Genomic DNA, 57,671 nt, shown 5'->3' on the forward strand with positions numbered 1-57,671 from the left:
GTAGCGCGCCTCCCCCTCGCCGAGCGGGCCGACGTCGAGGACGCGGAGGTTCCCCTTCTCGCGGAGCACGTCGAGGGCGCTGTCGGTGTAGCCCGGCGCGACGACGACCTCCTTGAACGACTCCGTGATCGCCTCGGCGGTGTCGGCGTCACAGGTCCGGTTGAGCGCGACGATCCCGCCGAAGGCGGACTTCGCGTCCGTGCGGAGCGCGCGGTCGTACGCGTCCGCGAGCCGCTCGGCGGTCGCACAGCCGGCCGGGTTGGCGTGTTTGATCACGGCGGCGGCCGGCTCGTCGAACTCCTTTATCAGGTCGAGCGCGGCGTCGGCGTCGTTGTAGTTGTTGTACCCCATCCCCTTCGCTCCGGAGTTCAGCTCGGCGGCGGCGACGACGGTCGCCTCCTCGCAGGCGTCGTCCGCGTAGAGCGCGGCGTCCTGGTGCGGGTTCTCGCCGTACCGCAGGGACGCGGCGCGGTCCTCGGAGACGAGCCGGCGCTGAGGGAACGCGCCGCCCGTGTCTCCCTCGACGGTGACGGAGTCGGCCGCCTCGTCGACCGTCACCCGCCCCTCGGCGAACCAGCGGACCGCGCGGGGGTACGCGGCGAACTCCGCCTCGTGGAGGACGCGGCGCTTGAGCGAGGCCTCGTCGTCGTCGCCGTAGACGGGGACGGGCTCCTGGGTGACGATGGGGCCGGCGTCGACCGCCTCGGTGACGACGTGGACGGTACAGCCGGTCGTGCGGACGCCCGCGTCCAACACCTGCTCGTGGGCGTTCGCGCCGGGGAACGACGGCAGCAGCGACGGGTGGACGTTCAGCGTCGTCGGGACCGCATCGAGGAACTCGGTCGTCAGCACGCGCATGTAGCCGTCGAGACAGACGACGTCGAAGTCGTACGCCGACAGCCCCTCGAGGACCCGCCGTTCGTGGGCCTCGCGGGACTCGTCGGGGTCGCGCGAGACGACCTCGGTCGGGATCCGGCGCTCGGTCGCCGACTCGAGGACCGGCGCGCCCTCCCGGTTGGTCAGGACGACGGAGAGCTCCGCGCCGCCCGGCGCGACGTCGTCGATGTGTAACAGGTTCCGTCCCCGGTTGCTGGCAAGGCCGGCGATCTTCATACGCTGAGGTCCGAGCGGTCGCGTAAATCGATTGCGGTCGATGCCGCGATCGATCCACGAGCGCGCATTAAAAAGGCATTCAAGACGGGGTAAGCCGGATGACCTATACACTCATGTGGGTCCCTCCATCGACACGCTTTTGCGGGCTCCCCGGGCAGGGTCGACTATGACCGACGACGCCATCGTCGACCTGTCGCGGGAGGACCCGCTCGCCGCCGTCTCGCCGCTCGACGGCCGCTACGCGGGGCGGACGGCCCCCCTCGTGCCCTACGCGAGCGAAGCCGCGCTGATGCGCGCCCGCGTCCGCGTCGAGGCGGAGTACCTGATCGCGCTCGCCGACCTCGAGGCCACGCCGCTCGCGCTCGACGCCGACGCCCGCGCGAGCCTGCGGGACGCGTACGGCTCCTTCTCGGCGGCCGACGCGCGCCTCATAAAGGCCCTCGAGACGCGCGGCGCGGAGGGATACGCCGCGACCAACCACGACGTGAAGGCGGTCGAGTACTTCCTCCGCGTCCGGCTCGACCGCGCGGAGGCGGAGGGGGTCGTCGCGGACGCGGCGGCGCTGTACCCGTGGGTCCACTTCGGGCTCACGAGCGAGGACGTGAACAACCTCGCCCATCGGCTGTTGGTGAAGCCCGCGGTCGCGTCGGTCCTCGTGCCCGCGGTCCGGGAGGTCCGCGACGCGCTCGTCGACCTCGCACACGACTACCGGGGGACGCCGATGCTCGCGCGGACCCACGGCCAGCCGGCGACGCCGACGACGTTCGGCAAGGAGATGGCCGTCTACGCCGCCCGTCTCGGCCGGGCGCTCGGGCGCGTCGACGCCGCCGTCGACGGGCTCGCCGGCAAGCTCGCCGGCGCCTCGGGCACGTATGCGGCCCACGAGGCCGCCTACCCGGGCGTCGACTGGCGGGCGTTCTCGGCGGGGTTCGTCCGCGACCTCGGGCTCGATCACGCGCCGCTCGCGACGCAGGTGAACCCGTGTGACGACCTCGCCGCGCTCTTCGACGCGCTGCGGGGCGTCAACAACGTCCTGCTCGACCTCGACGTCGACGCCTGGCTGTACGTCTCCGACCGCTACCTCGGCCAGCGGGCGGTCGCGGGCGAGACGGGGTCGTCGACGATGCCGCACAAGGTGAACCCGATCGACTTCGAGAACAGCGAGGGGAACCTCTCGAAGGCGAACAGCGACCTGACGTTCCTCGGCGACTACGTCACGAGCTCCCGGCTCCAGCGCGACCTCTCGGACTCGACGGTGAAGCGGAACGTCGGGGCCGCGTTCGCCCACTGCCTGCTCGGCTACGCGAAGGCGGGCGACGGGCTCTCGAAGGTCGTCCCGAACGAGACCGTAATGCGCGAGGAGCTGGAGGCGACCCCCGAGGTGATCGGCGAGGCGGTCCAGACGATCCTTCGACGAGAGGGTGACACCGACGCCTACGAGCGCGTGAAGGAGCTCACCCGCGGGCGGCGGGTGACGCTCGACGACTTCCGCGCGCTGTTCGACGACCTCGACGTCGACGCGGCCGTCCGCGACGAGCTCGCCGCGTTGACCCCGGCGGGGTACACCGGAGTCGCCGACGCGCTCGTCGACGAGATCGGCGAGCCGGACGCGGCCGACGGGAGCGACTGACCGCGGCGAGCCACGACGAGAGCGACGACTGACCCCGGCGAGGACGACTGACCCCGACGAGAGCGATGATTGACCCCGACGCGCCCGGTTCCGACCGCTCACTACGGGTTTTTAAGTCCCGCTCCTCGCGGAAAGACCTTTAAAAGCGGGTCTCGCCCGGCGACCGCGTCTCGCCCCTGACTCCCACAGCCACGAGCCACCGCCGACGTGCGTGCGACGGGGCCGCCGCCGTCCCCTTTTAACCCGGCGGCGGCCGTACCGTCGCCCATGACCGACTCGTCGGCGGCCGCCTTTTATACCCGGTACGCCGCGCTCTACGACCGGATCGCCACCGACGCGCCGTTCGCCGCGGGGCTCCGCGAGCGGGTCGTCGACGCGCTCGACCCCGCCCGCGGCGAGGTGGTCGTCGAGATGGGGTGTGGCACGGGGTCGAACCTCCCCCTGCTCCGCGAGCGCGTGGGCGCGGCGGGGGCCGTTATCGGGGTCGACTTCTCGGCCGGCGTCGTCGCCCGGGCTCGCGACCGGGTCGCGCTGGCGGGGTGGGACAACGTCCACGTCGTCCGCGGGGACGCCACCGCACCGCCCGTCGCGTTCGCGGACCTCCCGCGCGACGCCGCGCCCGCCGGCGAGGTCGACGGCGTCCTCGTGACGTTCGTCACCGGGATGATCGACGACCCCGCTCGGGCCGTGGACCGCTGGTGCCGGGTCGTTGGCGCGGGCGGCCGCGTCTGCGTCGCGGGGTTCGCCCGCAGCACCCATCCGGTCGGGCGGGTCGGTAACCCGCTGTTCGCGGCCGGCGTTCGCCTAGGGACCCCGCCCGGTCGCGGCCGGGGACGGCCCGAGTCGCCCGTCGAGCTGTTGGACCGCCGCGCGCTCGCCGCCCACCGCCGCGTCCATGCCCGCTGTGCGGACGCGACGACGACGCGACGCCTGCTCGGGTTCGCGCGGATCACGTCCGGGAGCGTCGACGACCCGCCTCGGCCGGGCGGTCCCGCCGGAGCCGCACCCGGCGAGGAGTCCCCCGACGGCCACACCCCTTATTAGTCTCGCACGCCACGTGCTGACAAGCAATGCGCCGTCGTCGCTTCCTCGCCGGGGCGGGGCTCGTCGTCTCGAGCGTCCTCGCCGGCTGCAACGGGACCGAGACGGACGACGACCCCGGATCCTCCGACACCGACGACGGGGACGACGGCGACGACGAGGACGAGCCCCTCGCGCGCGTCGTCGAGAGCGAGCTCGTTCGGGAACGCGAGGGCACCGACGAGGAGCGCGTCGCCGTCGAGGGCGTCGTCGAGCGGGTCCGGGAGGAGGAGATCACCTACCTCGAGGTCCGCGTCGAGTTCCTCGGGGAGGAAGGCGAAGTGCTCGACAGCACCGTCGAGCACCTCGACGACGTGACAGAGGGGGACCGCTGGCCGTTCACCGTCGCGTTCTCCGGCGTCGGGGAGGCCGCGGCGCGCGTCACCGACCACTCGGCGACCGTCGTCGAGAACCCCTGAGATGTCCCGGCTCAGAGACGGTGACCGGGGAGAACGGATGCCGGCACGACCGCCGGCCGGGGGCGGAACGTGAGCGAGCCCCCCCGCGAGGACGGGGCGGGCGCGAACGACGAGGAGCGGCCCGACGACGACCGAGGCGACGACGAACGGCCCGGCGACGAACGGATCGACCGCGAGGAGTCGACCGACCGCGACGAGCCGGGACGGTCGCGTCCGGCCGACCGCGAAAGGACCGCCGACCGTGGGGACGGCCCTAAAGAAAAGAGCAGCGAGACGATGGCCGAGCAGGGCGGGATCACGTTCGGCGGGGAGCTGATCAAGAAGGCGTTCGGCTTCCTCGTCGTCGCGCTCATCACCCGGCTCGTGAGCCCCGGGGTCTACGGGCTGTTCGTGCTCGCGACGTCCGTCCTCCACCTGCTGCAGGTGTTCGCGAGCGCCGGGCTCCACCGCGCCATCGACTACTACGTGCCCCAGTACCTCGCCGCGAACGAGCCCGGGAAGGCCCGGGGCGTCACGCTGCAGGTGTTCGGGCTCCTCCTGCTCACGTCGACGACGACGGGCGCGCTGTTGTACCTCGGAGCCGACCGGCTGGCGGCGGTGTTCGGGGAGCCCGCGCTCGCGACCGCGCTGCGGATGCTCGCCGTCGCGCTTCCACTGTTGGCGGTGTTCAACGGTCTGATGGCGTCGTACGCCGGCATCAAGCGGCTCAAGTACCGGGTGTACGTCCGCGACGTGACCCGGCCGACGGTCCGGCTCCTCGCCACCGCGGCCCTGCTGATCGCGGGCTACGGGCTCCTCGGGGTGGTCGGCGGCTTCGTGATAGGGCTCGCCGTCGCCATCGTCCTCGGCACGGTCATCCTCGTCAGACACGACGCGCTTCGGGGCGCGTCGGCGTCGCTGACCCCGTTGCGCGAGGTGCTCTGGTACGGGGTGCCGCTCGCGCTCGCGGGCGTCATCTACGTCGTGATGGGACAGGTCGACTACTTCGTCGTCGGCTACTTCCTCGCGTCCGAAGACGTCGGCATCTACCGCGTGGGGTACATGCTCGCGGCGAACCTGCTCGTGTTCTTCTCGTCGCTCGCGCCGGTGTTCAAGCCGCTCATCGCGGAGGAGCGGCGCGACGGCGACGCCGTCGCGAAGCGGTACCGGACCGCGACCCGGTGGGCGCTCGGGTTTTCGCTGCCGTTCGCGGCGATCCTCGTGCTCGGCGCGGAGGTGTACCTCTCGATCGTGTTCACGCCGCAGTACGCCGTCGCCAGCGGGGTCGTCCTCGCGCTCGTCGTCGGCTACCTCATTAGCATCACCGCGGGCGGCCCCGACGGCGCGCTGCTGCAGGGGCTCGGCTACTCGCGGCTCGTCTTCGTCAACTCCGGGCTCCTGCTCGTCGCCAACGTCGTCTTCAGCGTCCTGCTCGTGCCGCGATACGGGATCCTCGGCGCGGGGCTCGGGACGATGCTCGCGCTGTCGCTGTCGGGGGCCGCGGCGCTCACCGAGGTGTACTACTACCGCGGCATCCACCCGTTCTCGCCCGCGCTCGGCCGCGTGATCGCCGCGTGGCTCCCCGCGCTCGGGGCCGGCTGGGTCGTCGTGACGGTCGTCCCCGACCGGTTCGTCGTCGCGGTCGTCCTCCCGGTCGTCGTGCTCGGCGTCTACGTCGTCGCCGGGCGCGCGCTGGGCGCGGTCACCCCCGACGACGTGCGCGTCGCCGAGGCGGTCGCGCCCGCGCCGGTCGTCGCCCGGCTGCGGAGGGCCGTCGACGGGGAGCCCTAGCGGGGACGGCCGCGGATCGGACCCATCTCGGAACCCGAACGGGCCCCGCTCCGGGCCCGAACCGAGACCGTAGCTGGTATATCCGTCAACACGCTTCGTACGGACGAGATGACACGGGTGAGCGTTATCGGCTGCGGGAACATGGGCGGTGCCTTGGTCAAGGGGCTCGGTCGGACCGACGAACACCGGGTGACGGCGATCGACCTCGACCCCGAGGCGCTCGAATCGGTCGCGGACGACGCCGCGGAGACGACCGACGACGTCGCGGCGGCCGCGGAGGCCGACGTCGTCGTGCTCGCGGTGAAACCGAGCATCGTCGAGGCGGTGCTGGCCGACCTCGACCTCTCGGCGGACCAGACGCTGGTGTCGCTGGCGGCCGGCGTGCCGCGGTCGTTCGTGGCCGCTCGGACCGACGCGACGGTCGTCCGGATCATGCCCAACCTCGCGGCGGAGACGGGGAACATGGCCGCGGCGGCGACCGCTGACGGGCTCACCGACGAGGTGCGCGCGCTGCTCGACGACGTCGGCGAGTTCATCGAGGTCGACGAGGAGCTGATGGACGTCTCGACCGCCGTCAACGGGAGCGGCCCGGCGTTCGCGTTCTACCTCATCGACGCCGTGAAGACGGCCGGGATCGAGGGCGGGCTCGACCCCGATCAGGCGGAGACGCTGGCGGCTCAGACGTTCAAGGGGGCCGCCGAGACCGTCCTGCGGGACGACCGGAGCGTCGACGAGCTCATCGACGCCGTCTGCTCGCCGAACGGGACCACCATCGAGGGGATGGAGGTGCTGTGGGAAAGCGACGCCGACGACGCGGTCGCCGACGCCGTCACGGCCGCCGAACGCCGCTCCGCGGAGCTGTCGGAGGCGTTCCGGGATGAGTGAGACGGCCCCGATCGACCGCGTCGACGCGGAGACCGTCGCGGCGGGGCTCGACGAGGCGGCGACCGCAAAGCGGGTCGTCGTCAAGGCCGGCACCAACTCCCTGACCGACGAGGACTCGCGGCTCGACCGGGTGAAACTCGACAAGCTCGTCGCGGACATCATGGACCTCCGGGAGCGCGGCAAGGACGTCGTGTTGGTCTCCTCGGGGGCCGTCGGGGCCGGGATCGGCCGGATCGACGCCGAGAACGGCGGCCCGGTCGAGGACCGCGAGATCGAGCCGATCGAACACAGCCAGGCGCTCTCGACGGTCGGACAGGGCCACCTGATGCGCCACTACACGCAGAGTTTCGACCGGTACGACCAGACCGTCGCCCAGATCCTGTTGACCGGGCAGGACCTCGACACGCCGGAGCGCTTCCGGAACTTCACGAACACGGTCGAGACCCTCCTGGAGTGGGGGGTCGTCCCGATCGTCAACGAGAACGACGCGGTCGCGACCGACGAGCTGCAGATCGGCGACAACGACATGATTTCGGCGTCGATCGCGATCGGCCTCGGCGTCGACCTGTTGGTGACGCTCACCGACGTCGACGGCGTCCACACGGGCAACCCGAAACGCGATCCCGACGCCGAGCTGATCGGCGCGGTCGGCGACAACTACGACGCGGTCCGGGGCCGGATCGACGAGACGGCGTCCGGCTCCTTCGGCGGCATCCTCACCAAGGTCGAGGGGGCCCACGACGCCAGCAACCACGGGATTCCGGCGATCATCGCCGGGTCGGAAACCCGCGACGTGTTGGAACGGATCGCAACGGGGAAGCCGACGGGGACGCTGTTCGTTCCCATGAGCGCGGAGTCGAACGCCCGCACGGAACACGACAATGAGTGACACAGCACACGACACCGACGCGCAGGTGACGGCGGCCGAGCGCGCCGCGTTGCGGCTCGCGAACGTCGACGAGCAGACGCGGAACGCGGCGCTCCGAGCGATCGCCGACGCCATCCGCGAGCGCGAGGCGGAGGTCCTCGCGGCGAACGCCGAGGACGTCGCGGCGGCGGAGGAGGCGCTCGCCCGCGGGGAGTACACGGAGGCGCTCGTCGACCGGCTGAAGCTCGACGGGACGAAAGTCGAGAGCATCGCGAGCATGGTCGAATCGGTCGCCGAGCAGGACGATCCGCTCGGCGAGACGCTGACCGCCCGCGAGCTCGACGACGGGCTGGAGCTGTACCGGGTCGCCGTCCCGATCGGGGTCGTCGCGACGGTCTTCGAGTCGCGGCCCGACGCGCTGGTGCAGATCGCGGCGCTCGCGTTGAAGTCCGGCAACGCCGTGATCCTCAAGGGCGGCAGCGAGGCGAGCGAGTCCAACCGGGTCCTCTACGGTATCGTCCGGGAGGCGGCCGCCGAGGTCGTCGCCGCGCGCGACGCCGACGAGGCGGACGTGGACGGCGGGGCGAACGACGCGGACGGCGGGGCGGCCGACGCGGACGCCGGGATCCCGGACGGTTGGGCGCAGCTGATCGAGGCCCACGAGGAGGTCGACCGGCTGTTGGAGCTCGACGACCACGTCGACCTGGTGATGCCGCGAGGCTCCTCGGAGTTCGTCTCGTACATCCAGGACAACACGCAGATCCCCGTCCTGGGCCACACGGAAGGGGTCTGTCACGTCTACGTCGACCGCGACGCCGACCTCTCGATGGCCGCGGACGTCGCGTTCGACGCGAAGGTGCAGTACCCGGCGGTGTGTAACGCCGTCGAGACGCTGCTCGTTCACGACGCGGTCGCGGAGGCGTTCCTCCCCGAGATCGTCGAGCGGTACGAGGCGGCCGGCGTCGAGCTCCGCGGCGACGAACGGACCCGAGAGATCGTCGACGTGGGGGCGGCGACGCCCGCGGACTGGACGGCGGAGTACGGCGACCTCGAGCTGTCGATCAAGGTCGTCGACGACGTGTACGCGGCGATCGAACACGTCAACGCGAACGGGTCGAAACACACCGAGTCGGTCCTCACCGAGGACGCGTCGACCGCCGAGACGTTCATGACCGGCGTCGACGCCGCCAGCGTCTTCCATAACGCCTCGACGCGGTTCGCGGACGGCTACCGCTACGGGCTCGGGGCCGAGGTCGGCATCTCGACGGGGAAGATCCACGCCCGCGGTCCCGTCGGGCTGGAGGGGCTGACCACGTACAAGTACTACCTGGAGGGCGACGGCCACCTCGTCGCGACGTACGCCGGCGAGGACGCGACGCCGTTCACGCACCGCGAGTTCGACGGGTCGTGGACGCCCGGGCGGCGGTCCCAGCGGTAGCCGGCTGAGTGCGAGCCTCGGCTCGGACGGTTCCGTCACGGCCGATCGGTTTATAAGTGCCTCCGTTGAAATCACGTCCTTCGGACATATTCTCGTGTGGAACAGCTGATCACTGAAAGGTGCGAGTTGGCCGCCGACATACCTACCAATTAGTGTGAATGTTCTGAACGTTATGTAAGATACATGGCGCGAATTAAGAGAGGTGACAAGTCAATCTACGACAAATAACGTATAACACGGCAAGTAAGTATTTATTGCCGATACTCTCGTTTCGCGCCTCAAAATACCTTTTCTAAATACTCGTTGATTTTCGTTCACTGGTTGGACGTCATACTAGCCGGGCGCGAGATGGTCAATGGCTGCCTATTTTCTACAAATAATGCGAATATTGACATATAGAGGCGTCTAACTTAGATCATGAGCACATAAACTCTACTTTTCACCGCGTTAGTGCCAAAAAATTAGACTTTCCAAGATGTTTTACCCTCCTCAATACGATCTATATCGCTTCCAGTCATTGTAAATAAACTTCGGAATTTATCGGAGATAAATTTTATATTTTCATCAGATACTAGAGACCGGATTTCCTCGCGGAGAGATTTTAATTCCTCAAGAGTTTCAGGTTGAACACCTTCGGAGCTTTTAATCTCTCTATTTATTTCACGTTTTTTCGATTGGTAGTTTTCTACGACTTGTTCTAACTCATCCAAATTTTCCTTGACAAGTTTATATTTCGACTGATAGTAATCAAATCCAACAATTATGATAAACAGGGGGATGATTAAAGTTAGAAAATTGGATGTGATATACACTACCAATAGTGATGGTATGATAAGCAGGATCGCTAATCGACTCGTTAGTAAACCGGCTGGGTTGTGTGTGATGTCCTCATCTGCATTCATAACGTCAAGCTGGAGCTCAATTGTTACCGTCGGATCTATTGGTTTAGATATGTTGCTAGAATTACCAAGAGGTCGGCCATGAATCTCACTATGACAAGAGCTACATAATGTCGTTAAATTAGAAATTTTATCACTCCCACCTTCGCTCCGAGGGACAACATGATGAGCATGTAACTCAGCATTTCCATTTGACCCACCTTGTACCCCACATTCTTTGCAGGTATAGTTGTCCCTTTTATAAACCTTTTTGCGTAGTTCGTCCCAATTAGAAGGATATCCAGAACTCATTCTAATACCTACTCGTAATTGTTTATTTACTAAGTATGTTATGTTATAACCTCCTACGGTATATCGTTCGCCTATACTAACCGAAACCGGATCAGATTATATCAGCTACTAAGGATTTCAACAGGTCTATTTATAAGTAATTTCGGACCGCCGTGGTCGAGTTGATACGGACGCAGAACCGCCCACTCTTCGGTTTATAATCCGTTTCGGAGGAGCGTCGTCCGGTGTCAGGTGTCGTCCGGCATTACTTAAAAGACATCACGGGGGCGTGCGGCACGGGGTGTGCAGAGCGGAGCGCGGGAGCGTGCGGCGCGACCGCCGTCAGTTCGACTCGCAGATCGCGACGAAGTTCTCGAAGACCTCCTCGCCGCGCTCGGTGTGGGCGACCTCGGGGTGCCACTGGACGCCGTAGAGCCCCTCCTCGACGTTCGACATGGCCTCGATGCCACAGACGTCGGAGGTCGCGGTGCGGACGAAGCCGTCGGGGAGCGCTTTCACCTCGTCGGCGTGGGAGGCCCAGACCCGCGTCTCGGGCGCGAGCGAGCCGACGAGCGGGTCCTCGTCGTCGACGATCTCGACGTCGACGTCGGCGTAGCCGCCGTAGTCGCCGGCGTCGACGCGGCCGCCGCGCTCGGCGGCAATGACCTGCATCCCGAGACAGATCCCGAGGACGGGGGCGTCGAGGTCGAGGTAGTCGGGCGCGTTGCCAATGCGGTCCATGTCGGGGCCGCCCGAGAGGACGATCCCGTCCGCGTCGATCCCGTCGGCGGCCGCGTCGGCCGCGACGATCTCCGTGTCGACGCCCATGTCGCGGAGCGCGCGCTGTTCGAGGTGAGTGAACTGGCCGTGGAGGTCCACGACGACGATCCGAGTCATGCCCGCGATTGGCGGGTACCGCACAAAAACCGCTCGAAACGAAGCGCAGGGACGTGTCGTGTTTTGCGATCGCGACGGAGTGGCGATCCACGAGCGTGGATCGCAACCGCGATCGCTCGCCCGGGCCGCAGCCCTCACTCCGGCGAGCGGAGCAGGAACCCGACGAGGCCGGCGGCCACCGCGAGCCCGCCGCCGAGGAGGAACGCCGCGTCCCAGCCGATGACGCCGATGAGCCAGCCGACGACGCCGCCGCCGAAGACGCCGCCCCACATCTTGCCCGAGTAGACCAGCGAGTAGTTGGCCGAGGAGTGTTTGCTGCCGTAGTAGTCCGCGACGAGGCTCGGGAACAGCGAGAACTGCGAGCTCCAGAAGAAGACGGCGATCGCGACCGCGACCACGTAGCCGACGCCGCTGCCGAGCTCGGCGAAGCCGACGACGGCGATCGTCCCGACCCCGCAGGCGAGGAACGACACCGCCGTGATCCGCTCGCGGTCGAGACGGTCCGAGAGCGCCCCGAGAACGAGCCGCCCGCCGGCGGAGCCGAGCGGCAGGATCGTCGCCGCCAGCGTCGCCATCCCGGCGGTCAGCCCGGAGTCTTCCGCATAGAGGATCGCCCGCGCCGTGATCATCAGCCCGGCGGCGCTGACCGCGAAGAACATGAAGTACATCGCCCAGAACTGCCACGTCCGGACCATCTCCCGCCACGTGTACTGCACCCGACCGACCGTGGGGTCGACGCCGGGGTCGCCGTTCGCGTCGCCGTCACCGTTCGTGTCGTCACCGTCGTCGCCGTCACCGCTCGCACCGTCGGTTTCGCCCCCCGACGAGTCCCGAGCGGCCCCGCGGTCCCAGCCGTGCGGAGGGTCCTTGAGGACGACGGTGCCGACGACGATCCCGACGCCGATGAGCGCGCCCATGCTCCAGAGCCCGGTCGCGAACGCGCCGTCGGCGATCATGTATCGGATGAAGGGGACGAACGCGGCGCTCCCGGCCGCGAACGCCATCGTGCCGATCCCCGTCGTGAGCCCGCGCTTGTCGGGGAACCACTTCACCGCGGTGTTGACCGCCACGGTGTACACCATGCCGACGCCGACCGCGCCGACGGCGTACACCGCGTACACGTGCCAGAGTTCGGTCGCGAACGCCAACCCGACGTAGCCACCCCCGGCGAGGACGCCCGCGACGAGCGTCACCGCCCGCGGCCCGTACCGGTCCCGCCACCAGCCGGCGGGGAACTGCACGAGCGCCATGATCACGACGTACGCCGTGAACACGAACCCCAACGCCGACAGCGACGTGTCGAGCTCCACCGCGAGGGGCCCCTCCAGCGACGACCAGACGTACTGGTACGGGCTCACCAGCGCCATCATGGCCGCGGCGGCGACGATCTGCCACCAGCGCGAGTAGCCGAGGATCCGTTTCGACTCCGCGTCCGGGTCGATGCCGTGTCGGTTACTCATCGAAGGTCGTGGTGCGCGATCCGTCACTTATCTGTCCTTTCGGTCGGGTCATGTCGTCGATCGAGTCGGCGTATTCCGCGCCGTGCATTAACCCCTCCCATTCGGCCACGGATCGACCCCGACCGGTCACGGCCTCACAGGTCCAGCGGGCCGCTCTTGAGGAACTCCCGCAGGAGGACCGTCGCGTACGACCCGCTGGGGAGCGCGAAGCCGAAGGTGGGGTCGCCGTCCGCGAACGCGACGTCGAGGTCGGTCCGGAGGAGGATCGCCCGCCGCGTCCCGGTCGAGCCGAACTCGCCGGGGAGGTCGAAGTCGGCCGGCTCGATCCCGGCGTCGTCGAGGACCGCGCGCTCGATCGCGCCGGGCTCGTCGTCGCCGAGCGTCGTCTCCGTTCCCACGAGCGGCGCGGTGACGAACGCCCGGCCGCGACCGCAGTGGCGCGCCATCACGTCGACCCGATCCGCGGTCACCCGCTGGATCCGGTCGGGGTCGGGCGCGTAGAGGACGTCAGGGGCGTCGCGGTCCGCGAAACACGCCACGTCGCCGGGGACGGGGCGGTCGAACGGGATCCCCCGGCGGAGCCGCTCGCTCAGGATCCGGTTGAAAAGCACCGACTGGGCGGCGTTGACGAACAGCCGCTGGAGGTTCGACGGGACCGCCTCCAGCGCGTGCCGCCAGTCGTCGTCGTCCGCGGGTGCGGCCGGGTCGACGCCGCGTTCGTCGAGCCGGTGGACCATCCCGCGCTCGAACCGGAGCTTGCGGGGCAGCGCCGCGAGACAGGCCGCCCAGTCGCCGTCGCCCGGGCCCCCGTCCGAGCCATCCTCGTCGCCATCGGCCGAGCCGTCCCCGTCGCCCGGGCCCTCGTCCGAGTCGTCCACGTCACCCGGACCCTCGCCATCAACCGATCCGACGCCGAACGCCGCGTCGACCCGCGAGCGGGCCGCCCGGGTGTCGTCCGGCTCGGTCGGGGAGGGGTTGCCGGCGTACAGCCGGACCGCCTCGCGCCAGTCGCCGCGGACGACGGCGAGCCCGACCAGGTGAGTCACCGGCCGCCGGCTCCCGAAGCGCTGCTGGCCGAAGTAGTTCGGGACGGCGATCGGGCCGTCGGCGGCGGCGTCCGCGTCGCCCGCGTCGCCCGCGTCCCTCGCGCCGTCTGCCTCGTCCGCGTTCCTCGCGTCGTCCGCGTCGCCCCCGCCGGCGAACGCGCGGAGGTCCCGCGTCACGTCGGCGACGCGCGCCGCCGCGTCCTCCACGGTGTCGGCGACACGGATCTCGAAGGCGTTGCCCGCGAGGTCGCCGAAGGTGAGCCCGCGACCGGCGCGCCCGACGACCTCGATCTCGACGCCCCGGATATCGGGGAGGTCCGCCGGATCGACCCCGCGGAGGGTGAACAGCTGGGTCGTGACGGCGCGTTTGTCCTTCGTCCCGGCCCAGGAGACCCGCTCACGGCTGATCGAGAGCGCGTCCGAGATCCGGCGCGCGAAGTCGTTCGTGTCCCAGTCGCGGAGGGTGACGCGGACGACGAGGTCGGGGTAACTCCCCGGGTCGGCGTCGACCGGCTCGGCGCCGAACGCCTCCAGCTCGGTCACACGGAAGTCGGCGGGCGACTCGCGGAGCCGCCCGCCGATGCCGTCGGCGGCGCTGACGTAGCCGTCGATCCCGACCGCGCGCTCTATCGGATGCGCCTCGCGGCGGATCCACCCGCGTTCGCCGGCCGGGGTGTCGTCGTCGACCATTCAGTAGAGGGGGAGGTCGCCGGTCACGCGGTCGACCGAGTCGTCGCGGGCGGGGCCGACGGCCAGCGTCGTGACCGTCCCCGGCTCGAGCTCCGTGTGACCGGCGTCCCGGATGATCGCGTACGGGAGCCCCTCCGTCTCGGCTTTGTCCGCCAGCGCGAACAGCTGGCTCTCGGAGTCGCCGCCGAGGACGACCTTCTTTTGGCCCTCCCCTTGCCACTTCTTGCGGGCGCGTCGGCTCGCGTCCTGATACGCCGACAGCGACGCGTGAGCGACCTGCGCGGCGAGTTTCCCCTCGCCCATCCCGAGGTCGCGGCGGGCGACGATGACCTGTTTCATACCGGCTCAACCGCCGCCGCCGGTATAGCTCTGTTCTCTCGACCGGAACCGGTCGGGAACGAGAGCCGCGACCGGTCAGAACCCGCGTTCCGAACAGGGGCGGTTGAACCGGTCGGGGTCGTTCTCCAAGAGCTCCTGAGAGCAGTCGGCGTCCCGCCAGTCCGCGACGTTCGGCGTGTGAGCACACCGGTTGTCGTTCTCGACGAAACACCGGGCGACGTCCCAGTGGTTGTACTGGATGACCGCCAGGATCTTGCCGTCGCCGTCGTATCGCAACACGGGGGAGTCACCGTACTGTCCGGGGATCGCCGTCGTCGTGTCCCGGGTGAACTCGACGGTCTCGCAGGCGGCCTCGCCGTCGCCGTTCTCGTAGACGACCTTCGCGATGAGCGGGCCCTCTCGGTGGGCGTAGCTCTCCCAGTCGAGGTCTTCCCGGTCGACGACGATCCACACGGACGAGCACCCCCTGAAGTCGACGTCGAACCGGTCCCACGCGGCGGCGCTCCCGGCGAACGCCCCGATCCCGGCGAGCCCGACGCCCGCGGCTCCCGCGGCGGAGAGGACGGCCCGCCGGGCGATCGACGGCGAGTCGCCGGTCGTGGATTCGCCCCGATCGTCGGTCGTCACACTGGGCCCCTCGACGGCGTCCGTCGGGTCGTCCGCTGGTTTCTCGGCCATACCCGATCCGGTGTCGACCGAACCCATTGTAATGACGACCGTACCGAGGGAAGCGAGAGGGTACCGTCGCCGAGGGCGGCAGGGCTCAGAGAAGCCTGCGGTCGCTACCGGCCCCGGGACTGGGAAACGCCTTTGTCGGTCGCCGAAGACCGTCCGGCCGTGCCCTCCCCGCTCGCCGCCCTCGTCGCCGTCGTCAGCGCAGCCCTCGATCGCTCTCGCGACCACTTCCGCGGACGCGACGCCGTCTCGGTCGGGGTCGCGGTCCTCCTCGTCGGCGGCGTCGCCGTCGGGACCGCGCTCGGGATCGTCGGACTCGGGCTCGTGTTCGACGCCACGATCGACGAGACGGTCACCGTCGACAACCCCGACCAGCCGCCCGAGTGGGTGTGCGAGTCGGAAGTACACGGCGAAGAGAGCCCGGTCACGGCCGGCTGTGACCGGCCGGACCGGATCGACGTCGACGTCGGTGCGGAGCTCCGCGACGCCGCGGCGGGCCTCTTCCATTACGGGCTGATCGGGGTTGTGGTCTGGTGGGGCGTCTTCGCGGGCGTCCTCCACGGCGGTGCGCGTATCGCGGGCGGGAACGGCTCGTTCGCCGACTCGCTCGTGGTCGCGGCGTGGGCGATCGTCCCCGAACTGCTTCGGGTGGGCATCGGGCTCGCGGTGATCGGGTACGCCCTCGCGACCGCCGACGTCGGGGGTGGGGGATTCGAGACGATCGCCGCGGACGTGACGGCCGCGATCGGCGGCGCGAGCGGGCCGCTGTTCGCCGCGTCCGTGGCCACCGTCGCGATCCAGTGGTTCGTCGTCGTCGGAGGGTTGGAAGCGACGCACGACCTCGACCGGCTGACCGCGGGCGTCCTCGCCGGGGTGTTCGGGGGCCTCCTGTTGGCGTCGACCGCGCTGTAACCGACCCCACCCTACTTCGCTCACCCTGACGGGTTCGCTCGTTGAGGGTGGGGCTTTGATGTGGGACTCGCCTTCTGTTGTCGCCGGGGAGGAAGGTCGTTCCTCGCCCGTACCGAACGACCTTCGGGGTCGGCGTCCCCACCATTCGGGGCCGGGCTACTGCGGCCCGTGATACTGACGACATGTGCGACGGTATCACGGGATTTTGACACGATGGCCCCCGAAAAAAGTGTATCGGATAGCGAGTCAGATGGGTGGAACTTCGTTGTCTGTTTCCCATCATGTCGGCTTCCTCCCCAGCCTACTCACTTCGTGCTTCCGACTGGTCGGAAGCCCTCGCTCCTTGAGGCCGGAGGCTCCGCCTCGAAGGATGCTGATCCCGGTCCGTCCGCGATCCGCGAAGTCCGGTCCGCTCACGACCCGCGAAGTCCGGTCCGCTCACGACCCGCGAAACCGGCCGTCGTCGAGCGCCGGGGATTCGGGAGCCTTTAGAGGACGCCCGCCCCGTTTCTCGGCATGATACTGTCGGACGCCGACATCCTCGCCCGTCTCGAGACGGGCGACCTCGTGATCGAGCCGCTCGCCGACGTCGACCAGCAGGTCCAGCCCGCCAGCGTCGACCTCCGGCTCGGCGAGCGGTTCCTGGAGTTCCAGCGGACGAACATCCCCTGTATCCACCCCACCGAGGCGGACGAGGTCGGCGACTACGTCACGGAGACGACCGTCACCGAGGGCGACGAGTTCATCCTCCACCCCGGCGACTTCGTGCTGGGGACGACGACCGAGCGCGTCGAGATCCCTGACGACCTCGTCGCACACGTCGAGGGGCGGTCCTCGCTCGGCCGGCTGGCGATCGTCGTCCACGCCACCGCGGGGCTCTGTGACCCCGGCTACCACGGACAGATCACGCTCGAGCTGTCGAACCTCGGCACCGCGCCCGTGGCGCTCTCGCCCGGGATGCGCATCTCCCAGCTCACGTTCACGGAGCTGCGCTCGCCCGCCGACCGGCCGTACGGCTCGGAGCGCGGGTCGAAGTACCAGGACCAGGACGGGCCGCAGGCGTCCCGGATCGGGGCCGACCCCGAGTTCGCGGACGACGGCGGGGACTCCTGATGCGGTTCATCGAGGAGGTCGTCGCCGACGAGTTCCTCCCGACGGTCCGGGCGATGCTCGCCGAGGACCTCCGCGGGCGCGGGTTGACACAGCGCGAGGTCGCCGACGCGCTCGGCGTCTCGCAGTCGGCCGTCTCGAAGTACGCCCACGGCGACGTCGCCCGCCACGAGCGGGTCGCCGCCGACGAGCGCGTCCAGGCGCTCGTCGAGCGCGTGGGCGAGGGGCTCGCCACCGGCGACTTGGGGCCGGTCGCGGCGCTCGTCGAGATCGAGGTGCTGATCCGTCAACTGGAGGAGGGCGACCTCCTCGCCGAGCTGCACGAGGAGGCGATGCCAGCGCTCGCCGACGCCGACGTCGACTTCACCGTCCACGACCCCGACAGCGGGCTCCGCGAGCGCGAGCGCGTGATCGCGTCCGTCCGCCGGGGGCTCCGCGCGCTGACCAACGCCTCCGGCTTCGCCGGGCTCATCCCGAACGTCGGGACCAACGTGGTCGAGTGCGTCGACGGCGCGCGGACGATCGACGACGTCGCGGGCGTCCCCGGACGGCTCGTCGACGTCAAGGGGCGCGCGATGGTGCCGGGCGAGCCCGAGTTCGGCGTGAGCGAGCACGTCGCCACGCTCCTGCTCGCGGCCCGCGAGGCGGGGACGACCGCCCGGGCCGCGATCAACGTCCGGTACGCTTCCGCGGCCGTCGCCGCGCTCGCCGAGTCGTACCCGACCGTCGAGTTCGACGCGGAGCGCCCGACCGGGGAGGCCGTCGCCGACGCGCTCGCGGGCACGGAGCCGGCCGACACGCTCGTGCTCTACCAGACCGGCGCGGTCGGCGTCGAGCCGATCGTGTACGTCCTCGCGCCGACCGCGCCGGAGGCGGCGGCGATCGTTCGTGAACTGATCTAGGCGTTCGTAAACCGATCTAGGCGTCCGAGAACCGATCTAGGCGTCGTCGGGGCGGTCGACGCCCGTGACCTCGAACCGGGCCCCGCCGGACGCCCCCTCGACGACGTCGATCGACCAGCCGTGCGCCTCGACGAGGTCGCGAACGATAGCCAGGCCGAACCCCGTCCCCTCCTGCCGGGTCGTGAAACCGATTTCGAACACCTCCGCGCGCTTCCCGCGGGGGATCCCGGGACCGTCGTCCTCGAGGAAGAAACCGTCCGGGAGCGGGCCGACCGTCACCGACACCGCGCCGTCCGCGTGGTCACGCGCGTTGCGGAGCAGGTTGTCGAGGACCTGTCTGAGCCGCCGCTCGTCGGCGAGGACCACGAGGTCCCCGTCAACTCCGTCGCCGTCGACCTCGACCGTGAGGTCGTCGTCCGCCACCGCTCCCGCGACCTCCGCGACGACCGCCGAAAGCGACACGGGACGGGGGCTCGTCACGGTCTCGCCCCGCTGGGAGAGCTGCAGCAGGTCCTCGAGGAAGTCCGTCGTGCGCGCGACGGTGTCCCGGATCACCTCGAAGTGGTCCGGATCGCCCGTCTCGCTCGCGAGGTCCGCGTAGCCGTCGATGACCGCGAGCGGGTTCCGGAGGTCGTGTGACACCGCCTTGGTGAACGCGTCCAGCCGCTCGTTCTGGCGCTCGAGCTCCCGGCGCTGTGACTCGATCGTCGTGACGTCGTGGAGGAGCACGACCCACCCGTACCGGACCCCGCCCGACGTCAGCGGCGACCGCGTCGGCTGGATCGCCCGCTCGTCACCCGTCCCGGTGGTGATCGTGAGGACGCCCCCGTCCCCGACGACCCGGTCGTCGCCGGGGAGGTGCGTCGAGACGTCCGTGCCGAGCACGCGCTCGCGGTCGCCGAGCAGGGCCTCGGCGGCGGGGTTCACGTCGAGCACCGTGCCGCCGTCGTCGGTGACGACGACGCCGTCGCTCATCTGCGAGAGAACGACCTTCGAGGCGATCGGCGACAGGTCCAACAGCTGGTACCGGAACACCGCGACCCCGAACAGCACCGCCGAGACCGAAAGCGACAGCGGGGTCAGGTTCACCCCGACCGACCCGTCGAGCGGCGGTATCGACAGCACGTGGAACACGTTCACCGCGAGCGGTAACAGCGCGCCGACGGCGACGAGGGCGGCCTGTCGGCGGACCCGCGGTCCCGACCGGACCGCCTGCGAGAGGACGAGCCACGCCCCGACGATGATCACGACGTACGAGAACGCGAGGTGAAGCAGATATATCGGCCCGTTGACGGTGACGAGCACGGTGAGGGACCCGTGCGTCTCGAGCGACGCGTGAGTCAGCGCCAGCGAGTACGGGTTCGTCGGGAGCGTGAGGAGGAGGGCCGCCGGGATCGCCGCGAGTCCGCCGATCGCCGCCGGGGTGAGGAGGTCGGAGCGGCCGGAGTAGCTCACCGCGAACGCGAGCCAGGCCGGCGGGGCGACGACGCCCCCGACGTGGAGCAGCTTGTACGCGATCAGCTTGGCTTCGAGCGTCGGGGCGGCGAGCTGGACCGCGTACAGCGCCGACCAGATCGACACCGAGAGGGAGAGGGCGACGAACGCGAGCACCGTCGGCGTGCGGCGACCCCTCCGGGCCGAGCGGACCCCGTACAGCGCCCACGCGAACGTCGTCACCGCGCCGAGAAGTAAGAACAGGACGTACGGGGATGACTGCCACTGCATGCGGGTAGACGGTCGGGATGACGGCCGACCGTTACTTAAGCGGTCTGGACGGGGGCCGACCGTTACTTAAGCGGTCTGGACGGGGGCCGACCGTTACTTAAATCGTCTGGGCGGGGGCCGAGGACGGTGTTCGGACGCCGACCGAACGGCGAGACGGTGGATTTCAAAACGACCCATGACCGAAAGCGACCGTTTCAGCGGCCGTTTGGGCGATATAAAGCCGATCGACAGCCAGATCCGGCTGGCGAGTGGCTCGGAGCCTTCGCCTCCGAATGGAATCCGCGTACGCCGACCGTTCCCCACCCGTGCCAGACATATATTACCACGGTCGACTACGATGAGGTATGGGAGAGCACGACGCGGTCCGCATGACCGACGACGAGCGCGACGAGTTCCTCGACGGGTCGGGGACGGGAGTCATCGCCCTGTCGACGGCGGGGGACGACCCTCCGCACGCCGTCCCGGTCTCGTACGGCTACGACCCGATCGAGGAGGTCCTGTACTTCCGTCTCGCTGCCGGTCCGGACCGTGAGAAGGGGAACCTCGCCGACAGAGCGGTGACGTTCGTCGTCTACCGGGAGGACGGCGACCGCTGGAAAAGCGTGACTGCGAGCGGTCGACTGGTCTCCACGACGGACGACACCGTATCCCGGGAGGCGATCGAGGGGCTGGAACGACTGTCCCCGATACCGATCGTGGATGTCTTCGGCGAGCCGACGAGCGAGGTGGAGTTCGAGTTCTACCGGCTCGATCCGGAGCGATTCACCAGCCGCGTCGAACGACCGATGGAGCCCTGACCTCCCTCCCGACCACGATCGGTGGTTGACGGTCGCATCGGTTGACGGTCGCATCGGTTCGTCGCCCGCGCGACACGACCCGGTCGATCCGGCGGGGCGGAACCAGCGCGCTTTTGGCCCGTATCCACGACACTCGGTACACGCACACTACATGAGCCACGACGACTTCCCCACGGAGGACCCGGCGGTGGTGACCTGTGGACTGCCGTACGCGAACGGCGACCTCCACATCGGTCACCTCCGGACGTACGTCGGCGGCGACGTCTTCGCCCGCTCGCTCGAACGACTCGGCCAGGAGACCGCGTTCGTCTCCGGCTCCGACATGCACGGGACGCCCGTCGCGGTCAACGCCGAGCAGGCGGGCGTCTCGCCCGAGGCGTTCGCGCTCGACTGGCACGAGCAGTACGCGGCGACGTTCCCGGAGTTCAACGTCGCGTTCGACAACTACGGCCACACGCACGACGAGACGAACACGGCGGTCACCCAGGATCTGGTCCGCGATCTCGAGGCGGGCGGCCACGTGTACGAAAAGGAGATCATGGTCGCGTACGACCCCGTCGACGACCAGTTCCTCCCGGACCGCTACGTCGAGGGCACCTGCCCGTACTGCGGCGCACACGCCCGCGGCGACGAGTGTGACGAGGGCTGTCAGCGACACCTCGAGCCCGGCGAGGTGGAGGACCCCGTCTCGACGATCAGCGGCAACCCCGCGGAGTACCGCGAGCGCACCCACAAGTTCTTCGAGGTCTCGGCGTTTGCCGACTACCTCTCCGGGTTCCTCGACCGGCTCGAGGGGACCTCCAACGCCCGGAACCAGCCGCGAGAGTGGATCGAACAGGGGTTACAGGACTGGTGTATCACCCGCGACATGGACTGGGGGATCGACTATCCCGGCGAGAACCCGCAGGACCTCGTCCTCTACGTCTGGGTCGACGCCCCGATCGAGTACGTTTCCTCGACGAAACAGTACACGGAACGCGTCGGTGCGGACGTCTTCGACTGGGAAGCGGCGTGGAAGGCCGGCGCGGCGGGGACGACCGAGGACCACCCCGATGGGGGCGAGATCGTCCACGTCATCGGTCGCGACATCATCCAACACCACACGGTGTTCTGGCCGGCGATGTTGGAGGCGACGGGGCACACGGAGCCGCGTGCGGTGATGGCGTCCGGCTTCGTCACCCTCGGCGGGAAGGGGTTCTCGACCAGCCGCGACCGCGCGGTGTGGGCCGACGAGTACCTCGACGAGGGGTTCCACCCCGACCCGTTGCGCTACTACCTCGCGACCAACGGCGGGTTCCAGCAGGACGTCGACTTCTCGTGGGAGAAGTTCCGCGACCGCGTCAACACCGAGCTCGTGGGGACCGTCGGCAACTTCCTCTACCGGTCGCTGCTGTTCGCCCACCGGAACTACGACGACGCCCCGATCGCCGACGCGACGAGCGACGAGGTCGCGGCCCGGATCGACGAGGCAATCGCCGACTTCGAGGCCGCCGTGAACGACTACTCCATCCGCGCGGTCGGCGACGCCGTGACGGACCTCGCACGATACGGCAACGAGTACATCCAGCGCAACGAGCCGTGGAAGCTCGTCGACGAGGACCCCGACGAGGCCGCCCGGGTGATCCACGACTGCGTGGCGATCGCGAAGGCGATCGCCGTCCTCTTCGAACCGATCGCCCCCGAGAAATGCGAGCGACTGTGGGACCAGCTCGGTGAAGCGGGGTCGGTCCACGACGTCACCGTCGAGGCGGCGCGCGCGGAGCCCGCAGGCGACCTCGCGGAGCCGGACGAGCTGTTCGAGCAGGTCGAAGACGACCGCGTCGAGGAGCTGAACGCGAAGCTCGAAGACCGCGTCGCCGCCGCGGAGGCGGACGACGAGCCCGGAGCGGACGGCGAAAGCGACGACGACACCACCGACGACGACACCACCGACGACGACACCGCCGACGACATGACCGACATCGAACCCCTCAGCGACGACCGCATCAGTTTCGACCAGTTCCAAGAGCTCGACATCCGCGTGGGTCGGATCGAGACCGCGGAGGGTATCGACGGCGCGGACGACCTCCTGGAGCTCCGGGTCGACCTCGGCGCGGAGACCCGGACGATCGTCGCGGGGCTCAAGCGGCTCCACGACGCCGACGACCTTCCCGGCACGAAGGTCGTGGTGCTCGCGAACATGGAGAAAGCGGAGCTGTTCGGCGTCGAGTCGAACGGGATGGTGCTCGCGGCCGGCGACGAGGCGGACCTCCTCACGACGTACGCCGACGCCGGGCCCGGAACGAAGGTCAGGTAGTCCGAGCGCGGCGGACCGAGGACCCCGTTCGCGCGAAGGCGAGGCGGTGGCCGTTCAGGCCGGCGGCCCGTCGCGGACGACTTCGAGCCCGTCGGTGACGAGGATCCGGCTCCCGTCGGGCGCGTCGAAGGCGATCTCGCCCTCCGCGACCGTCACGGGCCACCGCATCAGCTCGGCGAACCGCTCCCAGCCGGGCTCCACGTCGCGGGCGGCGAGGATCCCGGCGACCGGCTCCCGGCAGGCGGTGGCATAAAGCGGGTGCGTCATTCGGAGCAGCCCGCAGACGTCACAGGAGAGGCCGACGAAGCCGGGATGTGAGAGCCGACACTCGTTACACACCCCTTCGCCGGCGTGGTCGTGGTCCAGACACGGATCGATCGTGACCGTCACGTCGCCGGCACAGCAGGGACAGAACCCTTCGCTCATCATACACACCTGGTGGTTGCCGCGGCGGTGCGCCCGGTGGAAGGCGGTCTCGAGATCCGTCGACTCGATTCCGGAAGGCGGGTACGAAAGCGCCGAGAGGGTTCCCTCGGGGACCATGTCGTGGGCCAGCAGCCCGGGACAGTCGGGACAGCGCGTGAGGAGGTGACCGTGGCCGTAGCCGACGACGACCCCCGATCCACAGCGGTAACAGGCCGCGTCGACCGATCGGGGCTCGACGTCGGGCTTCGACGACAGGATCCCGGTGCGGCGGATCCTGACGACGGTCCGGCCCGACTCGAGGAGCCGGTATCCGTCGCCGTGTCTCGTGACGAACCGCCCGACGAGCTTGTCGAGGTGATAGTTGAACCGGCCGCTGTCGTCGACGCCGACGTCCTCGCGGATCGTGGAGTAGGACGCCTCGTCGGTCATCGGCCCGGCCTCGACGGTCCGCTCGTACAGCGAGTCGAGGATGGCGAGGCGCACGTCGTTGCCGAGGAACGCGAACACCGACGCGCCGGAGGGGCTCGCTCCGCTGGGACGATCCATGCTTGGCCACCACGGGAGTGGACGACTTAGGTATTCCGTGAAACATATCCACTCTCAAACGTTTCCGCGCGGTCGGCGAGGGTGACCGAAGGGACCGGTGTACCGGGTTGGCTGGGGGGGACGCGACCTAATTCAAGGAGAGAGTCCCGCCGTTTACGCCGGGGAGGGTGTCAGAGGGCCTCGCCGAGGTCCGCGAGCGCCGTCGTCTCGACGCCGAGGTCGGGCGCGTCGTCGATCGACTCCTTGAACCCCGACCCCGTGGCGACGCAGACGACGTCGTCGTCGGGGTCGAGCTCGCCGTCGGCGACGAGGCTCCGGACCGCCGCGAGCGACGTCGCCGATGACGCCTCGACGGTGAGTCCGGCGGCGTCCGAGAGGCGACGGCGCGCGTCGCGGATCGCGTCGTCGTCGACCGCGACGCAGCCGCCGCCGGTCGCGCGGGCCCCGTAGAGCGCGCGGGAGCCGCTCGGCGGGTCGGGGTTCGCGATCGAGTACGCGACGGTCTCGCCGCGCTCGACCCGCTCGACGCGGTCGAGCCCGCGGTCGTACGCGCGGACGATCGGGGCGCACGCCGCCGCCTGCACGAGGTACAGCCGGGGGAGGTCGGCCTCCGGGATCAGCCCCGCGTCGCGGAGCTCGCGGAGCCCCTTGTACGCGCCGGAGGCGTGTCCGCCCGAGGAGACGGGAAGGACGACCGCGTCGGGGAGGTCGCCGTCCGTCCGGGCGCGGAACGCCGCGACCGCCTCGAGGACGGTCGTCTTCTGGCCGGCGACGCGGGCCGGCGTGTCGGAGTTGACGAACGGGACGCCGCGCTCGGCCCCCGCCGCCAGCGCCTCGTGGTAGAGCCGGCCGTAGTCGCCCTCCACGCGAAGGATCCGGGGGCCGAACCGAGCGATGTTGTGGAGCCGCTCCTCGGGGATGTTCGACGGGACACAGACGACGCAGTCGAGCCCCGACGCGGCCGCGACCGCCGCCGTCGACATCGCCATGTTGCCGTGGGAGACCGTCCCGACCGTTTCCGCGCCCGACGCGGCCGCGAGCGCGACGCCGACCGCGCTGCCGCGGTCCTTGAACGACCCGGTCGGGTTCCGCCCCTCGTCTTTCACCCAGACGCCCGTCCCCGCGTAGTCGTCGAGCGTCGGCGTCCGGACGAGCGGGGTGCCGCCGGGGGCGGTGCCCATCCCGGTCGCGGGGGACTCGATCGGGAGGAGGTCCGCGAACGCCCACATCCGGTCGTCGAGGTCGGCCGGCCACGAGAGGTCCGCGAGCGTCCCCGGGTCCGGTTCGAACCACCGCGGCTCGCCGCAGTCACACCGCGGCCCGGGCAGTTCCGACGGCGACGCGGGATCCGCCGGGTACGCGACCGACTCGCCGCACGCGTAGCAGGTGAGCGTGTGCATGCCACGCGAATGGCGGGGGGTCGACTAAGCGCTGGTGGTCTCCGAACCCGGACGTCGGATCCGGGAGGCCGATCCGGGCGGCGGGCCAACGGACGACCGATCGATCGAAAGTTCACTCGGAGGCGACTCAACCGTGTGCCTTTTTGGCGGCTCCGTCGAAGCCGGAGGTATGAGAAACGCCAAGATCGTCTGTACGCTCGGCCCGGCGTCGGACGACCGCGACACGATCCGCGGGCTCGCGGAGGCGGGGATGTCCGTCGCCCGCCTCAACGCCAGCCACGGAACGACGTCCCACCGCGAGGACGTGATCGCCCGCGTTCGCGAGGTCGACGACGCGATCGACGACCCGCTCGCGGTGATGGTCGACCTGAAGGGGCCGGAGATCCGGACCGCCGAGATCGACGAGCCGATCCGCCTCGAGACCGGATCCGAGGTGACCTTCCGCGCCGGAAGCGACGCGACGCCGCAGACGGTGGGGTTGACCCACTCGATCGCGGCCGCCGGCCCCGGCGATATCGTGCTCCTCGACGACGGTCGGATCGAGTGTCGCGTCGAGCGCGTGACCGACGACGGCGTCGTCGCCACCGTGATAAGCGGCGGGAAGCTCAGCTCGCGGAAGGGCGTGAACCTCCCCGGCGTCGACGTCGACGTCGACCTGATCACGCCGGCCGACGAGGACGAGCTCCGGCTCGCCGCCCGCGCGGGAGCCGACTTCGTCGCCGCCTCCTTCGTGCGGGACGCCAACGACGTCTACCGGATCGCGGACTCCTTGGAGACGTACGGCGGCGAGGACATCCCCGTGATCGCCAAGATCGAGCGGGCGGGCGCGGTCGAGAACCTCGACGGCATCGTCGCGGCCGCCGACGGCGTGATGGTCGCGCGCGGCGACCTCGGCGTCGAGTGCCCGCTCGAGGAGGTCCCCATGGTTCAAAAGCGGATCATCCGGAAGTGTCTCAACGCGGGCGTCCCCGTCATCACGGCGACGGAGATGCTCGACTCGATGGTCCACTCGCGCCGCCCGACCCGGGCGGAGGCGTCAGACGTCGCCAACGCGGTCCTCGACGGCACCGACGCGGTGATGCTGTCGGGCGAGACGGCGATCGGCGACCACCCCGTGTCCGTCGTCGAGACGATGGATCGGATCGTCCGCGAGGTCGAGTCCAGTGAGGAGTACGCGGAGACCCGCGAGCAGCGCGTCCCCGTCGCCGACGCCGACTCGCGGACCGAGGCGCTCGCGCGCTCCGCGCGGTACCTCGCGCGCGACATCGGCGCGTCCGCGGTCGTCGCCGTCTCCGAGTCCGGCTACACCGCCCGGAAGACCGCGATGTTCCGACCCGGCGTTCCCGTCGTCACGACCACGCCGAACGACCGCGTCCGCCGACAGCTCGCGCTCTCGTGGGGAGTCACCCCCGTCACGACCGCCTACGCCCGCGACATGGAGGCCGTCCTCGACAACGCCGTGGAGGCCGCGCTCGACGCCGGCGCGGCCGACTCCGGCGACACGCTCGTCGTCCTCTCCGGGATGATGACGGAGCTCGAGGGGACGAACACGACGAACACCCTCAAGGTCCACGTCGCCGCCGAGACGCTCGTCACCGGCAAGGGGGCCGTGACCGGTCGCGTCGCCGCCCCGATCCACCGGACGGTCGACGGCGACCTCTCGGCGGTGCCCGACGGCTCCGTCGTCGCGCTCGGCCCGGACTTCGACGACGAGTTCTCGGGCGACCTCGACCGGATCGCGGGCATCATCGACGCCCGGCCCGGGATGACCGGATACCCCGCAGTCGTCGCGCGCGAGCTGGGCGTCCCGATGGTCTCCGGGGCGGTGCTGCCGGAGTCGGTCGCCGACGGCACCGTCGTCACGGTCGACGGCGAGCGCGGTATCGTCTACGACGGCGACGTGACGAACGCCGACCGGCGGTAACCCCCGCGATCCGTCCGCGGGAGACCGCTCCGCCGCCGACCGCTCCGCCGTCGACCGCTCCGCCAGCCATTTATCAGGCACCCACGTAACGTAGCGCATGAGCAGCGACGACGTCCGAAGCCGGGCGAACGAGGTCAGTGACGACGGGGACGACGACGGGCGCGAGTGGCGGTTCAGCGTCGACGACGTCGGCCCCGACGGCGTGACCGAGGACACGTCGACGCCGGAGTCGGAGCCCATCGAGCCGGGGGCGATCGACGCCGAACACGCCGCCTTCGTCGTGCTCGGCGTCGCGCTCACGATCGGCGTGCTCGTCTTCGGCTTCTGATCGGCCCGCGCCGATCCGTACCACACCTTATTCCCGTCGCGGCCATACGGGTCGATATGGACGTGCTCCTGCAGGCGGACCTGTTCGGGCCCGAGACCCTCCCCTTACTGCTGTTGACGGCGGGACTCCTGTTGTCGATGGCGGAGGCGCTCGCGCCGGGCGCGAACTTCATCGTCGTCGGGATCGCGCTGATCGGGGCGGGGCTCGCGGGGCTCGTGTTGGCGACGCTCGGGGTCGCCGGAACGCTGCTCGTCGTGCTGTCGGCGATGTTCACCCTCCTCTTCGGGATCGCCGCCTTCTACGGCTACCACGAGTTCGACCTGTACGGCGGGAAGGGACAGCAGCAGACGAGCGACCGCGACGCGCTGAAGGGAAAACTCGGCACAGTCACCGAGACCGTCACCCCCGCCGGCGGGCAGGTGAAGCTCCAGGGCGGCGGCTTCAACCCGTACTACTCCGCGCGGTCGCTTGAGGGAACGATCGCCGAGGGCCAGGAGGTGATGGTCGTCGACCCCGGCGGCGGGAACGTCGTCACCGTCGAGGCGACGTCGTACGTCGAGGACGACATCGACCGCGAGCTCGCCGCCGACCGCGCTCGAAAGGAGGCCGCCGAGCGAGCCGACGCCGAGGACGCTGACGGAGGCGAGCGGGAAACGGAGGACGCTGACGGGGACGAGCGGGAAACGGAGGACGCTGACGGGGACGAGCGGGAAACGGAGGACGCTGACGGGGACGAGCGGGAAACGGAGGACGCGAGCGAGGAGCCCGAATCGGAGACGGAGCGAGCCGGACGGTAACGACAGGCACCGACGGCGAGGGCCCCATCGACGGCGAGGGCACCCACCGACGGCGAATACGTATCTTATAAATTTTTACTATGTCTGTATATAGTACGTTCCCAACATATAAGGTCGACGTGACGGAGTGTATCGGTACGCGTATGAAACACCCTGGACCGCCGCGATTCGCCGCCGTCGGCGACGCCGTACAGTTGGCACCGCGGGACCCGGACCCGGACGCCGCCTACCGGTGGACGGTCGCCGAGTCGCCGCGGGGGAGCGAGGCCGCCGTGGGCGACGACGCCGTCGAGGAGTTCCGCCCGGACGTCCCTGGGCGATACACCGTCACGTTGGAGACGCCGGCCGAGGAGTACGACCTGACGATCCGCGTCTTCCCGAGCGACCGGCGGCCGACCGGCGAGGGCTCCGGACCGATCGGCGGAAGCGGATACAGCGGGTACAGCGGTCGGAGCGGCTCGGCGCGATCGCCGCGGAGCGGCGGCGAGAGCGGGCGCGTTTCGGGGTCCGGCTCGGGAGCGAGCGCGGCCGGCGGACGGGCCGGAGAGGGAGGGGGACGCCCCCGGATCCGGCTCGACGTCGATATCGAGGGCGGGGAGGCGGTCGTCCGCGCCACGCCGACCCCGCATCCGGACTCCCCGCGTGACCCCGACGACCTCGACGTCGAGTTCCTCCTCGACGACCGCGACGACGTCTCCCGAGCGGCCGTGGACGTCGAGGGCCACGCGCTTCGGGTCCCGATCGACGCCATCGACGACCGGGTCCGCGTCCACGCGGTCGCGTGCGGCGAGAGCTACAGCGTCGCCGACGCGGTCGGCGTCGAGCGGATCGGGGGGACCGACGACGACCTCGCCGTCCGCCGACTGAACGACCCGCCGGCGTGGGCGTCCGACGCCACGCTGTACGAGGTCTACGTCCGCGGCTACGCGGCCGACGACGAGGACGCCGAGACCACGTTCGAGGCGTTGGAGCACCGGCTCGACTACCTCGACGACCTCGGCGTCGACTGCCTGTGGCTCACACCCGTGCTACAGCACGACGGCGAGCCCCACGGCTACAACATCACGGACTTCTTCTCGATCGCCGACGACCTCGGCGACCGCGACGACTACGAATCGTTCGTCGACGCCGCCCACGATCGCGGGATGACCGTCCTGTTCGACCTCGTGTTGAACCACTCCGCACGCGAGCACCCGCACTTCCGGTCGGCGTACCGAAACCCCCAGTCGCCGTACTACGACTGGTACGAGTGGCAGGAGTCCGGCGAGCCGGGGACGTACTTCGACTGGGAGCTGATCGCCAACTTCGATTTCGCGAACCTGGAGGTCCGCAGACACCTGCTCGACGCGGTCGACGAGTGGGCCGAGATCGCCGACGGCTTCCGCTGTGACATGGCGTGGGCGGTTCCCGAGTCGTTCTGGCGGGAGCTCCGCGAGCGGGTCAAGCGGACGGATCCCGACTTCCTCCTGCTCGACGAGACGATCCCGTACATCGCCGACTTCCACGAGGGGATGTTCGACGTCCACTTCGACACGACGCTGTATTTCACCCTCCGGCAGGTCGGCACGGGCCAGCAGCCGGCCGACGCCGTCCTCGACGCCGTCGAGGGGCGGGCCCGGTCCGGGTTCCCGGACCACGCCGCGTTCATGCTCTACCTCGAGAACCACGACGAGACGCGGTACGTCGTCGACTGCGGCGACGACGCGACGAAGGCCGCCGCGGGCGCGCTGTTCACGCTCCCGGGGATCCCGATGCTGTACGGCGGTCAGGAACTCGGTCAGCGGGGCACCCGCGACCCGCTCGCGTGGGACCACGCCCGCGAGGGGATCCGCGACCACTACGACGACCTGATCGCGCTGCGTGACGCCCACCCGGCGCTCGGTCCAGCGGGCGACATCGAGCGCGTCCCGTACGAGACCGACGCGCCCGAGGAAGTCGTCGCCTTCGCCCGCGAGGGGGCGGACGGACGCTATCTCGTCCTGCTCAACTTCGGCGCGGAGCCCGCCGTCGTCGGGGTCGACGAGGCGGTCGACGCGACCGACCTCGTCTCCGGCGAGTCGCGGGCGGCCGAGAACGGGCTGACGGTCCGGGACGTCGCGGTGTTCGAGGCGGCCGGCTGAACCGTCGGCGGCGACGATCACGACGCGGATCGAGCCCGAGCCCGACCCGACACCCGGCCCGGACCCAACACCCGACCCGGTTCGCCGCTCTGACCCGGTTCGCCGCTCCGGCCCTCCATCCGAACGGCCGACTCCGACGTCGAAACGGGAGTCAGTCGTGTGGATGGACCCGCCTGATCGCCGTTTCGACGTCGTCCTCGTCGCCGAGTATCGTGATCCGATCGCCCGCTTCGAGAACCGTGTCGCCGTGGGGCACGAACGTCTCGTCGGCGCGGCCGACGACCGCGATCAACACGCCCTGCGGGATCTTCGAGCCGAGCTGTTGGACGGTCTTCCCGGCGAACGTCTCGGAGGTGATCTCCACCTCCTGTGCGTCGTGGCGGTCCCCGAGCTGATTCATCCAGTGGGCGAGCGTCGGGCGCTCGATCTCGTTGTCAAGCGACCATGCCATCGCGGAGGAGACGTCGATCGCGCGGACGTCGAGCGCGTCGAACGCGGCCACGTTGTCGGGGTCGTTTACGCGAGCGATGACCGTCTCGACCCCGAACTTGTTCTTCGCGAGCTGTGAGATCAGGAGGTTCGTGTCATCGACGGCGGTCCCCGCGACGACGAGCTTCGTCCGTTCCGCCCCGTGTTTCTCCAACGTTCTCGTGTCGGTCCCGTCACCGAGCTCCGCACGGAACCCGTCGGAGCGGAGCTCCTCGACCGTCTCTGAGTCCCGATCGAGAACGACCACGTTCTCGCCCCGCTTCTCCAGTCGTGTGGCGAGCGTCCGGCCGACCCGGCCCCCGCCGATGATCATCGTTTGCATGGGTTGAACGTCGAAGAACTCCGCGATCTGCCGTGCCAGTCCCGCCTGAAGGATCACCGTCACGAAGATGACGAGGAACACCGCGCCGACGAGCGTCTGTGCCTCGGCGGTCGCCCCGGTCCGTTGTAAATCGATCGCGAACAGCGTGGCGATCGACGCCGGGATGATCCCGCGTGGGCCCACGAGACTCAGGAAGTACCGTTCGTTGCGGGTGAACACTGGCTCGCGGGCGGAGAGGAACATCACCAACGGCCGGACGACGAGCGTCACGACGATGACGACGCCGATCCCGCCGACCCCCAAGCCGACCAAGGCATCGAAATCGATGAGCGCCGCCAGCGAGATGAACACGAACGAGAGCGCGACGAGCGTGAGGTCGCGGCCGAACTTCTCGACCTCCTCGCGGTGCGGTAGGTCCACGTTGCCGAGCGTCACGCCCGCGGCGGCGGCCGCGGCCACCCCCGTCTCCGGCGCGACCGACTCCGCCAGCCCGTACGAGACGAACGCGCCGCCGAGCGTGACGAGTCGGACCGTGCGCTCCGCGTTCGACCCGGGCGCGTCCAGCCGAACGAGGACCACGTAGACGACGGTGGCGACGACCATTCCGACGCCGACGCCGGCGACGAGACGGGAGAGAAACCCGGTCACCACCGCACCGGTTCCGTCGGAGCCCACGACGAGCGTCTCGAACACGACGATCGCGAGGATCGCGGCCGTGACGTCGTTGATGATGCCTTCCGCCTCCAGCGTCGAGGCGACGTGCTCGCGGACGTCGATCACTTGGAGGATCGGCGTGATCACCGTGGGGCCGGTCGCGATCAGGAGCGCCCCTATCAGGAGCGCGAGCCCCCAGTCGTCGGTGATGAAGAACCGCACCGCAAGCGCCGTACCGAAGAACATGACGGCGGCTCCGACCGTCACCACTCGAAGGATCGAGTTCGGTGCCTCGGCCAGCCGTTCGCGTCTGAGGCCGAACCCGCCGTCGAAGACGATGATCGCCACCGACAGCCCCACGACCGTCGCCAGCCCCTGACCGAAGGTGTCCACGTCGATGTAGCCCAACCCTTCGGGGCCGATCAGGACGCCGACGAGGATCAGAAACAGGACGCTCGGGACGCGGAGCCGCGAGGAGACGATCTGGAGCGCGATTCCGATACCGAGGATGGCCGCGATGATCGGAAGTGTACCGCTCACCACGGTCACACTCGGAGGGAGAGAGGCATAAACGATCCTCAAGACCCGTTAGGGCGGCACGCGACGTTCGCCGGTCGCGCGGGCGAGAGTGATAAGGCCGTGTCCGTGTGATACGTCTGTATGTCGCTTCTGGGACGGTACCTGGCGTGGTTCAACGAGCGCGGAACCGCGATGCAGTTCCTCTCCACGGCCGGGGTCTTGGGCGTGTTGTTCGCGCTGGGCGTGTATACCGCCGGGATCGCACCGGGGGTGCTGCTCGTGGTCGTGCTAATAGACCACTGGTATCGAGGCTGATCCGGCGCCGATACCCGAACGGAGCGACGCCGGACGGAGCGACGCCGGACGCCCGCGACGTCCCGCGACGACGTCCTCGGAACCGGGGAGGCCGCGTTCCGTCCGGATCCACTCCGTAGACGCGTTCCGTCCGGATCCACTCCGTAGACGCGTTCCGTCCGGATCCACTCCGTAGACGCGTTCCGTCCGGATCCACTCCGCGGACGCGTTGCTCCCGCGGAGCGTCGGCCCGAAAAACGAGTCGGCAGCGGCCGCGCGTTCGGTCCGGTTCAGTCGTCGGCCGGGGCGGCACCGCCGCGGTTGGCCGATCCGAGGCCGGGAGCCATGTTCGCGACCGTGGTTTCGTTGTTGACGACCCAGTTCAACAGCAGGAACGCGAAGATGTACTTCGCGACGATGTCGAGCCCGCTGTAGGCCCACGAGGTGGTGGCGACGCCGATCAACGCGAATCCTTCAGCGCCGAGCGCCCAGAAGATCGGGTAGCCGAGCCACATCACCACGGTGAGGATCTTCAGCGTGTTGAAGATGTCCGCGGTGCCGGCGATCTCGGCGTCCTTGGGCCACTCGACGAGCAGGATGTACAGCACGACGAGGAAGAACGCACAGCTGATGACGTACCAGAACCACCGGAGCATGTAGGAGGACGTCGTCAGCGCGGCCGCGAGGCCGGTCACACACATCGCGATGTCGGTGACGATGATCGTGAACAGCTTCGTCGTGTTCGTGCCCGCGAGCAGTCCCAACGCGAGCAGGATCATGGGCGTCGACAGCGCCCACGTGAGGTACCGACCCCACATCGTCAGGACCTCCTCGCCGGCCAGCGCGTGCCCCGGCGGCATCTCGAGGAAGCTTATCGTCAGCCCCGACGCCAGCCCGGTGTAACTCGAGATCGAGACGAGCGGCACCATAAGCGTCGCGACGAATATCAGCTGTGCCCGTGGGTCCTCCACGTTCCGTCCCATGTAGACGAACAGGAGGATCGAGAGCCCGGCGAGGGCGATGTTCGACCAGAAGGACAGGTTCAACAACGCGTCCTCCTGGATACGTTGGTACACCTCCGGCTGTGTGACCTCCTGTAACAGTATCGACTGTGCGAGTACCGGTGCGTCCGCAGCGAGCGCTTCTATCATGTCTCGGGATCACGTACACCGTGGCGAGGCTAAACGACACGACCTAACCAGTAAGGTGCCCGCGGCCGGCGGGTGTCGAGACTGGAGCGGACGGCGGGTCGAAGCTCGAACGGCCGGCGGGTCGAAGCTCGAACGGCCGGCGGGTCGAGACTAGAGCGACCGGCGGCGTTGGCCGACCGATAGCTTATGTGACGCAAGACCAACCAGTACGTATGGGGAGTACCCGCACCCTTCTCGTGCATCCCCGGGAAGACGCCGAGCGGATCGAGGCCGCACTCGAGACGGCCGACCGCTCGGTCACCGCGGTCGAGGCCGCGACCGAGGCGCTGGCGAGGCTCGGCCGCGAGGAGTACGACTGCGTCGTCTGCGAACACGACCTTCCCGGAGACGACGGGCTCGCGTTCCTGTCCGCGGTGAACGACTTAGAGCTGGACGTTCCGGTGCTCGTGTTCACCGGGACGGACGACGAGGAGGTCGCGAGCGCGGCCCTCGGCCGTGGGGCCGAGCGAGTCCTCCGCAAGGACGGGTCGGGGTGTCTCGACGAACTCGCCGAGGCGGTCGACGCGGCGACGCGACGCGCTCGGCCGCCGGCCACGGGACGGGACGTTTCGGGGCGTGAACCCGGCGTCGAGGCGATCGCACACGCCGTCTCGGAAGCGCCGATCGGGATCAGCCTGAGCGACCCGTCGCTTCCGGACTATCCGTTGGTGTTCGTCAACCGGGCGTGGACCGAGCTGACCGGGTACGACGAGTCCCAGCTGCTGGGGCGTAACCCTCGACTACTGCAGGGTTCCGGGACCGACCCCGACACGGTCGACCGGATCTCCGAGGCGATCGCGAACGAGGAGCCGGTGACCGTCGAGGTCCGAAACTACCGACGGGACGGGACGCCCTTCTGGAACGAGCTCTCGATCGCGCCGATCCACGACGACGAGGGCGACCTCGTTCACTACGTTGGGTTCCAAAACGACGTCACGGAGCGCAAGCGTGCGGCAGCCCTCGCCGACGAACGCGCCGAACGGATCGCCGAGGAGCGACGGGCGTTGGACAGGCTCCTCGGGCGCGTGAACGGACTGCTCCGGGAGATCACACGGATACTCGTCGAGGCGTCCGACCGGGAGACCCTGGCCCGGTGCGTCTGTCGGGAGATCGCGTCGGACCCGGACTACGCCGGCGCGTGGATCGGGACCCTCGGTCCCGCACGACGGCGTATCGAAGTGACCGCCGCGGGTGGATCGGCTCCGGAGCCCGGAGTCGAACGTTCGCTCGAGGACACGCCGCGGGCGGTTCGCCAGGCGGTCGACGGCGGAGACCTCCGAGAGCAGCCCGCGGACGGGTCAGCGGTCGGGCCGTTCTCCCCGGATGCCGTCGGGGCCTCCCGGCTCGTCGTCGTTTCGCTGCGGCACGGTCGCTCCCGGCACGGCCTGCTCGGGGTGTACGTCACCGGCGAGACCGACTTCGACGGTCGGGAGCGGACCGTCCTCGACTCGTTGGGTCGGATGATCGCGAACGGGATCCACGCGGTCGAGACCGCTCGGATCCTGACCACCGACCGCGTCGTCGAGCTGTGCGTCGTCATGCGCGACGGGAACGACCCGCTGTCGCGGATCGCCGGCGCCCTCGACGCGACCATCGACTACCGTGGGGTCACGCGTCGCGACGGGGAGTACGTCCTCCACCTGTGTACCGAGGACGGGGGGCGGGACCTCTCCGCGGTCGAGTCGCTCGCGATGGTCTCGGCGGTGTACCCGCTGGCCGACGGTAAGGGACCGCGCTCGTTCGCGGTGGAGACCGCGGACGAGGCGCCGTTCCCGGGGGTGAGCGAGCACGGTGCAGTCGTCGCGAACGCGACCGCCGAGCCGGGTCGGACGCGGGTGACGATCGAGTCCCCGCCGGAAGGCGACGTCGGTCGGGTCCTGGACGCGTTGCGCTCCCGGTTCGGGTCGGTCGAACTGCGGTCGCGCACCGAGCGCGATCGGGGCGATAGAAACCTCTCGGAGCTGATCGGCGAGGTCGACGAGGGGCTCACCGAGCGCCAGCGGACCGCACTGGAGATCGCAACGAGGAACGGGTACTTCGACTGGCCGCGCCCCGTCGACGGCTCGGAGCTGGCGGAGACGATGGGTATCACGAGACAGACGTTCCACCAGCACCTCAGGGCCGCACAGCGGGAGTTGTCCAATGCGTACATCGACCCCTGAGGCGGCCGGTTCGATCGCTTCCGCCGAGTCGTCGGCCCGGTCCGAACCGGTTAACCACGTCCGTCTCTCCGGTACGGATGTGACGACGCCCGATACCCTCGAGATCGACATGGACGTCCGGGACGTCGACGCCGTCGCCGACCGGCGCGACGAGGTCGTCGCCGCCGTCCGCGACCACGCCGCGACGATCGCCTACCAGCTCGCCCTGCTACAGGGGGGCGACTACGGCCGGCGGGAGCTGTCGACGTCCGGCGGGGACTGGACCGTCAAACACGAGGCGGGCGAGCTGGAGTTCCTGTTGTTCTCGCCCAAGAGCGGCCCGGACACGTACGTCGTTTCCACGAAACAGCCGCCGGAGCCGGCGGCGCTCGCGACCGCCCTCGCCGACTACCCGAACCTCGTCGCGGCGTGGAACGCGTACGTCGACTCGCTGGGGGGCGTCCTCGACGACGTCGACGTGGAGTTCCCGGAGCCGGCGTCGACGGGCGACCTCGTCGCGGAGCGCGACCGCGTGCTCTCGGCGATCCGCGAGACGTGTGCGGTCATCGCCGGCGAGATCCACCGCTACGAGGGCGACGACTACGGCACGTTCACGACCCGCGTCGACGGCGCGCGGTGGGAGCTGAAGTGGGACGAGGGCGCGGTGTCGTACCTCCGCGTCGGCGGCTCCGGCGGGGTGTACCTCCTCTCGCAGTACGAACCGCCGTCGGCCGCCGACGTGCGCGAGCTCGTCGAGCCGTTCCGCGGCTTCGTCGACGCGTACAACGAGTTCGTCGACGACCTCGAGAGCGACCTCGAACGCGTCGAGTTGGGGTAGGCCGCGGCGGGATCCTTATAAACGACCGCGCTCACTCCGCGAATCCCTTATAAAAGCCGCACCGGCGGTACCGACGGTGTCGGCGTCGACGGTACCGACAGCGTCCGCCCCGGCGGTATCGGCAGCGTTGACCTCGGCGGTATCGGCAGCATTGGTGGGACCGGAGCGACCACGGGACCGCCCCGCGGTCGCTCCCGGGTTTATAAGCGGCGGCGGTCAGTCCCAGAACGACTGCGTCCGCGCGTACTCGCGCTCCTGTCTGAGGACGTCGCGGTAGAACTCGTCCTCGTCCTCGCGCAGCCTGTTGATGATCCGGGCGGCGTTGTGCGGGCCGACGCCGCGGGCGGCCATCGCGATCACGGCCTGCTTCCCGTGGCTCTGGACGAGCCCCGCCGCGCGATACGCCCGGCGGGTCAGCCGCTCCTGCTCGTCGTCCTTCTCGTCGGCGCGGACGGCGGCGACGCTCTCCTCGTCCCACGGATTGAGCGCGGCGACGCGGGTCGATCCACAGTCGGGACACTCGGGCTGATCGCGGACCCGACGCACCGTCGTCGTCCGCCTCCAGTCGGTACAGTGGAGACAACAGAGGATCACCCGATCGTCACGGATCCGCTCGCGGACGGCGTTTATCACGTCGGCGTCGGCGTTCTCCGGCACGAGGAACTCCGTGCCGACCGACCGCCCGGCCGTCCCGAGCGGCGTCCGTTCGCGGGCGGTCGCCACCTCGATCGCGCCCGACTGGATCGCCTCGAGGACCGCCGCGGTCGCGTCGACCGCGAGGTCCGCGTGGAACACCTCGCGGAGCGCCTCCTCGTGGACGGGCGTGTCCTCCAGCGCGGCGAGGAGCCGGTCGCCACCGAACCGGCCGCGACCCTCGCGGTAGCGTTTCACCGTCCCGAACTTCGCGGCGACCTGCGCGAGGGTGAACTTCAGGGCGTCGGCGTTCCGCAGGGCCAACTCGAGGTACGCCGCGAGGTGGTCGGGGTCGGTCGTCTCGAGGACCTCGATGACGGTCCCCGGACCGACGCCCGCGGGCACCTCGAGCGTGATCCGGTACGGGTCGACGTCCATTCCGACCGACGAGCCGGTCCGCTGGCCGACGAGCGCCGCGAGCAGCCGCGCGAGCGTCTCGTTGACCGCGTGGCCGAACGCCGCGTTGACGGCGATCGTCCGCGCTTGCCCCTCGATCACGACCCGTCGGTCCGTCGGCGTCGGGTGCCCGGCCTCGACGTGGTCGACGACCGACCCCAGCGCCGCCGCGACCGTCCGTTCGTCGGCGGGGTAGCGGTCGGCGAGGTCGTCCGCGACCGCCTCGGGCGTAGATCCGGCTGCGAGCGCGTCGGCGGCCGCCCCGCGCAGCCGACCGACCTCCTCGGCGACCGGTTTCGGCACGGGGATCTCCCGGCCGACCCACGAGGGGACCTCGCCGGTCGGGTCGGCGATCGGCGTCACGCTCACGCGCTCCTCCTCCTCGTCGATCTCCGTGATCCGCCACAGCTCGCCGCGCTGGACGAACGTCTCGCCCGGGCCGGCGAAGTTCAGCACGAACCGCTCATCGAGCGTGCCGATCCCGCGCCGCGAGGAGAGGTCGTACACCTCGTAGGTCGACTCGTCGGGGATCATCGAGAGGTTCGCGTAGAAGTACTGCCAGGTTCCGCCCGACTTCGAGAGCGTGTCCGACTCCTCCTCGAGCCACAGCAGGTGGTTGCCGTCGAGCTCGCGAACGACCTCCTGGAACGCCGGCTCCGAGAGGTCCCGGAACGGGTAGGCGCTCGTCACCGTCTCGTACACCGCCCGGGCGTGGACGTCCCCCTCGTCCATCACGACGCCGACGACCTGGTTCGCGACGGTGTCGAGGCTGCCGTGGTGGATCGCCGCCGGCTCGACGAGCCCCTCGCCGGCGCGGCGGGCGATCGCCATCGCCTCCAGCGTGTCGTCGCCCCCCTGCGTCACGACGGTCGCGCGCGAGACGCGGTCGTGGCGGTGGCCGGCCCGTCCCACCCGCTGGAGCAGGCGGGCGACCTCGCGGGGGCTGCCGTACTGGACGACGTGGTCGACGCGGCCCACGTCGATGCCGAGCTCCATCGACGACGTACAGACGAGCCCGTCTATCGCGCCCGACTTGAACCGGTCTTCGACGTCGACCCGGACGTCCGAGGAGAGCGAGCCGTGGTGGACCTCGATCGTCACCGGCCCCTCGCCGCGATCGCCGACGTCGTCACCGGTGAGATCGCGCTCGCGCTCCGCTAACGCCTTGAACCGGGACCCGAGCGCCTCCGCCGTCTGCCGGGTGTTGACGAAGACCAACGTCGACTCGTGCTCGCGGACGATCCGTCGGATCGTCCGCACGTGGCTCGCGGTCGTCTCGTCGACCGCGAGCTCGCCCGCCAGCCCCGCGTCGCGGTCCGTGATCGGCGGGTCGAGCACCCGGACGTCGAGCCGGGAGCCGGCGTCGACGGTCACCGTCTCGAACTCGCGATCGCCCGGGCGGTCGGGGTCGCGCCGGCCGCAGCCGACGAGGAACCGGCCGACCTCGTCGGGCGAGCCGACGGTGGCCGAGAGGCCGATCCGCTGGAACGGCCCCGCGAGGCGACGCAGGCGTTCGAGCCCGACCGTGAGCTGTGCCCCGCGCTTCGCGGAGGCCAGCTCGTGGACCTCGTCGATCACGACGTGTTCGACGTCCGCCAGCGCGACCCGCATCTTCGACCCCGTGAGGATCGCCTGCAGGCTCTCCGGCGTCGTGATGAGCACGTCCGGCGGGTCGTTCGCCTGCTTCGTCCGCTGGTACCGGGTGGTGTCGCCGTGCCTGACGGCGACGTCGACGTCGAGCCGGTCGCCCCACCACTCCAGCCGGTCCATCATGTCGCGGTTGAGCGCGCGGAGGGGAGTGACGTACAGCGCCGAGATCCCCTCGCGCGGCGGGTCGCCGGGGGCGTCCCGCGCGGCGACGACCGCGTCGAGAACGGGGAGCATCGCCGTCTCCGTCTTGCCGGTTCCGGTCGGGGCGAGCACGAGCACGTTCCGACCGGACGCGAGCGCCGGGATCGCCGCCCGCTGTGGCTCCGTCGGCGTCGAGAACCCGCGCTCCGAGAGCGCCTCGCGAACCGCTGGACCGAGGTGCGTGAACGCGTCCATCCCCACGGAGTCAGCCATCGACCCTCGTAGGGCGCTCGGCCGATTAAGGGCGTCGCCCGGGCGGGTCCCCGCCGAGAGCCGTTCCTTCGGGCGGACGTCTCCCGATCGAGAGTCGTTCGGGTGGACGGATCCCCCGCCGAAAGCTATTCCCCCGGGTGGACGTATCCTGTAGCGTGAAACGGGAGTTCCTCGTCGCGGTCCTCCTCGCCCTCCTCGCGGTCGTCGCGCTCGGCATCGCCGCGGCGACGCTCGACTCCGCGGTGACGACCGACGGCGGCGGCTTCGGCGGGAGCGGGTCGGCGGGCGGGATCGGGCAGGCCGACGAGCCCGACCGGACCGGCCTCGGCGAGACGACCGGCGGGCGGACGGACCTCTCCGTCGCGGGCGTCTGTTACGACTCCCTCCGGGAGCCGCCGGCGCTGCTCGTCCTCGTCGGCCTGTTCCTCCTGATCGGGTGGCTCGCCCATCGCGACACCGGCTCCCTGTTCGCGGCGGGCGTCGTCGCCGTGACCGTGTTCCTCCCGATCGGCGGGGCGTGGCTCCTCCTCTCCACCTGTCGGACCGCGACGTTCGACCTGCAGTTCTCGTTCGCGGACGACGACGGCGACGGGCTCTTCGCGGTCGGGGGCGGCGGAGTGCCGGGGATCGGCGGCGAGGGCGACGCCGTCTCGACGCCGGAGGCGCTGTTCCTCGTGGCGGTCGCCGTCGCCCTGATCGCGAGCGTGCTCGTGCTCCTGGCGGCGGGCGGCGACGACGGGGCCGCCGGCGGGGCGACGACGGACGCCGACGACGCCCCCGGAACTGAGCCGGACCTGGCCGCGGTCGGGCGGGCGGCGGGGACGGCGGCCGACCGGATCGAGTCGGCCGACGCCGACAACGAGGTGTACCGCGCCTGGCGGGAGATGACGGCGGTCCTCGACGTGGACCGGCCGGCGTCGTCGACCCCGGCGGAGTTCGCCGAGGCGGCGATCGCGGCGGGCGTCGACCCCGAACCGGTCGACGACCTGACCGACGTCTTCGAGCGGGTCCGGTACGGCGGCGCGGACCCGACCGGCGAGCGGGAGCGACGGGCGGTCGAGGCCCTGCGCCGGATCGAGGCGGCTCACGGGGGCGAGGAGTAGTGCGGATCGTCGTCGCCGTCGGCGTCGCCGCCGTGCTCGCCGGCTTCCTGGTCCTCGTCGATCGCGGGCTCGCGGGCGTGCTCGACCTCTCGTACGTCGCGGTGACGCTCGTCGGCACGCTCGGGATCGTCCAGGGGGTCCGGTACGCGAACGCGCGCCGACGCCGGACGACGCGCACGATCGACCTCGGCGAGCCGGAGCGGCGGGCTCGTGCGGCGGTTCCGGGGAGCGACGTCGACGACGCCATCGACCGGGCGACCGGGCGCGTGGGGCGGCGCTACGAGCCGCGAAACGGCGTCCGCGAGCGGGTCCGGGCGCTGGCGATCGACGCGGTCGCCCGCGACCGGAACTGCTCGCGCGAGACCGCCGCGACGCTCGTGGACGCGGGGACGTGGACGGACGACCGGGTCGCCGCCGCGTTCCTCGCCGCGGACGCGACGTACCCGGTCCGGGTGCGTCTGCGCGCCCGCCTGCTCGGCCGGTCGCTGTACCGGCTCGGCGCGACCGCCGCGGTCGACGCGGTCGGGCGGCTCGAAACGGCGGTGCCGGGGGACGAACCGTGACCGCCGAGGGACGGGCCGTGACCTCCGGGGGCGACGACGACGAGCCGACGGCCGGCGAGAGGGCCGATGACGGGTCGGCGTCCGATCGTCGGCCGCTTCGCGCGTTCGACACCGGGCGCTGGGTCGGGGTGGTCGGCGTCGCGCTGGTGCTCGTCGGCGTCGGGGTCGTCCTCCGCCAGCCGGGGCCGGTGCTCGCGGGGGCGGTCGGCGTCGGCTACGGGCTGTACGCGCGGGCCGACGACGCCCCGGAGGCGACCGTCGCGGTCGAGCGCACGCCGAGCGACGAGTCGCCGGATCCCGGGGACGCGGTGACCGTGACCGTCAGGGTCGAGAACGTCGGCGACGCGACCCTCCCGGACCTGCGGCTCGTCGACGGCGTCCCCCCGGCGCTCGAGGTCGTCGACGGGCCCGCCCGGTTCGCGACCGCGCTGGGTCCGGGCGCGGTCGCGACGTTCTCGTACGCCGTGCGGGCGACTCGGGGAGCACACGAGTGGGGGACGCTCCGCGCGGTCGCCCGGAACCGGTCGGGGTCGCGGGAGCGGGAGACGCGGGTCGAAGTCGGGACGCGACTGGTGTGTACCCCGTCGCTCGACGCGGGCGGCGACCTCCCGCTCCGCGGACTCACGACCCGGTATCACGGCCGGGTCCCGACCGACGTCGGCGGCTCCGGCGTCGAGTTCTACGCGACGCGGGAGTACCGCCGCGGCGACCCGCTCAAGCGGATCGACTGGAACCGGCGCGCCCGGACCGGCGAGCTGGCGACGCTCGAACTGCGCGAGGAGCGGGCCGCCACCGTCGTCCTGTTGGTCGACGCCCGCGAGGCCGCGTACGTCGCGCCCGAGCCGGACGCGGACACCGCGGTGGAGGCGAGCGTCGACGCCGCCGGGCAGGCGTTCTCGGCGCTGCTCGCGGCCGGCGACCGCGTCGGGATCGCGACGCTCGGCCCGCACGACTGCTGGCTGCCGCCCGGCACCGGCACCGAACACGCGGTCCGGGGCCGGGAGACGCTCGCGACCGACCCGGCGCTCGCGCCCACGCCGAGCGACGAGGGGTTCTACCCGTCGCTGTGGTTCCGCCGGTTCCGCCGCCGGCTCCCGGCCGACGCGCAGGTGTTGTTCTTCAGCCCGCTCGTCGACCGCTACGCCCCGACGATCGCGCGGCGGATCGACGCGTACGGTCACCTCGTGACCGTGCTCTCCCCGGACGTGACCGGGTCGGACAGCGTCGGTCGGCGGCTCGCCGGGTTCGAGCGCCGGCGGCGGCTCCGTCGGCTCCGCGGGGCCGGGATCCGGACGATCGAGTGGGACCCGGGGCGGGAGGTGGCTGGTCAGCGAGAGACGGAGCGTGGGGAGGCCGACCCCGGCGAAAACGGTCGAAAGCGGGGCGATGGGGACGGGACCGGTCGAGAGGGCACCGGTCGGTCGTTCCCCGTCGCCGTCGCGCACGCGACCGGGCGGTGGTCGCCGTGACCGGCGGGCGCGTGCCGACGCGATCGGACGCGTCGGCGCGGGACGATCGCTCGCCGGAGCGGGACACCCGCCCGCCGACGGAGGCGGTCGTCGTCAGCGTCGTCGCCGGCGCGGTCGCGGTCGGGGCGGCCCTGATCGCCGCGCCGCTCGCTGGGGCCGTCGTCGGCCTCGGGGTCGCCGTGATCGCGGTCGGGACGACCCTGCTCGCGTCCGAGCGCGTCCTGCTGTGGGGGGCCGGGATCGGCGTGGTCGGGCTCGCGGCCGCGGGCTACACGGGGGCCCCGCCGGAGCCGCTGCTCGTCGTCGCCGTCGCGCTCGCGGTCGCGTGGGACGCCGCCGACCACGGGCTCTCGCTCGGCCGGCACGTCGGGCGGGGCGCTGGGGCCCGGCGGAACGTCGCCGTCCACGCGGGCAGTGCCGCCCTCGTCGGCGTCGTCGCCGTCGGCGTCGTCTACCTCGTCTACGCGCTCGCGGCCGGCGGCCAGCCCGTCACGGCGCTGGCGCTGCTGCTGCTCGGCGCGATCGCGCTGGCGTCGGCGTTTAAGTGAGCGCTGGCGTCGGCCCGCCCTCCCGCGCGACATCTACATGGTGGCCGGGACGGAACGGGGGCCCATGGACGAGCGCGACGAAGCCGCGGAGACGCCCGAGGCGGCAAGAGCTGCTGAGGCGACGGCAGCGACCGAGGCGGCGGCACACGCGGTCGCGGTCGACTGTCTGTCCGCGGGGATCGCGGCGGCACGCCCCGACCGCGCCGTCGCGGCGGCGCTCGCGGTCGACGACGGTGACCTCGTCGTCACGGACGTCGGCGGCGCGACGGCGCGGTACGACCTCGACGCGTACCGGGACGTGGTCGTGGTCGGCGGCGGCAACGCGGCCGGCGGGCTCGCGGCGGTCCTCGAGTCGACGCTCGGCGATCGGATCGCCCGCGGGGCGGTCGTCACGGACGACGACGCGACGACGGGGGTCGTCGAGACCCTCCCCGGCGACCACCCGCTCCCGAGCGAACGGGGGGTCGCGGGCGCACGGCGGGTGCTCGAGATCGCGACGGCGGCCGACGAGGACGACCTCGTGATCGTCGCGATCACGGGCGGGGCGAGCGCGCTGCTTGCGGCCCCGGCGGAGCCCCCGTCGCTGGCGGACCTCCGGGCGGTCACCGAGGCCCTGCTGGCGTCGGGGGCGACGATCGACGAGATCAACGCCGTCAGGAAACACTGCTCGGCGACGAAGGGCGGGCGGCTCGCTCGGGCCGCCGCGCCCGCGACGGTCGTGACGCTCGCGGTGAGCGACGTCGTCGGCGACGACCCGAGCGTGATCGGGAGCGGCCCGACCGTCCCGGACCCGACGACGTACGCCGACGCGCTCGACGTGGTCCGACGCTACGGCCTCGCGGTTCCGCCGGCCGTCCGCGACCACCTCCGCGCCGGCGACGCGGGCGAGCGCCCCGAGACGCCGACGGCGGACGATCCGGCCTTCGACCGGACGAGCGTCCACGTCCTCGCGAGCGGGCGGACCGCGCTCGCGGCGGCCGCCGACGCCGCCGCCGAACGGGGGTACGACCCGGTCGTCCTCGCCGCCGGCGTGCGCGGCGAGGCCCGGGAGTCCGCGCTCACCCACGTCGCCGTCGCCGAGGAGTGTCGCGAGACGGGGTCGCCGGCCGCCCCGCCGACCGTACTCCTCTCGGGCGGGGAGACGACGGTGACGCTTCGCGATCAGGGCGGGACGACCGAGGAGTGCGAGAGCGCGACTGCGGGGCGCGGCGGGCCGAACCAGGAGTTCGCGCTGAGCGCCGGGCTCGCGCTGTCCGACGACGGGATCGCGGTCGCGAGCGTCGACACCGACGGGATCGACGGGCCGACCGACGCCGCCGGCGCGGTCGTCGACGCCGGGACCGTTCCGGACCGCGAGGGGCGCGACGCGCTCGACCGCAACGACGCGTACGGCGTTCTCGACGCGGCCGACGCCCTGATCCGGACCGGGCCGACGGGGACGAACGTCAACGACCTCCGTGTCATGGTCGTGACGCCCGGGAGCGAGTGAGCGCCCGAACATTCACGCACCCGAGCGCGCCGCCTTTTCGCACCGTCCGCCGCACCGATCGCCGCGCGAACCGTCCCACCGATCGTCGCGCGGACCGCCGCACCGATCGCCGCACGGACCGCCGCGTCCGGAAGGACGAAGTCTCCCCCGCCGCCTCGTGAGGGTATGCCAGCCACAGTCGTGACCGGCTCGTCGCGGGGCATCGGGGCGGCGATCGCCGAGCGGTTCGCCGAGGACGGCTACGACGTCGCGGTGAACTACCACACGAGCGAGGACGCCGCCGACCAGGTCGCCGAGGCGGTGCGCGACCGGGGCCAGGAGGCGATCGTCGTCGGCGCGGACGTCTCGGACCCCGACGCCGCCGCCCGGCTCGTCGACGCCGCGGCCGACGCCTTCGGCGGCGTCGACCACGTCGTCAACAACGCCGGGATCGACCAGCACGTGTACACCGAATCCCTCGACCCCGCCGACTTCGACCGTGTCATGGACGTCAACGTCAACTCCGCGTTCGCCGTGACGAAGGCCGCACTGCCGCATCTCCGGGCGTCGGCCGACGACCCGTCGGTGACGAACGTCTCGTCGATCCTCGCACACACCGGCGCGCCGATCGAGTGCCACTACGCCGCCTCGAAGGGGGCGCTCCTCTCGTTGACCCGCAGCCACGCCGGCGACTTCGCGCCCGACGTGCGCGTGAACGCGATCGCGCCCGGCCACGTCGAGACGGGGATGACCGCCGACCGGACGGCCGCGGAGAAACGCGAGGAGCTGGCGCGGATCCCCGTCGAGCGGTACGGCCAGCCCGCCGACATCGCCGACGCCGCCGCCTACCTCCGCGACGCGGCGTTCGTCACCGGCGAGACGCTGAACGTGAACGGCGGGGAGCTAATGGGGTGACGCCGAACGCGAACGGCGGAGAACCGATGGGGTGACGCCGAACGCGAACGGCGGGGAGCCGATGGGGTGATTCCCGCCGCCGCTCAGTACGCGTCGAGCCCGGCCTCGATCCGGTCGAACCCCTCCTCGAGCCGGTCGACGGAGTTGGCGAAGGAGAGCCGCAGCCGGCCCGGAGCGGTGTCGCCGAAGCCGTCGCCGGGGGCGAGCACGACGCCGTGTTCCTCCAGCAGGAACGTCGCGATCGAGAGGCTGTCGTCGTCGATTCCGGGGTCTAAGAACGCGTAGAACGCGCCCTCCGGCCGCGGACACGAGAGGCCGTCGATCGCCGCGACGCGGTCGACGACGAGGTCGCGCCGGCGGTGGAACTCGCGGCGCATCTCCTCGAACGGCTCCCGCGGGCCGGTGAGCGCGGCGATCGCGGCGTGTTGGGCCACGCTGGAGGCGCAGGCGGTCGTCGACTCGCGGACCTTCGCGACCTCGTTTATGAGGTGTCGGTCGCCAGCCAGCCACCCCAGCCGCCAGCCGGTCATCGCGTACGCCTTCGAGCAGGAGCCGACGGTCAACACGTGTTCCGGGTGGCCGGTGTACGACGCGATCCCCTCCGCGGGGCCGTCGTAGGTGAGCCCGAGGTACACCTCGTCGGCGATCACGTACGCGTCGTGGTCGGCGGCCGCCTCGACGACCGCCCGGCACGCCTCGGGGTCGAAGACGCGCCCGGTCGGGTTCGACGGCGTGGTGAGCACGACCGCCGCGGTGTCGTCCCCCATCGCCTCGATGAGCCGGTCGGCGTCGAGGTCGAACCCCGACGCGGCCGGCATCGGAACCTCCCGAAGCGTCCCGTCCGCGAGCGTCGCCTGCGTCGCGTAGTTGGGCCACGTCGGCCCCGGGACGAGCAGCTCCTCGCCGGGCGAGACGGTCGCGAGGACGGCGAGGTGGAGCGCCTCCATCCCGCCGACGGTGACGACGACCTCCTCGGGGTCGTGCGTGACGCCGAACTCCGTGGCCATCGTGTCGCAGATCGCGCGACGACACGCCGGGAGCCCCGCGTTCGAGGTATAGTGCGTCGCGCCGCCCCGGGCGGCGCGTTCGGCGGCGTCGATGACGTGTTCCGGAGTGTCGAAGTCGGGCTCGCCGACCTCGAGCCGGACGAGGTCGCCGTCGTGTCGCTCCGCGAGGTCGAACATGACGCGGATGCTCGACCGTTCGGCTCGGCGGACGCGCTCCGTCGGGGTGGGCATACGCTACGGACGGCGATCCCGTTCAAAAGAGGTCGGATGCCGGAAATCGGCGTGGGGACGGCCAGGCGAGGGCGACACGGCGAGGGTGAGGCGAGACGCACGATACGGGACGAGACGCACGGTGCGGGACGGGGCGCACAGTGCGGGACGAGACGCGACGTTTTTAATGGCCCGGACGTGTTGGTTCGACCGACAAATGAGCCTCCGAAACGCGGCCCCGACGACGCTCGACGCGGTCGGTGACTCGCCGATGATCGACCTCCCCTCCGTCGTCGGCGACGACGACGCGTCCGTCCACGTGAAGTGGGAGGGCGGGAACCCGACCGGCAGCCTGAAAGACCGGATGGCGCTCGCGATGGTCGAGGCCGCCCGGGAGCGCGGGGACCTCGAGCCGGGCGAGCCCGTCGTCGAGTTCACCGGCGGCAGCACCGGATCGAGCCTCGCGTTCGTCTGTGCCGCGCTCGACCACCCGTTCTCGGTCGTCACCGCGGACTGCGTCGCCGACGAGAAGATCGCGTCGATGCGCGCGCTCGGCGCGCGCGTCGAGGTGGTCGAGACCCCGAACGGGGCCCCTTACGACGGGCTCTTCGACGACCTCCGCGCCGAGGCGGACCGGATCGCCGAGGAGACGGGCGCGTACTTCACCAACCAGTTCGAGAACGCGGACCAGCTCGACGGCTACCGCGAGCTCGGCGCGGAGATCCTCGCCCAGCGCCCTGACGTCGACGAGTTCGTGATGACCGTCGGCACCGGCGGCTGCGCGATGGGCACCGCGCGGGCCCTCCGCGCCGCCGACGCCGACGTCCGCGTCTCCGTCGTCGAGCCCGCCGAGTCGCCGGTGCTCACCGACGGGACGACCGGCGAGCACAGCGTACAGGGGACGGCGATCGTCGGCTCCCCGCCGCTCGTCGACCCCGACCTGTACGACCGCGTGTACACGATCCCCAACGCGGAGGGGATCGAGCGGGCCCGCGAGATCGCGACCGAGGAGGGGCTGCTCGTCGGGACGAGCACGGGGATGAACGTCGCCGCGGCGGCCCGCGCCGCCGCGGACCACGGCCCCGACGGGACCGTCGTCACGGTCGCCTGCGACACGGGCCTTAAATACCTCTCCGAGGGGCTCTACGACGGCCTCGAGGGGTCGACGTTCTGTCTCGTCTGAGCACGACGAGGCGGGCTCGCCGACGAGACGGGCTCGCGCGGCCTCGAGCGGGATCGCCGGCCGGCTACGAGCGGTCGCCGAGCGACCGCTGCACCGCGCCGTCGCCGCCGCGGAGCCGACGGCGGCGCTTGTCGTAGGCGGCCTCGAGCTTCGCGTTGGTCGCCCGCGAGACGAGGTAGAGGTCGACCTCGCCGTCGTCGTTCGGGTGGGCGCTCGCCACCCACACGTGGCCGTCGCCGGTCGAGAGGTCGGCTGCCCAGCGCTCGGCGGCGGCGCGGCTCCCGAACGCGTGGCGGGGCCCGCCCTCGAAGACGAGCCGCCCGACCTTCGCGTTCCGCTTGCGTGCGGACGGTTTCACGGCGACGACGACGCTCACGCGTGACGTTCGGGCGTCATCGCTTAAAAATCCCGTCGGACGCCCCGCGTCCGCCGCGCCCTTTAACAGGGCGCGCACCGAGACGACGAACGATGACACGGCTCCGGGCGATGAGCTACAACGTTCGCTACGACAACCGGAACGACCACCACGACGCCTGGTACGTGCGTCGCGACGGCGTGGCGGACCTCGTCCGGTTCCACCGCCCCGACGTCGTCGGGTTCCAGGAGCCGCTCGCCGAGCAGCGGGAGGACCTGGGCGACCGTCTCCCGGGCTACGAGTTCGTGGGCCGCGGGCGTCGGGGCGACGGCGAGGGAGAGGGTTGTCCGGTCGCGGTCCGAACGGACCGGTGGGACGTCGTCGACGACGGAACGTTCTGGCTCTCGGAGACGCCCGCGGAGCCGTCGACCGCGTGGGACGCCTCCTACCCGCGGATCGCCACCTGGGCACGCCTGACGCTGCGGCGCGACGGGACGGACGACGCTTCGATCGGCGGGATCGACGACGGCCCGGCCGACGACGACCCCGCCGATGGGGCATCGACCGACACCTCGTTGATCGTGATGAACACCCACCTCGACCACGTCGGCGTCAGGGCTCGGCGCGAGTCCGCGCGGCTACTCCGTGACCGGGCCGCCGACCTCGCCACGATCGCGGGCCCGGAAGGAGGTGCGAAAGGGGGCGAGTCCGGAGCACGAGCGCAGGCGCGCACACCGGTCGTCCTCGTCGGCGACTTCAACTGTACGCCCGGCTCGGAACCCCACCGGATCCTGACGGCGCTCGACGGGACGGACGCGGGCCGAGACGGGACGGACGCGGGCCGAGACGAGACGGACGAGGATCGAGACGGGACGGACGCGGGCCGAGACGAGACGGACGAGGATCGAGACGGCGGGGCAGCCCTCCGCGACGCCGCCCGCGACGCGACCGTGCGTCACGGCCCCGCGACGAGCCTCACCGACTTCGCAAACCTGATCGACGGGCGGCGGATCGATCACGTCCTCGTCTCCCCGGCCGTCGACGTCGAGGCGTTCGCGACGCTCGCCGACCGCGACGACCGCGGACGCTACCCGTCCGACCACCTCCCCGTGCTCGCCCGGCTCTCGCTGTGAGCGTTTGAAACGTCCCACGTACCGAGCCACGGCGCTTTTTAAGTCGGTGCCGAACGACGGGACGCCCATGTCCGGGATCGTCTTCTTCGCGACCGAGAACCGCGAGGCCGTCGTCGACTTCTACACGGGGCCGATGGGAGCCGAGGTGTGGCTCGAACAGCCCGACTGCACGATACTCCGCCACGACAACCTCCTGTTCGGCTTCTGTTCGCGCGACCGAACCGACGACTGCGGGATCGTCACGTTCGTCTACCCCGATCGCGGCGGCGTCGACGCCGCACACGACCGCCTCGGCGACGCCGCTCGCGAGGAGCCGCACGAGAATCCGACGTACGACATCTATCAGTTCTTCGCGATCGACCCCGACGGCCGGACCGTCGAGTGCCAGGCGTTCCTCGACGACGCCGTCGATCTATAACGTCCGACGGGGACGGTGCCGTCGACGTGTAAAGTCCGACGGAGACGGCGCGGAGTCGACCCCGACCGTCACTCCCGGGCGGGCAGCCGGACAGTCACTCCCGGGCGGGCAGCCGGACAGTCACTCCCGGGCTGGCAGCCGGACCGTCACGGTGGTCCCCGACGACGTCGTCGCGTCGACATCGCCGTCGAGCGTCGTGACGATCCAGAACACCAGCCACAGCCCGAGCCCCTGCCCGTGCACGAGCGGCGTCTCCTCGCCGGATTCGAGAACCGACCGTTCGTCCGCGGGGATCCCGGGTCCGTCGTCGGTCACGGCGACCGCGACGTCGGCGTCGGTGACCGTCACCTCGACGTCGACGGCCGGGGGCGTCCCCCCGTGTTTGGCGGCGTTGTCGAGGAGCTCCCACAGCGCGGTCTCCACGCGCGGGAGCGTCCTCGCGACGGCCTCCTCGGGGGCATCGACGGTCACCGAGACCTCGGGATAGCGCGTCCGCAGCTGGTCGACGAGCCGGTCGACGATCGGGACGAAGTCGACCGACTCCAGCTCGACCGACAGGTCCCGGTTCTCCTCGATCCGCTGTGCGGACTCGCTTAAGTCGATCAACCGGTTCGCGGTCTCCCCGATGAGCGCCGCCCGCTTTTCGGCGTCACCCTCGAGTTCGTCCGCGAGCAGTCCGGCGTAGCCGCTGATGACGGTCATGTCGTTCCGGAGGTTGTGCCGGAGGACCCGGTTGATGACGCCTATCAACTGCTCGCGCTGGCGGCGTTCGGTCGCGTCGCGGGCCATCAACAGGACGCCGACGATGTCGTCGGGCGTCCGCGCCGCGTCCGGCACGCTTCCGTCGTAGATCGGGGCCCCACGCACGTCCGCGTAGACGGTCCGGCCGGCCTTCGTCTTCAGCGGGAAGTCCCGCGCTTGGGTCGTCTCGCCCTCCAGTACCACCGACAGCTTCTCCATCGCCCAGTCGGTCGTGTCGGCGTCCGGGTGGGTGACGGAGAGAGGTCGCCCCTCGAGCTCCGCGGGCGCGTAGCCGAGGAACGCCTCGACGGACGGCGAACAGTAGGTGAACCGGCCGTCGAGGTCGGCCCGGAAGACGGAGTCGAACGTCGTGTCGACGACCGCGCGATAGATCTCGGTCCGTTCGTCCAGCTCCCGCTCGCTGTCCGCGAGCGCGCGACGCTGCCGCTCGTCGCGCGTCACGTCGACGAACGACACGATCCGGGCCGTCGAGTCGTCGAACGCCACGGCGCTCGTCGTGACCGAGTAGTACCGGGTCCCGTCGCCGTCCGCGTCCTCGCGGTCGTGGCCGTCGTCACGAGCGAGGATCCGTTCGTCGCCGTCGACGACGGCCGCGACGGCCGGCAGGACCGTGGCCAGTCGGTCGCCGCGCGCATCCGCGAGCTCGGGGAACGTCGCCTCGGCGGCGGGGGAGTGGTCACGGATCGTCCCCTCGGCGTCGAGGAAGACGACCGCGTCGTCGTCGTGGTCGTCCCTTCGGGCGGCCAGGAACCGACCGTCGAAGGCGAACAGGACGCCGATCGCGAACGCCGCCACCCCGAGCGGTGCGTAGAGGACGTTTATCAGCCACGGTGTCGTGAGCGCACCGACGTCGAGGAGGACCGGCAGCCCGAGCAGCGCCGTCAGCGCGCTGAGCGGCCCGGTGTCGTATCCGGACAGGGCGTACTGCTCGAGGAGCACGAACAGCCCCAGCGCCGAGAGCACGTACGCCAGCCCGGTGACGCTCCAGTGGAGGACGCCGTGTTCGATCGCGAGGTACGCGAACGGCGTCGTCGCCTCCGTCGCCGAGAAGTACAGGCCGTGGAGCGGGTTCGTGACCTTGACGAGCGACACCGTCACGAAGACCACGAGCCCGAGCCGCCGCAGCGCCGGCCGTCGGTGGTAGCGTCGGTTCGTGTACGCGGAACAGAAGTAGAGCCAGGGCCAGACGGTGGCGAAGCCGAGGACGAGCCCGACGAGATACGTCGGCTCCCGGAGCGGGTCCGGGACGAGGAAGAACGCGACGGTCGACAGCGACCACGCCCCGGTCGTCGCGAGCAGCCAGACCAGGCCCCGCCGGACGTCAGGGAGGTCGAACGCCCGTGCTCGCGGGATCGCGGCCAGACAGACGAGCCCGCTCGCCGCGAACACCGCCACGTAGATCAGGCTCGCGGCGTTCACGACCGGCCTGCCCTCATCGTTATCCTTCTTTAGTGAATCGGTAAAATAAACATTGTGGAGGGGCGGACGCTCCGTTGATCGGTGTCACTCCGCGAGGGTGTACGCGTCGCGCCACTCCGCGGCCCGCTCCGCCGCGGCGTCCCGGTCGTCGTAGCGCTCGCGTTCGTAGACGCGCCCGTCGACGGCCTGCTCCATCACGTCGAGCCTGACGACCGCGCCGCCGTCGGCCCGGTTGCGGAGCCGCACGGTCGCGTATCCGTCCGACCGCGCCCATTCGGTGACCACGTCGTCCTCGCGGGACAGTTCCCAGCTCATACCGAAGGGGGTCGCCGACGCGGCTAAAAGGGCGCGATCGCCGTCGCGGGGCTACTCGACCCACCAGGCCGCGTCGTCCGTCGAACTCTCCGCATCGTCCGCCGAACCCTCCGCGGCGTCCACCAAACCCTCCGCGTCGTCCGCCCGGCCGGTCGACGGCCCGGTGACGTGATCGCACGACGGACACACCGCGTACCCGAGCGTGTCGTACGGGACCGCCGTCGACGGGGCCGTCGCTTCGCAGTCGGGACAGTCGAACGTCGACGCCTCCTCGATTGCCATGGTTCCCGATCGGGGACGATCCACTTGGTTATGCGGCGCTTGATGGCGGGGTTCGGGAACCCTGTTTATATACTCCCCCCGAACCGAGGGGGTGCATGAACGCGGACCCGTACCCGACCCGACGCGACCGCGCCGCGGCGCTGCTCCGTGCCGCCGGGGCCGACGCCTTGGTCTGTGCCCCCGGTCGCACCCTTCAGTACCTGACCGGCCTCGACGAGGAGCCGAGCGAACGCCACTTCCTGCTCGTCGTGCCCGCCGACGGCGACCCCGCGCTGCTCGTCCCCGAGCTGTCCGGCGCACAGGTGCGCGCGGGGACCGACGTCGCCGACGTCCGAACGTGGGACGACGGCGACGACCCGGTCGCGGCGGTGCGGGCGCTGCTCGCGGACCGCGACCTCCGCGAGGGTCGGTCCCTCGTCGACGACCGGATGTGGGCCCGGTTCACTGCGGACCTCCGGGCGGCCGCCCCCGCGGCGACGTGGGGGCTCGCGAGCGAGGCGCTCGCGGGGCTGCGGATCCGGAAGGACCCGACGGAGATCGCGGCGCTCCGGGCGGCCGCGGCCGTCGCGGACGCGGTCGTCGACGACCTCCGGGCGCTCGGACCGGACGCGGTCGGGCGGACGGAGGCCGAGCTCGCCGACTGGATCGAGGAGCGGCTGGCCGTACACGGCGGCGACGGCGTCGCCTTCGAGACGATCGTCGGCGCGGGGCCGAACGGGGCGCGCCCGCACCACCGCCACGGCGACCGCGAGGTCCGGGCGGGCGAGCCGGTCGTGCTCGATTTCGGGACCCGGGTCGACGGCTACCCCTCCGACCAGACCCGGACGCTCGTCTTCGACGGCGAGCCGTCCGCGGAGTACCGGGCGGTCCACGAGGTCGTCCGCGAGGCACAGCGCGCCGCCGTCGACGCGGTGGAGCCGGGCGCGACCGCCGGGTCGATCGACCGCGCCGCGCGGGCGGTCATCGAGGCCGCGGGCCACGGGGACGCGTTCGTCCATCGGACCGGCCACGGGGTCGGCCTCGACGTCCACGAGGAGCCGTACATCGTCGCCGGCAACGACCACGTGTTGGAGCCGGGGACCGTCTTCTCGGTGGAGCCGGGCGTCTACCGCGAGGGCGCGTTCGGCTGCCGGATCGAGGACCTCGTCCTCGTCACGGACGAGGGCGCGGAGCGGCTCAACACGACCGGCCGCGGCTGGCGGTGCGGGGGCGACGACTGAGCGCGCCGACGGACGACTGAACGCGCGGGGAGGGCGCTCCGCGCGGACGGCCTCGTCGCGCGGACGGCCTCGCCGCGAGGGAAACGGCTACGTCGCTGGCGTCGCACGCGCGGGTATGGACTTCGAAACGGAGCTCCGCGGGGCCACCCCGCCGCTCGTGACCCCCTTCTCGGGGCCCGACGCCGGATCGGTCGACCACGACGCGCTCGCCGCCGTCGTCGAACACGCGGTTGACGGGGGCGTCGCCGGCCTCTTCCCGAACGGGACGACCGGCGAGTTCGCGAGCCTGACCGCGGCCGAGCGCGCGGCGGTCGTCGAGACGACGGTCGCGAACGCGGCGGGGCGGCCGGTGCTCGCCGGCGTCGCCGACACCGCGGTCGCGGACGTCCTCGATCACGCCGACCGGGCGGCCGATGCCGGCGCGGACGCCGTCGTCGTCACCCCGCCGTACTTCCACGCGGAGTCCGGAGAGGGCGGCAACCGGGCGTTCCTCCGGGCGGTCGCCGACGGCTCCCCGCTCCCGACGTTCCTGTACGACATCCCGTCGTGTACGGGTAACCCGCTCTCGGCAGAGACGGTCGTCGCGCTCGCGGACCACCCGAACGTCGCGGGCGTGAAGGACTCGAGCGGCGACTTTTCCGGCTTCTGCCGGCTCCTGCGTGAGACGCCCGACGGCTTCGTCCTGCTGCAGGGGTTCGACGCGCTCCTGCTCCCGTCGCTCCGGATGGGCGCGACGGGCGGCGTACACGCGCTCTCGAACGTCGTTCCCGAGGCGTTCGCGGCCCTCCACCGGGCGGCCGTCGGCGACGGCGACGGCCGCGACGACGGCCGCGCGGACGCCGTCCACGAGGCGATCGGCGGGCTGTTCGACGTCTGTCTCGACCACGGCTTCGCGCCGGCGACCAAGGCCGCGCTCCGTGCGCGCGGCGTCGTCGACGACGCCGCCGTCCGCCCGCCGCTGTGCGGGGTCGACCCGGAGGCGATCGAGGGCCCGCTCGCGGCCGTCACGGCCGCGACCGACCGGGACGACCGTCGGTAACGGAGCGTACAGTCGACGATAAAAGGCGCGTCGCCGCAGGGACGACGCGTCAACGGGTGCGACCGTGTGCCTCGGCCCCATTGGAGATGAGAGGGTGTCCGCGATAACGGTACCACCAAATAATTCCGGTTTCCGAGAGGGGGAGCGGCCGATCCGAGGGCTCGGTTCGGGGAGGAGCGGCTCTGAGCATCGGACCGGGTTCGACCTCGGGCCCGACCTCGATTTCGAGGCCCCGGCCTCGAGCGAACGGATCGCCCGACAGCGACCGCCTACACGAGCGCGTCGACGTCGACGTGGGCGGCGAGCAGCTCCGTCATCCGGTCGACGGTGCGCGCGTCGCGAGTGCGGCCGCCGCTGACGACCGCCTCGGCGCGGTCGATCGCGGTGACGGTGTCCGTGTTGACGGCGAGCACCGGTTTGCCGGCCTCCGCGGCCTTGCCGAGCACCGCGCCCGACGGGCGGTGACCGCCGGTCAACACGAGACACTTCACGCCGGAGGCGTCGAGCGCGGCGGTCTGGACGTCCGCGCGGTCGCCGCCGGTGATCACGGCGGCGTCGCGGGCCCGGCGGAAGTGCCGGAGCGCCTCGTCGCCGCTCATCGCGCCGACGAGGAAGCGCTCGACGAACGCGTCCGTCGGCGCGTCGGTCAGCAGCTCCGCGCCGAGCTCGTCGGCGAGTTCGCCGACGGTGACGCCCGCCAGCTCCTTCTCGCGCGGGACGGCCCCGAAGACGGTGATCCCCTGTGATTCGAGGAACGGGATGCCGTCCTGATCGAGCGAGTCGAACGCGGTCTCCGACACCTTGTTGAAGACGACGCCCGCGAGCCGGTCGCCGAACGCCTCCGCGGCCGCGAGCACCTCGTCGAGGTCGGCCGGCGTCTCGTAGCCGGCCACCAACACGACCCGCGCGTCGAGCAGCTCGGCCACGTCGCCGTCCGTGAGGTCGACGACGCCCCCGGTGGTCCAGTCGCCGCCACCCTCCAGGAACATGTGGTCGCGGTCGGCCGCGAGCGCCGTGAACTCCTCGCGGACCCGGTCGTGCAGCGCGGCCACGTCCTCGGTGCCGCGGATGGCCCCCTCGATGAACGTCGGCGAGTAGACGATCGGCTCCATCTGGTGCATCTCGGCGTCGAGCCCGAGCACGTCGCGCGCCAGCATCGGGTCCTGATCGAGCGTCTTGCCGACGTTCGACCGCAGGCGCGTGCCCTTCGGTTTCATGTAGCCGACGCTCCGGCCGCGGTCGGCGGCGAGCCTCGCGAGCGCGAGGGTGATGGCGGTCTTTCCGGCGTGTTCTCCGGTCGCGGTGACGAGCGTGGTGGTGGTGTCAGTCATGGGTTCGATCGAGCTCCTCGGGGTCGACGGTGAGTCGCACGTCGACGGCGGCGGCGTTCGCCCCGTCGGCGTCGGGCAGTGCAACGAGCGGGTTGATGTCCAGCTCGAGGATCGCCGGGAAGTCGGTGACGAGCTGGGAGAGCCGGCCGATGGTGTCGACGACGGCGTCGACGTCGACCGGGTCGCGGCCGCGGGCCCCCCGCAGCAGCGGCGCGGACCGGATCTCCTCGGTCATCTCGCGGGCCTCCGGCTCGGAGACCGGCGCGACGCGGAAGGTGGTGTCCTCCATCACCTCCACGAAGATGCCGCCCAGCCCGAACATCAACAGCGGGCCGAACTGCGGGTCGCGGTTCATCCCGACGATCGTCTCGACCCCGTCGTCGAGGTCGACCAGCTCCTGGACCTGTACGCCGAGCAGCGTCGCGTTCGGCTGGTAGTTCCGCGCCCGGGTGATCAGGTCCTCGTAGGTGTCGGCGACGTCCGCGTCGGCGACGCCGACGGCGACGCCGCCGATGTCCGACTTGTGGAGGATGTCCGGCGAGACGATCTTCATCACGACCTCGCCGTCG

The 57,671-nt window shown here is 70.8% G+C and carries 50 protein-coding genes (2 of these 50 cut by a window edge); 30 read left to right on the forward strand and 20 right to left on the reverse strand.

The window, feature by feature from the left end:
- A protein-coding gene (purN, locus tag GRS48_RS13385; RefSeq protein WP_159487345.1) for a phosphoribosylglycinamide formyltransferase crosses the window boundary here: on the reverse strand, positions 1-1,113 show its 5' portion. It extends 480 nt beyond the left edge of the window; the window shows 1,113 of its 1,593 coding nt (coding positions 1-1,113); its start codon is at positions 1,111-1,113; its stop codon lies off the left edge, out of view.
- A 166-nt stretch (positions 1,114-1,279) separates the two neighbouring features.
- Between purN and purB the strand changes: the two genes are divergently transcribed.
- The 7 genes from purB to GRS48_RS13420 all read left to right on the forward strand — a co-directional run bounded on the left by purB (position 1,280) and on the right by GRS48_RS13420 (position 9,203).
- Entirely contained in the window at positions 1,280-2,743 is a 1,464-nt protein-coding gene (purB, locus tag GRS48_RS13390; RefSeq protein ID WP_159487347.1) for an adenylosuccinate lyase, read from the forward strand.
- A 267-nt stretch (positions 2,744-3,010) separates the two neighbouring features.
- Positions 3,011-3,787, forward strand: coding sequence for a class I SAM-dependent methyltransferase (locus GRS48_RS13395; protein ID WP_159487349.1), 777 nt, complete (start codon positions 3,011-3,013; stop codon positions 3,785-3,787).
- Positions 3,788-3,813: 26 nt separating this feature from the next.
- Positions 3,814-4,242, forward strand: a complete 429-nt coding sequence (locus tag GRS48_RS13400) for an FxLYD domain-containing protein (RefSeq protein WP_159487351.1) — start codon at positions 3,814-3,816, stop codon at positions 4,240-4,242.
- A gap of 69 nt (positions 4,243-4,311) precedes the next feature.
- Positions 4,312-6,012, forward strand: coding sequence for an oligosaccharide flippase family protein (locus GRS48_RS13405; protein ID WP_321168457.1), 1,701 nt, complete (start codon positions 4,312-4,314; stop codon positions 6,010-6,012).
- Between the two features lie 108 nt (positions 6,013-6,120).
- Positions 6,121-6,897 carry a pyrroline-5-carboxylate reductase gene (gene proC / locus GRS48_RS13410; protein ID WP_159487353.1) on the forward strand — a complete coding sequence of 259 codons (777 nt, stop codon included), beginning with the start codon at positions 6,121-6,123 and terminating at the stop codon, positions 6,895-6,897.
- The gene (gene proB, locus GRS48_RS13415; protein ID WP_159487355.1) at positions 6,890-7,786 is read left to right on the forward strand and encodes a glutamate 5-kinase; all 897 of its coding nucleotides are present in this window, start codon (positions 6,890-6,892) and stop codon (positions 7,784-7,786) included. The genes proC and proB overlap by 8 nt, the downstream gene beginning before the upstream one ends.
- Positions 7,779-9,203, forward strand: coding sequence for a glutamate-5-semialdehyde dehydrogenase (locus GRS48_RS13420; protein ID WP_159487357.1), 1,425 nt, complete (start codon positions 7,779-7,781; stop codon positions 9,201-9,203). Before proB ends, GRS48_RS13420 begins: the two co-directional genes overlap by 8 nt.
- Before the next feature lie 461 nt (positions 9,204-9,664).
- Here GRS48_RS13420 and GRS48_RS13425 read toward each other — a convergent pair whose 3' ends face one another.
- The 6 genes from GRS48_RS13425 to GRS48_RS13450 form a co-directional block, all read right to left on the reverse strand.
- A complete protein-coding gene (locus GRS48_RS13425) occupies positions 9,665-10,393 on the reverse strand; it encodes an HNH endonuclease (protein WP_159487359.1) in 729 nt (242 codons plus the stop codon).
- A gap of 321 nt (positions 10,394-10,714) precedes the next feature.
- On the reverse strand, positions 10,715-11,269 hold the full coding sequence (locus tag GRS48_RS13430; protein WP_159487361.1) for a GMP synthase subunit A: 555 nt from the start codon (positions 11,267-11,269) through the stop codon (positions 10,715-10,717).
- Positions 11,270-11,403: 134 nt separating this feature from the next.
- On the reverse strand, positions 11,404-12,729 hold the full coding sequence (locus GRS48_RS13435; protein ID WP_200840283.1) for an OFA family MFS transporter: 1,326 nt from the start codon (positions 12,727-12,729) through the stop codon (positions 11,404-11,406).
- Between the two features lie 134 nt (positions 12,730-12,863).
- A complete protein-coding gene (gene truD, locus GRS48_RS13440) occupies positions 12,864-14,465 on the reverse strand; it encodes a tRNA pseudouridine(13) synthase TruD (RefSeq protein ID WP_159487363.1) in 1,602 nt (533 codons plus the stop codon).
- Positions 14,466-14,804: a peptidyl-tRNA hydrolase Pth2 gene (pth2, locus tag GRS48_RS13445; protein WP_159487365.1), complete on the reverse strand. Its 339-nt coding sequence runs from the start codon at positions 14,802-14,804 to the stop codon at positions 14,466-14,468. It lies immediately after the preceding gene.
- 75 nt (positions 14,805-14,879) lie between these two features.
- A complete protein-coding gene (locus GRS48_RS13450) occupies positions 14,880-15,482 on the reverse strand; it encodes a hypothetical protein (protein ID WP_159487367.1) in 603 nt (200 codons plus the stop codon).
- 159 nt (positions 15,483-15,641) lie between these two features.
- Between GRS48_RS13450 and GRS48_RS13455 the strand changes: the two genes are divergently transcribed.
- From GRS48_RS13455 to GRS48_RS13465, 3 genes are all read left to right on the forward strand, one after another.
- Entirely contained in the window at positions 15,642-16,391 is a 750-nt protein-coding gene (locus GRS48_RS13455; RefSeq protein ID WP_321168458.1) for a YIP1 family protein, read from the forward strand.
- A gap of 516 nt (positions 16,392-16,907) precedes the next feature.
- Entirely contained in the window at positions 16,908-17,504 is a 597-nt protein-coding gene (dcd, locus tag GRS48_RS13460; RefSeq protein WP_159487371.1) for a dCTP deaminase, read from the forward strand.
- Complete coding sequence (locus GRS48_RS13465; RefSeq protein ID WP_159487373.1) at positions 17,504-18,403, forward strand: thiamine-phosphate synthase family protein; 900 nt, start codon at positions 17,504-17,506, stop codon at positions 18,401-18,403. The genes dcd and GRS48_RS13465 overlap by 1 nt, the downstream gene beginning before the upstream one ends.
- A gap of 36 nt (positions 18,404-18,439) precedes the next feature.
- Here GRS48_RS13465 and GRS48_RS13470 read toward each other — a convergent pair whose 3' ends face one another.
- Positions 18,440-20,128 carry a histidine kinase N-terminal 7TM domain-containing protein gene (locus tag GRS48_RS13470; protein ID WP_159487375.1) on the reverse strand — a complete coding sequence of 563 codons (1,689 nt, stop codon included), beginning with the start codon at positions 20,126-20,128 and terminating at the stop codon, positions 18,440-18,442.
- Between the two features lie 344 nt (positions 20,129-20,472).
- Between GRS48_RS13470 and GRS48_RS13475 the strand changes: the two genes are divergently transcribed.
- Positions 20,473-20,925 carry a pyridoxamine 5'-phosphate oxidase family protein gene (locus GRS48_RS13475; protein ID WP_159487377.1) on the forward strand — a complete coding sequence of 151 codons (453 nt, stop codon included), beginning with the start codon at positions 20,473-20,475 and terminating at the stop codon, positions 20,923-20,925.
- 151 nt (positions 20,926-21,076) lie between these two features.
- The gene (gene metG, locus GRS48_RS13480) at positions 21,077-23,221 is read left to right on the forward strand and encodes a methionine--tRNA ligase (protein WP_159487388.1); all 2,145 of its coding nucleotides are present in this window, start codon (positions 21,077-21,079) and stop codon (positions 23,219-23,221) included.
- Positions 23,222-23,275: 54 nt separating this feature from the next.
- Here metG and GRS48_RS13485 read toward each other — a convergent pair whose 3' ends face one another.
- Both GRS48_RS13485 and GRS48_RS13490 read right to left on the reverse strand, forming a co-directional pair.
- Positions 23,276-24,193 (reverse strand): hypothetical protein, encoded by a 918-nt coding sequence (locus GRS48_RS13485; protein WP_159487390.1) that lies wholly within the window; start codon positions 24,191-24,193, stop codon positions 23,276-23,278.
- A gap of 170 nt (positions 24,194-24,363) precedes the next feature.
- Entirely contained in the window at positions 24,364-25,593 is a 1,230-nt protein-coding gene (locus GRS48_RS13490; protein ID WP_159487392.1) for a threonine synthase, read from the reverse strand.
- A gap of 169 nt (positions 25,594-25,762) precedes the next feature.
- Here GRS48_RS13490 and pyk point away from each other — a divergent pair, with 169 nt between their 5' ends.
- The 4 genes from pyk (at position 25,763) to malA (ending at position 30,762) form a co-directional block, all read left to right on the forward strand.
- On the forward strand, positions 25,763-27,517 hold the full coding sequence (gene pyk / locus GRS48_RS13495; RefSeq protein ID WP_159487394.1) for a pyruvate kinase: 1,755 nt from the start codon (positions 25,763-25,765) through the stop codon (positions 27,515-27,517).
- Between the two features lie 97 nt (positions 27,518-27,614).
- Positions 27,615-27,845, forward strand: a complete 231-nt coding sequence (locus tag GRS48_RS13500) for a hypothetical protein (protein ID WP_159487396.1) — start codon at positions 27,615-27,617, stop codon at positions 27,843-27,845.
- Between the two features lie 56 nt (positions 27,846-27,901).
- On the forward strand, positions 27,902-28,642 hold the full coding sequence (locus tag GRS48_RS13505) for an NfeD family protein (protein ID WP_159487398.1): 741 nt from the start codon (positions 27,902-27,904) through the stop codon (positions 28,640-28,642).
- 143 nt (positions 28,643-28,785) lie between these two features.
- The gene (malA, locus tag GRS48_RS13510) at positions 28,786-30,762 is read left to right on the forward strand and encodes an alpha-amylase MalA (RefSeq protein ID WP_159487400.1); all 1,977 of its coding nucleotides are present in this window, start codon (positions 28,786-28,788) and stop codon (positions 30,760-30,762) included.
- Between the two features lie 151 nt (positions 30,763-30,913).
- Here the strand turns inward: malA and GRS48_RS13515 are convergent, their stop codons facing one another.
- Complete coding sequence (locus tag GRS48_RS13515) at positions 30,914-32,767, reverse strand: cation:proton antiporter (protein ID WP_321168459.1); 1,854 nt, start codon at positions 32,765-32,767, stop codon at positions 30,914-30,916.
- 120 nt (positions 32,768-32,887) lie between these two features.
- Between GRS48_RS13515 and GRS48_RS13520 the strand changes: the two genes are divergently transcribed.
- Positions 32,888-33,061 carry a hypothetical protein gene (locus tag GRS48_RS13520; RefSeq protein WP_159487404.1) on the forward strand — a complete coding sequence of 58 codons (174 nt, stop codon included), beginning with the start codon at positions 32,888-32,890 and terminating at the stop codon, positions 33,059-33,061.
- A 269-nt stretch (positions 33,062-33,330) separates the two neighbouring features.
- Here GRS48_RS13520 and GRS48_RS13525 read toward each other — a convergent pair whose 3' ends face one another.
- Positions 33,331-34,191, reverse strand: coding sequence for a bacteriorhodopsin (locus GRS48_RS13525; RefSeq protein WP_159487406.1), 861 nt, complete (start codon positions 34,189-34,191; stop codon positions 33,331-33,333).
- Positions 34,192-34,403: 212 nt separating this feature from the next.
- Here GRS48_RS13525 and GRS48_RS13530 point away from each other — a divergent pair, with 212 nt between their 5' ends.
- Both GRS48_RS13530 and GRS48_RS13535 read left to right on the forward strand, forming a co-directional pair.
- Positions 34,404-36,392, forward strand: a complete 1,989-nt coding sequence (locus tag GRS48_RS13530) for a bacterio-opsin activator domain-containing protein (protein ID WP_159487408.1) — start codon at positions 34,404-34,406, stop codon at positions 36,390-36,392.
- A 79-nt stretch (positions 36,393-36,471) separates the two neighbouring features.
- Positions 36,472-37,209, forward strand: a complete 738-nt coding sequence (locus tag GRS48_RS13535) for a hypothetical protein (protein WP_321168460.1) — start codon at positions 36,472-36,474, stop codon at positions 37,207-37,209.
- A gap of 216 nt (positions 37,210-37,425) precedes the next feature.
- On the opposite strand, the gene GRS48_RS13540 is transcribed toward GRS48_RS13535, so the two are convergent.
- A complete protein-coding gene (locus tag GRS48_RS13540) occupies positions 37,426-40,362 on the reverse strand; it encodes a DEAD/DEAH box helicase (protein ID WP_200840284.1) in 2,937 nt (978 codons plus the stop codon).
- 155 nt (positions 40,363-40,517) lie between these two features.
- Here GRS48_RS13540 and GRS48_RS13545 point away from each other — a divergent pair, with 155 nt between their 5' ends.
- The 6 genes from GRS48_RS13545 to GRS48_RS13570 all read left to right on the forward strand — a co-directional run bounded on the left by GRS48_RS13545 (position 40,518) and on the right by GRS48_RS13570 (position 46,428).
- Positions 40,518-41,465 carry a DUF4129 domain-containing protein gene (locus tag GRS48_RS13545; RefSeq protein WP_321168461.1) on the forward strand — a complete coding sequence of 316 codons (948 nt, stop codon included), beginning with the start codon at positions 40,518-40,520 and terminating at the stop codon, positions 41,463-41,465.
- Positions 41,465-42,028: a hypothetical protein gene (locus GRS48_RS13550; protein ID WP_321168462.1), complete on the forward strand. Its 564-nt coding sequence runs from the start codon at positions 41,465-41,467 to the stop codon at positions 42,026-42,028. The genes GRS48_RS13545 and GRS48_RS13550 overlap by 1 nt, the downstream gene beginning before the upstream one ends.
- Positions 42,025-43,497, forward strand: coding sequence for a DUF58 domain-containing protein (locus tag GRS48_RS13555; RefSeq protein ID WP_321168463.1), 1,473 nt, complete (start codon positions 42,025-42,027; stop codon positions 43,495-43,497). The genes GRS48_RS13550 and GRS48_RS13555 overlap by 4 nt, the downstream gene beginning before the upstream one ends.
- Positions 43,485-44,045, forward strand: a complete 561-nt coding sequence (locus GRS48_RS13560) for a hypothetical protein (RefSeq protein WP_394351207.1) — start codon at positions 43,485-43,487, stop codon at positions 44,043-44,045. Before GRS48_RS13555 ends, GRS48_RS13560 begins: the two co-directional genes overlap by 13 nt.
- 64 nt (positions 44,046-44,109) lie before the next feature.
- Positions 44,110-45,534, forward strand: a complete 1,425-nt coding sequence (locus GRS48_RS13565; RefSeq protein ID WP_159487410.1) for a glycerate kinase — start codon at positions 44,110-44,112, stop codon at positions 45,532-45,534.
- 165 nt (positions 45,535-45,699) lie between these two features.
- The gene (locus GRS48_RS13570; protein WP_159487412.1) at positions 45,700-46,428 is read left to right on the forward strand and encodes an SDR family NAD(P)-dependent oxidoreductase; all 729 of its coding nucleotides are present in this window, start codon (positions 45,700-45,702) and stop codon (positions 46,426-46,428) included.
- 83 nt (positions 46,429-46,511) lie between these two features.
- On the opposite strand, the gene GRS48_RS13575 is transcribed toward GRS48_RS13570, so the two are convergent.
- Positions 46,512-47,666 (reverse strand): pyridoxal phosphate-dependent aminotransferase, encoded by a 1,155-nt coding sequence (locus GRS48_RS13575; RefSeq protein ID WP_159487414.1) that lies wholly within the window; start codon positions 47,664-47,666, stop codon positions 46,512-46,514.
- Between the two features lie 196 nt (positions 47,667-47,862).
- On the opposite strand from GRS48_RS13575, the gene GRS48_RS13580 reads away from it, so the two are divergent.
- On the forward strand, positions 47,863-48,828 hold the full coding sequence (locus GRS48_RS13580) for a PLP-dependent cysteine synthase family protein (RefSeq protein ID WP_159487416.1): 966 nt from the start codon (positions 47,863-47,865) through the stop codon (positions 48,826-48,828).
- 64 nt (positions 48,829-48,892) lie between these two features.
- Here GRS48_RS13580 and GRS48_RS13585 read toward each other — a convergent pair whose 3' ends face one another.
- Positions 48,893-49,204, reverse strand: a complete 312-nt coding sequence (locus GRS48_RS13585) for a hypothetical protein (RefSeq protein ID WP_235028075.1) — start codon at positions 49,202-49,204, stop codon at positions 48,893-48,895.
- Positions 49,205-49,296: 92 nt separating this feature from the next.
- Here GRS48_RS13585 and GRS48_RS13590 point away from each other — a divergent pair, with 92 nt between their 5' ends.
- Positions 49,297-50,316 (forward strand): endonuclease/exonuclease/phosphatase family protein, encoded by a 1,020-nt coding sequence (locus tag GRS48_RS13590; protein WP_159487418.1) that lies wholly within the window; start codon positions 49,297-49,299, stop codon positions 50,314-50,316.
- Positions 50,317-50,383: 67 nt separating this feature from the next.
- On the forward strand, positions 50,384-50,734 hold the full coding sequence (locus tag GRS48_RS13595; RefSeq protein ID WP_159487420.1) for a VOC family protein: 351 nt from the start codon (positions 50,384-50,386) through the stop codon (positions 50,732-50,734).
- 120 nt (positions 50,735-50,854) lie between these two features.
- On the opposite strand, the gene GRS48_RS13600 is transcribed toward GRS48_RS13595, so the two are convergent.
- From GRS48_RS13600 to GRS48_RS13610, 3 genes are all read right to left on the reverse strand, one after another.
- A complete protein-coding gene (locus GRS48_RS13600; protein WP_321168465.1) occupies positions 50,855-52,915 on the reverse strand; it encodes a PAS domain S-box protein in 2,061 nt (686 codons plus the stop codon).
- An 84-nt stretch (positions 52,916-52,999) separates the two neighbouring features.
- Positions 53,000-53,230 carry a hypothetical protein gene (locus GRS48_RS13605; protein ID WP_159487422.1) on the reverse strand — a complete coding sequence of 77 codons (231 nt, stop codon included), beginning with the start codon at positions 53,228-53,230 and terminating at the stop codon, positions 53,000-53,002.
- 51 nt (positions 53,231-53,281) lie between these two features.
- Positions 53,282-53,512 carry a hypothetical protein gene (locus GRS48_RS13610; RefSeq protein ID WP_159487424.1) on the reverse strand — a complete coding sequence of 77 codons (231 nt, stop codon included), beginning with the start codon at positions 53,510-53,512 and terminating at the stop codon, positions 53,282-53,284.
- Between the two features lie 95 nt (positions 53,513-53,607).
- On the opposite strand from GRS48_RS13610, the gene GRS48_RS13615 reads away from it, so the two are divergent.
- Positions 53,608-54,732 carry a M24 family metallopeptidase gene (locus GRS48_RS13615; RefSeq protein WP_159487426.1) on the forward strand — a complete coding sequence of 375 codons (1,125 nt, stop codon included), beginning with the start codon at positions 53,608-53,610 and terminating at the stop codon, positions 54,730-54,732.
- Positions 54,733-54,847: 115 nt separating this feature from the next.
- Complete coding sequence (locus GRS48_RS13620) at positions 54,848-55,771, forward strand: dihydrodipicolinate synthase family protein (RefSeq protein ID WP_159487428.1); 924 nt, start codon at positions 54,848-54,850, stop codon at positions 55,769-55,771.
- A 269-nt stretch (positions 55,772-56,040) separates the two neighbouring features.
- Here GRS48_RS13620 and GRS48_RS13625 read toward each other — a convergent pair whose 3' ends face one another.
- Both GRS48_RS13625 and GRS48_RS13630 read right to left on the reverse strand, forming a co-directional pair.
- Positions 56,041-57,102: a phosphotransacetylase family protein gene (locus GRS48_RS13625; RefSeq protein WP_159487430.1), complete on the reverse strand. Its 1,062-nt coding sequence runs from the start codon at positions 57,100-57,102 to the stop codon at positions 56,041-56,043.
- On the reverse strand, positions 57,095-57,671 hold the end of the coding sequence (locus tag GRS48_RS13630) for an acetate--CoA ligase family protein (protein ID WP_159487432.1). It continues 1,544 nt past the right edge of the window; the window shows 577 of its 2,121 coding nt (coding positions 1,545-2,121); the start codon falls outside the window, past its right edge — the gene reads right to left on this strand; the stop codon is at positions 57,095-57,097. The genes GRS48_RS13625 and GRS48_RS13630 overlap by 8 nt, the downstream gene beginning before the upstream one ends.

The sequence above is a fragment of the Halorubrum sp. JWXQ-INN 858 genome (assembly GCF_009806985.1).
GTDB lineage: Archaea > Halobacteriota > Halobacteria > Halobacteriales > Haloferacaceae > Halorubrum.

Bases quoted from the DNA above. Each gene is read 5' to 3' on its own strand.
- truD (WP_159487363.1), bottom strand. From the start codon at position 14,465: ATGGTCGACGACGACACCCCGGCCGGCGAACGCGGGTGGATCCGCCGC.
- proB (WP_159487355.1), top strand. From the start codon at position 6,890: ATGAGTGAGACGGCCCCGATCGACCGCGTCGACGCGGAGACCGTCGCG.
- GRS48_RS13465 (WP_159487373.1), top strand. From the start codon at position 17,504: ATGCGGTTCATCGAGGAGGTCGTCGCCGACGAGTTCCTCCCGACGGTC.
- GRS48_RS13540 (WP_200840284.1), bottom strand. From the start codon at position 40,362: ATGGCTGACTCCGTGGGGATGGACGCGTTCACGCACCTCGGTCCAGCG.
- GRS48_RS13570 (WP_159487412.1), top strand. From the start codon at position 45,700: ATGCCAGCCACAGTCGTGACCGGCTCGTCGCGGGGCATCGGGGCGGCG.
- GRS48_RS13565 (WP_159487410.1), top strand. From the start codon at position 44,110: ATGGACGAGCGCGACGAAGCCGCGGAGACGCCCGAGGCGGCAAGAGCT.
- pth2 (WP_159487365.1), bottom strand. From the start codon at position 14,804: ATGAAACAGGTCATCGTCGCCCGCCGCGACCTCGGGATGGGCGAGGGG.
- GRS48_RS13475 (WP_159487377.1), top strand. From the start codon at position 20,473: ATGGGAGAGCACGACGCGGTCCGCATGACCGACGACGAGCGCGACGAG.
- GRS48_RS13610 (WP_159487424.1), bottom strand. From the start codon at position 53,512: ATGGCAATCGAGGAGGCGTCGACGTTCGACTGTCCCGACTGCGAAGCG.
- GRS48_RS13485 (WP_159487390.1), bottom strand. From the start codon at position 24,193: ATGGATCGTCCCAGCGGAGCGAGCCCCTCCGGCGCGTCGGTGTTCGCG.
- GRS48_RS13620 (WP_159487428.1), top strand. From the start codon at position 54,848: ATGGACTTCGAAACGGAGCTCCGCGGGGCCACCCCGCCGCTCGTGACC.
- GRS48_RS13595 (WP_159487420.1), top strand. From the start codon at position 50,384: ATGTCCGGGATCGTCTTCTTCGCGACCGAGAACCGCGAGGCCGTCGTC.
- GRS48_RS13530 (WP_159487408.1), top strand. From the start codon at position 34,404: ATGGGGAGTACCCGCACCCTTCTCGTGCATCCCCGGGAAGACGCCGAG.
- GRS48_RS13505 (WP_159487398.1), top strand. From the start codon at position 27,902: ATGGACGTGCTCCTGCAGGCGGACCTGTTCGGGCCCGAGACCCTCCCC.
- GRS48_RS13500 (WP_159487396.1), top strand. From the start codon at position 27,615: ATGAGCAGCGACGACGTCCGAAGCCGGGCGAACGAGGTCAGTGACGAC.
- GRS48_RS13590 (WP_159487418.1), top strand. From the start codon at position 49,297: ATGACACGGCTCCGGGCGATGAGCTACAACGTTCGCTACGACAACCGG.
- GRS48_RS13395 (WP_159487349.1), top strand. From the start codon at position 3,011: ATGACCGACTCGTCGGCGGCCGCCTTTTATACCCGGTACGCCGCGCTC.
- GRS48_RS13625 (WP_159487430.1), bottom strand. From the start codon at position 57,102: ATGACTGACACCACCACCACGCTCGTCACCGCGACCGGAGAACACGCC.
- GRS48_RS13525 (WP_159487406.1), bottom strand. From the start codon at position 34,191: ATGATAGAAGCGCTCGCTGCGGACGCACCGGTACTCGCACAGTCGATA.
- GRS48_RS13400 (WP_159487351.1), top strand. From the start codon at position 3,814: ATGCGCCGTCGTCGCTTCCTCGCCGGGGCGGGGCTCGTCGTCTCGAGC.
- GRS48_RS13490 (WP_159487392.1), bottom strand. From the start codon at position 25,593: ATGCACACGCTCACCTGCTACGCGTGCGGCGAGTCGGTCGCGTACCCG.
- GRS48_RS13575 (WP_159487414.1), bottom strand. From the start codon at position 47,666: ATGCCCACCCCGACGGAGCGCGTCCGCCGAGCCGAACGGTCGAGCATC.
- GRS48_RS13615 (WP_159487426.1), top strand. From the start codon at position 53,608: ATGAACGCGGACCCGTACCCGACCCGACGCGACCGCGCCGCGGCGCTG.
- proC (WP_159487353.1), top strand. From the start codon at position 6,121: ATGACACGGGTGAGCGTTATCGGCTGCGGGAACATGGGCGGTGCCTTG.
- dcd (WP_159487371.1), top strand. From the start codon at position 16,908: ATGATACTGTCGGACGCCGACATCCTCGCCCGTCTCGAGACGGGCGAC.
- metG (WP_159487388.1), top strand. From the start codon at position 21,077: ATGAGCCACGACGACTTCCCCACGGAGGACCCGGCGGTGGTGACCTGT.
- malA (WP_159487400.1), top strand. From the start codon at position 28,786: ATGAAACACCCTGGACCGCCGCGATTCGCCGCCGTCGGCGACGCCGTA.
- GRS48_RS13425 (WP_159487359.1), bottom strand. From the start codon at position 10,393: ATGAGTTCTGGATATCCTTCTAATTGGGACGAACTACGCAAAAAGGTT.
- GRS48_RS13450 (WP_159487367.1), bottom strand. From the start codon at position 15,482: ATGGCCGAGAAACCAGCGGACGACCCGACGGACGCCGTCGAGGGGCCC.
- purB (WP_159487347.1), top strand. From the start codon at position 1,280: ATGACCGACGACGCCATCGTCGACCTGTCGCGGGAGGACCCGCTCGCC.
- GRS48_RS13470 (WP_159487375.1), bottom strand. From the start codon at position 20,128: ATGCAGTGGCAGTCATCCCCGTACGTCCTGTTCTTACTTCTCGGCGCG.
- GRS48_RS13420 (WP_159487357.1), top strand. From the start codon at position 7,779: ATGAGTGACACAGCACACGACACCGACGCGCAGGTGACGGCGGCCGAG.
- GRS48_RS13605 (WP_159487422.1), bottom strand. From the start codon at position 53,230: ATGAGCTGGGAACTGTCCCGCGAGGACGACGTGGTCACCGAATGGGCG.
- pyk (WP_159487394.1), top strand. From the start codon at position 25,763: ATGAGAAACGCCAAGATCGTCTGTACGCTCGGCCCGGCGTCGGACGAC.
- GRS48_RS13435 (WP_200840283.1), bottom strand. From the start codon at position 12,729: ATGAGTAACCGACACGGCATCGACCCGGACGCGGAGTCGAAACGGATC.
- GRS48_RS13520 (WP_159487404.1), top strand. From the start codon at position 32,888: ATGTCGCTTCTGGGACGGTACCTGGCGTGGTTCAACGAGCGCGGAACC.
- GRS48_RS13580 (WP_159487416.1), top strand. From the start codon at position 47,863: ATGAGCCTCCGAAACGCGGCCCCGACGACGCTCGACGCGGTCGGTGAC.
- GRS48_RS13430 (WP_159487361.1), bottom strand. From the start codon at position 11,269: ATGACTCGGATCGTCGTCGTGGACCTCCACGGCCAGTTCACTCACCTC.